Below are 51,337 nucleotides of genomic sequence, written 5' to 3' on the forward strand. Positions count from 1 at the left end.
AGCAGACCGGCGGCGGCCACCGGGCCGGGGTGCGGGGGCAGGAACGCGTGCGTCATCGACAGGCCGGCGAGGAGCGGCATGCAGTAGAGGATGATCGACTTGCCGCCGCGCTTGGCGGCCGCGTAGACGATCGGCGCGAGGACGAAGATGCCGACGTCGAAGAAGACGGGGATGCCGAAGATCAGGCCCGTCAGGCCCATGGCGAGCGGGGCTCGCTTCTCGCCGAAGAGGTTCAGGAGGCGGGACGCCAGGACCTCGGCGCCGCCGGAGACTTCGAGGACCGCGCCGAGCATCGTGCCGAGGCCGATGATGATCGCGACGTGTCCGAGGGTGCCGCCCATGCCGGACTCGATCGTGGAGACCGCGTCGGACTTCTGGACGGTGCCGAAGAGTTCGGTGACCGAGAGGCCGGCGCCGAGGCCGACGGCTATGGAGACCGCGAGCAGGGCCACGAAGGGCTGGATGCGCGCCTTGATGATCAGGAAGAGCAGCAGCACGATGCCGAGGAACGCGACGGTCAGCAGACCGGCGGTGCCGTCGATGATCGTGAGGATTCCGCCGGTGTGGGGTGGGGTCTCAGGGGCGGCGGCCGCGAGCGGGGAGAACGGGGACATCGTTGACCTCGTAAGAGCATGGGGCTTTCGGGCAGGGGGGATCGCGGTGCGGCGCTGCGGGGCTGCGCCGCACCGTGACGACGTGCGGTGGGACTACCGGGAACTACGAGCGGGAGCGGCTCAGCTCAGGACGGCGAGCGCGTCGATCTCGATGAGCAGGCCCTTGGGCAGACCGACGTAGACGGTCGTGCGGGCGGAGGCCGGGGCCTTGAGGCCCTGCTCCTCGAAGTACTCGTTGTAGATGGCGTTCATCTCGGCGAAGTGGTCGACGTCCGTGAGGTAGACGCGCATCATCATGACGTCGTCCCAGGTGGCGCCGCCCTCTTCGAGGATCGCCTTGACGTTGGCGAAGGTCTGGAGGGTCTGCTCGCGCAGGGTGGGGCCGGCCGGGGTGGGGGCCTGACCCTCGACGGCCGGGAGGAAGCCGACCTGGCCTGCGACCTGAAGGATGTTGCCCTTCTTGACGCCGTGCGAGAACTTCGCGGGCGGGGTGGTGTGCGTGGCGGGGGTTAGGGCGATCTTCTCGGTCATCGTGAACGTGCTTCCTTCGTGGGGGAGTTGGCGGTGGAACCGGTACCGGAGTAGTCCCGGCTGATGGCGTCCGCGGTGCGGCGCACCAGCGGGAGCAGGGTGAGGAGTTCCTCGGCGGTGACGACGACGTTCGGCGCGGAGACCGACATGGCGGCGACGACGCGGCCGTCCGCGCCCCTGATGGGGGCGCCGACGCAGTTGATGGACTCCTCGTGACCACCGAGGTCGGTGGCCCAGCCCTGTTCGCGGACCTTCTCCAGCTCCCGCAGGAAAGCGGGGGCGTTGGGGGTCGAACGGGCCGTGTACATGGGGTAGTCGAGCTTCTCCGCGATGGCGCGGCGCTCGGCCTCGGACAGGTCGGCGAGGAGCAGCTTCGCCACGGCGGCGACCGTGATGGCGACGGGCTTGCCGATGCGCGAGTACATCCGCACCGGGTAGCGGCTCTCGACCTTGTCGATGTAGAGGACCTCGTTCTCCTCGTAGACGGCGAGGTGAACGGTGTGGCCGACCTTCTCGTTGAGCTCGACGAGGTGGGCGTGGGCGATCTCGCGCACGTCGAGGTTCTCGACGGCTTCCTGGGCGAGCGCGAAGAGGCGGGCGCCGAGGCGGTAGCGCTGGTCGGACTGGCGGTAGACCAGGCCGTGCTCGTGCAGGGTGCGCAGCAGGCGCAGGGCCGTGGACTTGTGGACGCCGAGCCGGTCGGCGACCTGCCCCAGGTCGGCGGGTCCCTCGGCGAGCAGCGGCAGGATGCTGAGCGCGCGGTCGACGGTCTGGCTCATGGCGTACGTACCTCCTCGGCGGCCTCATGAACGGCTGCGGTCGTCCAGCCGGGGCCGAGGTGCAGTGTCCCCCACTCCGGCGCCGCGAGGGCGGCCAGGCGGTCGGCGTGGGCGCGGCTCGGAGGGGTGGCGAGGTCGCCGGGGACGGTGAGGGTGGCGGCGGCCCACAGGTGGCCGGTGCGCAGGCGCTCCGCGACGGGCAGTTCGCGCAGGGTGGCGGAGAGGAACCCGGCGGCGAAGGCGTCCCCGGCCCCGACGGCGGCGACGACGTCGACGCGCGGCGCGGGTTCGAAGTGGCGCCCCGCGCGGTCGTACGCGACGGCTCCGGCCGCGCCCTGCTTCACTACGAGGAGGGCGGGCTCGGGCAGCGCGGCGCGGATCGCGTCGGGGCCGCCGGTGATGCCGAACGCCTCCTCGGCCTCGTCCTCGCCGACGAAGACGAGATCGGCGCGGCGGGCCAGGTCGAGCAGGACGCGCGCGTCGTCCGGGGTGCGCCACAGGCCGGGCCGGTGGTTGACGTCGAAGGAGACGGTCGGGGCGGTCCCCATGAGCGTACGGAGCAGGTCCAGGCAGTCGTCGGACAGTGCGGCGGTGATGCCGGACAGGTGCAGGACGCGGCCGGAGCGCAGGGCGTCGAGGTCCGTGTTCGCGGCGGACATGGCGGAGGCGGCGGACCCGGCGCGGTAGTAGGCGACCTCGTGGTCGGCCTCGGCCCGGTCGCCCGCGGTGCGGAAGTAGATACCGGTGGGGCGGGCGGGGTCGCGGCGCACGCCGGACACGTCGACGCCGTACGCGCCGATCGCCTCCACCAGGTGGTCGCCGAAGCCGTCGGCGCCGACCCGGCTGACCCAGCGGGCCCGGTGTCCGGCGGCGGCGAGCACGCACGCCACGTTGGACTCGGCGCCGCCGATGCCGCGGTCGAAGGAGGGGACGTCGGCGAGGCGCCCCGCCACGGTGGGCAGGAACGTGACCATGGACTCGCCGAGCGCGACGACGTCAGGTGCGCTGTGCGGTGCTGCGGGTCCGGTGACGGTCACGGTGACGGATGCTCCTCACGACTGACGCCCTCGGTGGGCCAACGGCTCCGTTGACCCGGCGTTGGCTCGGATGTTAGACAGCAGTAAGCGACATACGCAATGGCCGTTGCACATATTGCAACCGGCCCGCCCGGAGGAGGCACCGTGACCGCCAAGAACGCCGTCAACGACGACGACGCAGCCGAGCGCGGGAAGGCCCGTCTGCAGGACCTGGCCCGGGAGCGGGTCGACTTCCGCTTCAAGGGCCTGCCGCCCGAGGCCGACGGCCGGACGGTCGCCGAGCTGGCCGCCGACCGCCTGAACCTCTTCACGGACGGCTTCACCACCCCGGTCCTCGCCCTCTCCGCGGAGCGCCTGGAGCACAACCTCGCCCTGATGGAGACGTACGCCACCCGGCACGGCCTCGCGTTCGCACCGCACGGCAAGACGTCGATGGCGCCGCAGCTCTTCCAGCGCCAGATCGAGCACGGCGCCTGGGGCATCACCCTCGCCGTCCCCCACCAGGTGCGCGTGGCGCGGGAGTTCGGGATCGAGCGGATCTTCCTGGCGAACGAACTCGTCGACGCGGCGGCCCTGCGGTGGCTGGCCGCCGAGCTCGCCGGCGACCCCTCCTTCCGCTTCGTCTGCTACGTCGACTCCGTGCGCGGCGTGGAGCTGATGGAGGCCGCGCTGACGGCGGCCGGCGCGACCCGCCCCGTCGACGTGGTCGTGGAGCTCGGCGCGGGCGAGGGTGCGCGCACCGGTGTCCGCACGGAGGCCGAGTGCGCGGCGGTCGCGGACGCGGTGGCGTCGGCGACGGCGCTGCGGCTCGCCGGAGTGGCCGGGTACGAGGGCGAGGTGCCGCAGGCCGACGGCGAGCGGGTCCGCGCCTGGCTGCGCCGTCTGGTCGCGCTCGCGGCGGACTTCGACAAGGCGGGCCGGTTCGCGGGCCTCGACGAGATCGTGGTGAGCGCGGGCGGCTCCGCGTGGTTCGACGCGGTGGCGGACGTCTTCGCGGAGATCCCCGAACTGAGCGTCCCCGTCCTGAAGTTGCTGCGCTCCGGCGCGTACGTCTCGCACGACGACGGCCACTACCGGCACCTCACGCCGTTCAACCGGGTCCCGGAGGAGGGCGCGCTGCACCCCGCCTTCCGGCTGTGGGCGCAGGTGGTGTCGCGTCCGACGGCCGAGCAGGCGTTCACGAACGCGGGCAAGCGGGACGCCGCGTACGACCTGGACCTGCCGGAGGCCCAGGTCGTGCGTGAGCTGCGCTCCGGCGAGGTACGGGACGCCTCCGGCGTGACCGTGACGGGGCTCTCCGACCAGCACGGGTGGCTCCGCCTGGAAGCGGGTGCCGGGGTCGAGGTGGGCGACTGGCTCGGCATGGGGCTGTCGCACCCCTGCACCTCGTTCGACAAGTGGCAGCTGATCCCGGTGGTCGAGGCGGACGGCACGGTCGTGGACTACGTCCGGACGTTCTTCTAGGCGCGCCCCCGGTGGGGGCTGGTCGCGCAGTTCCCCGCGCCCCTGGAGGCCTGCGGCCTCCTGGAGGCGCACGGAGTGCGCCTTTCAGGGGCGCGGGGAACTGCGCGATCAGCCCCCACCGGACCCGCACCCGCCCACCCCCAGAACCACCCCCGAACAGGAGAGGCCCCCATGGACCTGGTCATCAAGAACACCCGCGTGATCGACGGCACCGGCGGCGCCTCGTTCCAGGCCGACGTGGCGATCGCGTACGGCCGCATCGCCGAGATCCGCCGGGAGGGTGCGGGCCCCCGCCCCACGGGGGCCCGCACCCTGGACGGCACCGGCCTAGCCCTCGCCCCCGGTTTCATCGACATGCACGCCCACTCCGACCTCGCCCTGCTCCGCGACCCGGACCACAGCGCGAAGGCCGCCCAGGGCGTCACCCTCGAAGTCCTCGGCCAGGACGGCCTCTCCTACGCCCCGGTCGACGACCGCACCCTGGCCCAGGTCCGCCAGGTGATCACCGGCTGGAACGGCGGAGGCCCCGAGGACACCTCCGTCGAATTCGACTGGCGCACGGTGGGCGAGTACCTGGACCGCCTCGACCGCGGCATCGCGGTCAACGCCGCCTACCTCATCCCCCAGGGCACGGTCCGGATGTACGCGGTCGGCTGGGACGACCGCGACGCGACGCCCGCCGAGCTGGACCACATGAAGCGCCTGGTCGCCGAGGGCATGGCGCAGGGCGCGGTCGGCATGTCGTCGGGGCTGACGTACACCCCGGGCATGTACGCCAAGGACGCCGAACTCACCGAGCTGTGCCGGGTCGTGGCCGAGTACGGCGGCTACTACTGCCCCCACCACCGCAGTTACGGGGCCGGTGCGCTCGACGCGTACCGGGAGATGGTGGAACTGACCCGGACCGCGGAGTGCGCCCTGCACCTCGCGCACGCGACGATGAACTTCGGCGTGAACAAGGGCAAGGGCGTCGACCTGCTCGCCCTCCTCGACGAGGCCATCGCCGACGGCGCCGACATCAGCCTCGACACGTACCCGTACACGCCGGGCGCGACGACGCTCGTGGCGATGCTGCCGAGCTGGGCCAACGAGGGCGGCCCGGACGCCACGCTCGCCCGGCTCAAGGACGACGAGACCGCCGAGCGGATCCGCCACCACGTCGAGGAGATCGGCGCGGACGGCTGCCACGGCGTACCGATCGAGTGGGACAAGATCGAGGTGTCCGGCGTCGCCGACCCCGGGCTCGCCTCCTGCGTCGGCAAGACGATCGCGCAGGCCGCCGCCGAGCGCGGCGAGGCCCCCTGGGTCACCGCCCGCCGCCTGCTGATCGCGGACCGGCTCGGCTCGTCGATCCTGCAGCACGTCGGCCACGAGGAGAACGTCCGGGCGATCATGCAGCACCCGGTGCACACCGGTGGCAGCGACGGCATCCTCCAGGGCTTCAAGCCGCACCCGCGCGCGTACGGCACGTTCCCGCACTACCTCGGCCACTACGCCCGCGACCTGGGCGTCATGTCCCTGGAGGAGACCGTCGCACACCTCACCTCCCGGCCCGCCGCCCGGCTGCGCCTGCCCGACCGCGGCCTGGTCCGCGAGGGCTACCGCGCCGACCTGGTCCTCTTCGACCCGCAGACGGTGGCGGCGGGTTCGACGTTCGACGCGCCGCGGACCCTGCCCGTCGGCATTCCGCACGTGCTGATCGACGGCCGGTTCGTCATCGAGGACGGCCGCCGCACGGACGTCCTCGCGGGCAGGTCCGTACGGCGCACCGCCAGGTGAACAGGTGGACCAGGTGAACTACGCGGCGGGCTCGGGCAGTTCACAGCCCTTGCGGTCGACCTCGCAGGGGTTGTTGAAGGTGCACTGCTCGCCGTCCTCGTTGCCGGTGTTGTTCACGGCGATCAGCCGACTTGGCGGCCGTGAGCGTAGGTGACAGGTGCGTCGTGGGGTCTGTCCGCGCCGAGGGCGGGCGCGCACACGGCACCCGCGATGGACTTCTTCATCGGCGGATCCCCTCACGGCGTCGGGTGGGACGCCCGTAGCCGATGGTTGCCGTGTGCATTCTTTGCGGCACGGGGCGACCGGGCAAGAGGTGGGATCCGGTCCGTACTGTGGTCAACTCCCTTGCCGGACAGGGTGGTTGCTGAACGTTCCGGCGCGCTGCATACGCTGCCAGCGCAGTCGGTCGCCGAGCAGCGCGGTGACGACGGACTGCACGACGACGAGGTACATCAACTGCCGGTAGACGACGATCTGCAGCGGCAGCGTCCAGACCGGCTCGAAGCGTTCCTTGTCGAGGCGCAGCGCGTACAGGGCACTGACCACCTGCACGGCCGTGAACGCCAGCCACACCAGCGCGGCCCGCGCAGCTCCCTGGAAGAGCAGCCCGTACAGCGCGAACACGTCGACGAGCGGCGCGAGCAGCGGCAGGAGCGTCTGGAAGAGCAGCAGATAGGTCAGCCCGCGCCGCCCGAACTTGCCGGCCCGGCCGCGCTCGACGAGGGCACGCCGGTGTTTCCACATGGCCTGCAGGGTGCCGTAGCACCAGCGGTAGCGCTGCTTCCACAGCTGCCTGACGGTGGCCGGGGCCTCGGTCCAGGCGATGGCCGACTCCTCGTACACGACGCGCCAGCCCGCCCTGCACAGCGCCATGGTGAGGTCGGTGTCCTCGGCGAGGGTGTCCTCGCTGACGCCACCGACGCCTTCGAGCGCGGAGCGGCGGAACGCGCCGATCGCGCCCGGCACGGTCGGCATGCATTCGAGGACGTCGAACATGCGGCGGTCGAGGTTGAATCCGATGACGTACTCAAGATGCTGCCAACGGCCCAGGATTCCCTGCCTGTTGCCCACCTTGGTGTTGCCGCTGACGGCGCCGACGCGCGGGTCGGTGAACGGCTGGATGAGGTTCCCGATGGCGTCGGGTTCGAAGACGGTGTCGCCGTCGATCATCACGACGAGCTCGAACTGGGCCCATTTCAGCCCGGTGTTGAGGGCGGCCGCCTTGCCCGCGTTCTCCTGCCGGATCACCATCACGCGCGGGTCCTGGGCCCGCATCCACTCGGCGATGTCGTACGTCCGGTCGCCGGAGCCGTCGTCGACGACGACGATCTGCACGTACGGATGGGTGGAGGCGAGCAGCGAGCGGATGGTCGCCTCGATCCCGGCCTCCTCGTTGTACGCGGGGACGATCACGGAGACGGGTTCGGTGAGGCGGGGCGGGCGGTGGCCGCGCCGGTTGCGCCGCCGGACGCGGCGGACGTGGACGCGCGCGACGGTGAAGAGCAGCGCGAGCCGCGCCACGGTGATCGTCCCGGCGGCCACCATCAGCCACCCCGTCGCGTCGACGAAGAACCGGGACGCGTCCTGCGCCCACAGCACGGCCGTGCCGCGCACCTGCGCCGTCGTGGCGACGGGGTAGGTGACGCCGTCGAGGCCGAGTCCGTCGCCGACGGTCGTGAAGCGGACGTCGCCGAGCGGTGCCGCGAACAGCCGCTCGGTGTCCCGCACGGCCGCCGTGGAGCCGGTGAACTGCCGTACGGCGCCCCGCTTCAGGGGCCGCGCCGCGTCGTCGGCCGCGACGACGACATAGCCGTCGGCCATCGCGCGGCGGGCCGCGGCCGCCTGGTCGGCGCAGTACGTGCCCGTGGTCGCGGTGTGCGGCAGCCGCAGGAGCCGGGTGCCGAGGCCCGCCGAGCCGGCCAGGGTGTTCTGGCCGAGGGAGAGTTCGAGGCCCGCGCGGGTGCCGGAGACGGCGGCGAGGTTCGTGTCGCTGTAGGTGTGGGTGCCGAGCTGGTGACCCTCGTCGCGGATCCGGCGCACCAGGCCGGGGTGGGCGGCGGCCTCGGTACCGGTGAGGAAGAAGGTGGCGTGGGCGTGGTGCCGCTTCAGGACGTCGAGCAGGCGCGGCGTCCAGGCGGGGTCGGGTCCGCCGTCGTAGGTGAGGGCGACCGTCCCGGCGGGCATCCGGGCGCTGCGGGTCGCACCGGTGGCGGGGTTCTCGCTGAGCACGGGGCCGCCGTCGCGCAGGGCCCGGTCCGCCGGGGCGCAGTCCTTCGCCGGTCCTTCGGTGGCGGCGATCTCGTGCCGCCCGTAACCGCTGAGGACGAGGGCGGTGGCGGCGACCGCGAGGCCGAGCAGGAGCAGCAGCCAGTGGGCGCGGGGGTCGCGGCGCAGGGCGTGGCGGGTGCGGGCGCGTCCCGGGGTGTGGGGGGAGGCGGTTCTCGGGGTCACTTGGGTCCCTTGGTCGCCCCCGGTGAGCCGTTGCCTCGACCGGGGTTGTTGGCGGAGTTCCCCCGGGACGGTGCGGTGGTGGTGGGCGCCGTGGTCGTGGGCGCCTTGCCGGTGGTGGTCGTGGACGCGGAGCTGGTCGGGCTCGTGTCCTTCTCGTCGGCGGACGCGCTGGTCGGCGCCTTTGACGGGCTCGCGCTCGGGCTCGGCGCGGCGTCGCTGGTGGCGGGCTCCGCGCTCGTCGACGGCGGCGCCGAGTGCTCGGCCCGCTGCCGCTTCTGGTCGTCGTGCCCGTCGCCCCAGGGCAGCGGGCCGCCGGACGGGCTCGACCCGAAGAGCCCGGCGACGACGATGCCGAGGAAGACGACGCAGGCCGCGCCGAGGCCGATGCCGCCGCGCCGCATCAGCCGCCGTCTGCGGCCGGAACCGTCGACGAACACGGCGCTGCCGTCGGATCCTTCGGGTATCGCCGGGAGCGGCGCCGTGTCGGGGACGGCGGCCGGGGCCTCGGTGGCCGATTCCCGCCATCCGTGGACCGTGGCCGGATCGGCGTACCCGTCGTACGCGCCGATGGCCTGTTGCGGGTCGTAGACGACCTCGGGGATCACCGGGTCGTCGCCTTCGTGGGGGTGCTGCCAGGACATGAGGGCGGATTGTAAGGACTGCGGGGGTCCGTGGAACAGCCAACGGCGATAGCGGAGCAAATGCCGTCAACTCCTGCTCAACGCACCCCGTGTGGCCGGAACTGCACGCTGATCCGCGGCCCGGCCGCCTTCGTCGACTTGGGGATCGCGTGCTCCCACGTCCGCTGGCAGGAGCCGCCCATCACGATCAGGTCACCGTGCCCGAGGGACCGTCGCACGGTCTCCCCGCCCCCCACCGGCCGCAGCACCAGATCGCGCGGCGCCCCCACCGACACGATCGCGACCATCGTGTCCTCGCGCGCCCCGCGCCCGATCCGGTCGCCGTGCCAGGCGACGCTGTCCCGCCCGTCCCGGTAGAAGCAGAGCCCCGCCGTGGTGAACGGCTCCCCCAGCTCCTCGGCGTAGTGCGCGGACAGCGCGTCGCGGGCCTCGCCGAGCACGGGGTGCGGCAGCTCCTCCCCCGCCCCGTAGAACTTGAGCAGGCGCGGCACGTCGACGACCCGCTCGTACATCTGCCGCCGCTCGGCCTTCCACGGGACGCCGTCGGCGAGGTGCCCGTACAGCTCGTCGGCGCCGCGCAGCCACCCCGGCAGCACGTCGATCCAGGCGCCGGCCCCGAGCACGGTGCGGCGCAGCCCGGCGAGCGGGCCGAGCGCCGTCTCGTCGTCCTGGTCGAAGAGCGATCCCTGCAGCATGCGTCCCACCATAACGAATATATCGAACTGAAGCTCGAATAAGGGTCTGGGTCACTTCTCTCCCTCTGCGCACAACCCTTCACTCCGACAACACGTCGAACTCTGATCATCCGTGCCCCTGCCAGGAAAGAAGGGCATCTTGCGTCACCGCGCCCGCCATCGCGCCCCCAGTCGCACCGCCACCTCCGCCTCGGCCTTCGCCGCGGCCGCGGCAGCCGCCGTCGCCGCGGGGCTGCTGACGACCGCCCCCGCCCAGGCCGCGACCGCCCCCACCTCGCACGGCCTGGCCGATGTGAACGGGGACGGCTACGGCGATCTCGTCACCGCGTCGGAAGCGACCGTCTCCGGTGCCTCGGGCGCGGGTGCCGTCGTCGTCAACACCGGCTCCGCCTCCGGCATCTCGGCAGCCAGGACCACGGTCGTCACGCAGAACTCGGCCGGGGTGCCGGGCGCCGCGGAGAAGGACGACGCGTTCGGCTCCGCCCTCGCCACCGCCGACCTGAACGGGGACGGCTACACCGACGTCGTCACCGGCACCCCCGACGAGAAGGTCGGCAGCGACGTCGACGGCGGCACCGTCGCCGTGCTGTGGGGCTCGAAGTCCGGGCTGAGCGGCGGCACCACGATCCCCGACCCGGCCCCGAGCGCGCACGACCGCTTCGGCGACCGCCTCACCGTCGGCGACTTCGACGGCGACGGCCGGGCCGAACTGGCCGTGGGCACCAGCAACAACGGCGTGTGGATCGTCGACGGCATCAGCAAGACGGGCACCCCCACCCAGCGCAAGCTGACCACCGCGATCGCCCCGGGCAGCTCCGACTACTACCGCTCCCTGTCGGCCGGCGACTTCGACGGCGACGGCACCGACGACCTCGCCGTGGCCGGCCGCTACGACGAGGACGGCAGCTTCGACGGCGCCACGCTCGTCTACCCGGCCGCCACCGGCACGCCCACCGTCCTGCCCGACGAGGGCCACAGCGCCGCCGTCGGCGACTTCAACGGCGACGGCATCGACGACCTGGCCCTCGGCCACCGCGACGCCAACGCGGTCAACGTCTACACCGGCGCCGCCGCCGGCCTCTCGGCGTCCGCCCACCGCACCCTCACCCAGGACACCGAGGGCGTGCCCGGCGTCACCGAGGACGTGGACAGCTTCGGCCAGTCGGTCGCCGCGGGCGACGTGAACCACGACGGCTACGACGACCTGGCCGTGGGCGTCGACTTCGAGACCATCGGCTCCGTGCAGAACGCGGGCGAGGTCGTCGTGCTGCGCGGCTCCGCCGACGGGCTGACCGGGACCGGCGCGAAGGCGATCCACCAGGGCACCGCCGGGGTGCCGGGCGCGAACGAGAACCAGGACCGGTTCGGCACCTCCGTCCGGCTCACCGACACCAACAAGGACGGCTACGCCGACCTGGCCGCCTCCGCGCCCTTCGAGAACACCAGCAACGGCGCGCTGTGGAGCCTGCGCGGCTCCGCGTCCGGCGTGACCACGTCGCACGCGGTCAGCTTCTCGGCCGCCACCGCGGGCGTGTCGAAGGCGACGTACACCTACCTCGGCCGCTCCTTCGCGACGGACGCGTACGGCTCCTGACGCTCCCGGGCCCTGCCCCGAGTGGCCCATCTCACCCGGCGAGCAGGGCCGCCCCATCGAAGCCGGGCCCCTGGCCCGACCCCGTATTCCGGAGGCGATCGGCACTCCGTGCCACGGCATCCCAGACGGGGTCGGGCGGCCTCGGGCACCCGGCCGCAAACACCGCGCGGCCTCGGGAAACACCGCCGTAAAGTCTGACCATGCAGCTCATCCAGTCGACCAAGCTCGCCAACGTCTGCTACGAGATCCGGGGCCCGGTGCTCGAGGAGGCGATGCGCCTCGAAGCGGCAGGTCACCGGATCCTGAAGCTGAACACGGGCAACCCGGCGGCGTTCGGCTTCGACTGCCCGCCGGAAATCCTGGAGGACATGCTCCGCAACCTCGGCGACGCCCACGGGTACGGCGACGCCAAGGGCCTGCTCGCCGCCCGCCGCGCCGTGATGATGCACTACCAGACCCTCGGCGTGGAGACCGACGTCGAGCACGTCTTCATCGGCAACGGCGTCTCCGAGCTCATCGTGATGGCGATGCAGGCCCTGCTCGACGACGGCGACGAGGTCCTCGTCCCGGCGCCCGACTACCCGCTGTGGACCGCGGCCGTCTCGCTCTCCGGCGGCACCGCCGTCCACTACCGCTGCGACGAGCAGTCGGACTGGATGCCGGACCTGGCCGACGTGGAGCGGAAGGTCACCGACCGCACCAAGGCGATCGTCATCATCAACCCGAACAACCCCACGGGCGCCGTCTACAGCGACGAGATGCTGCGCGGCCTCACCGACATCGCCCGCCGCCACAATCTGCTGGTCTGCTCCGACGAGATCTACGACAAGATCCTCTACGACGGCGCCACGCACACCCCGACCGCCGCCATCGCCCCGGACCTGACGACGCTCACGTTCAACGGCATGTCGAAGGCGTACCGGGTGGCCGGGTACCGGGTGGGCTGGATGGCGATCTCGGGCCCGCGCGCGCACGCGGAGTCGTACATCGAGGGCCTCACGATCCTCGCGAACATGCGCCTGTGCGCGAACATGCCGGGTCAGCACGGTGTCGTCGCCGCGCTCAGCGGCCGGCAGACGATCAACGACCTGGTGCTGCCCGGCGGCCGGCTGAAGGAACAGCGGGACGTGGCGTACGACCTGCTCACCCAGATCCCGGGCGTGACGTGCGTGAAGCCGAAGGGCGCGCTCTACCTCTTCCCGCGCCTGGACCCGAAGGTCTTCAAGGTGAAGGACGACCGCCAGATGGTGCTCGACCTGCTGCGCGCCGAGAAGATCATGGTGGTGCACGGCACCGGCTTCAACTGGCCCGAGCCCGACCACTTCCGGGTCGTGACCCTGCCCTCGACCCGGCAGCTGACCGAGGCGGTGACCCGGATCGGGAACTTCCTGGACGGCTACAGCCAGCCGTGACGTCCGTCTTTGGACGAGTTCTAATTTAGACTCGTTCTAAGGTACGATGGAGGCCAAGCTGCCGCCTGCTGCCCCTGGAGGCCTCCCATGTACGAGCCGATCCGCACCAAGTCGGTCCACACCGTGGCGGCCGACGGCGGCACCTTCCCGCACCGCTCGCGCGAGGAGGAGCTGGACATTCAGCTCGCCGGACACCTGTCGGCGCTGCTCGCGGTCACCGACGAACTGCGCGCCATCGGCCCGGACGACCCGGAGCTGGCCGCGGCGGCCGACGAGCTGGCCGGTCAGATCGCCCGGCTGCGCGGCGGCCACGCCCCGGTCCGCGCGGCCCTGACCGCGGCGGGCCCCGAGCAGGACCGGGCCGCGCTGCACCAGCGGGCGCACGCCCTCGCCGGCCGCGCGCTGGTCGTCGCCGCCTCCCGGGCCGACACCGCCGCCGCGATCCTGGCCGCCCGGCGCATGGAGTACCACTCGGGCGCCGAGCGCCTGGTGTCCGCGTAAGCGCGACGGATCGTCATCAGGGCACAGGGGCCCTCCGGTTGCATACCGGGACCACGTCGTAACCACCCGTTCACCGCCGTCGCCGGGGAATGTTGGCCTCCGCGAGCACGCTCCTCGGCGTGAGACGAATCGCAGGAATGATCCTGGCGGTGCTCCTCCTCGGCGGTGTGGTCACCGCCGTCATCGCGGGGCGGAGCGACGGCGCCAAGGACGACGACAAGAGCACGGCAACGAAGACCGTGCGGATGGTGATCGGTTCGGAGAAGGCCGACTTCTTCGCCGACGAGGACGTGCGGCGCGCGCTCGCCGCCCAGGGCTTCACGGTGCGGGCGGAGACCTCCGGGTCCTGGGCCATGGAGGGCCTCGACCTCAAGGGGTACGACCTCGCCTTCCCCTCCAGCCAGGCCCCGGCAGTCGAACTGGCGGGCCGGCACAAGGTGCGCGGCACGCTCCCGCGCCCCTTCTACTCACCGCTGGTGGTGGTGGCCCACCGGGGCGCCGCGCAGGTGCTCGCCGACAACGGCCTCGCCACGCTCGACACCGCGCACCGGGGCACGCTCGCGATGGGCGCCTATCTGGACGCGGCCCGCCACGACCGCACCTGGCAGCAGCTCAAGGGGGCCGGAAAGTACGGGGAGTTGAGCGGCACGCTCTTCATCTCCTCCACCGACCCGGAGACCTCCAGCTCCGGCGCCCTCTACCTCGCCGCGACCTCGTACGTGGCGAACGGCGGCCGGGTCGTGGCCGACCGGGCGGGCCTGGACCGCACGGCGCCGCTGCTGAAGAAGCTCGTCTCCGTGCAGGGGGCCCAGCAGTCGAGCTCGGACGCCGTCTTCCGGGACTTCGTCAGCGGCGCGGGCAACCCGCTGGTGCTCGTCTACGAGTCCCAGGTCGCGGCGCTCCTCGCGGACGGGCAGCAGCCGGACGACCTGGTGGTCCTCTACCCGGACACCACCGTGAACAGCGACCACACCGCCGTGCCGCTCACCGCGAACGGCCAGGAGCTCGCCCGGCTCCTCGCCACCGACCCGACCTTGCGGAAGCTGGCCGTCCGGCACGGCTTCCGGCCGCAGGGCACCGCCACCGGGTTCGGCTCGGCCGGCACCTATCTGAAGCAGCAGCTGACCGGCGTCCGGCAGGCGCCCGTGCCCACCTCCGCGGTGCTGCACGACATGGCCCGCCGGGCGCGCGGCTGAACGGGGGGAAACAGCCATGACCACGGAGAACCAGTCGCAGAGCCGGTCGGAGAGCACCTTCACGCTCACCCCGCCGGTGCCCGTCGCCGCCGTCCCCCGCGAGAGCGCGGGCGGCCTGGTGCCCGTCGACGACAAGGTGCGGACGGACATGGCGGCGAAGGCCGCCGCGTACGTCGAGCACCTCGCCGCGCTCGACGCCCGCTCCCCCGAGTTCGCCGGCAAGGTCGGCGAGATCACGGCGCTGGGCGCGGGCGACATGCGGACGGCCGCCGCCCAGTCGAACCGGATGCTGGAGCGCACCCTGCGCAGCCTGCCCGACAACGGCGGCGACGCGCAGTCCCACGTGGCGACCTCGCTCGTCGAACTGCGCCGGGTCGTCGAGGACCTGGACCCGCGCGACCTGCCCGCCGGCAAGGGCCGCAAGCTGCTCTCCCGGCTGCCCGGCGGGAACCGGCTGCGCGACCACGTCGCCAAGTACGCCTCCGCACAGGCCACGCTGAACCGGATCGTCGGCTCGCTGCGCGGCGGGCAGGACGAACTGCGGCGCGACAGCGCGGCGTTGCAGACCGAGCGGGTCCGGCTGTGGGAGACGATGGGCAAGCTCCAGGAGTACGTCGTGCTGACCGAGGCCCTGGACGCGGCCGTCGAGCGGCACGTCGACACCGTCGCCGCCGCCGAACCGCAGACGGCCGACTCGCTCCGCGCCGACGTCCTGTTCCCGGTGCGGCAGAAGCACCAGGACCTGCTCACCCAGCTCGCGGTGTGCGCGCAGGGCTACCTGGCGATGGACGTCGTACGGCGCAACAACGACGAGCTGATCAAGGGCGTCGACCGGGCCGCCACCACCACCGTGTCGGCGCTGCGCATCTCGGTGATGCTGGCGTCCGCGCTCGACAACCAGAAGAAGGTCGTCGAGCAGGTGAACGCGTTGCGCGGCACGACCGAGGACCTGATCAGGGGCAACGCCGAGATGCTCGCCGGCCAGAGCGGCGAGATCCAGCGGATCGCCGCCGACCCGGCGGTCGGCGCGGAGGCGCTGCGCTCGGCGTTCCAGCAGATCTACCGGACGCTGGACGCGATCGACACGTACAAGGTGCAGGCCACCGAGGCGATGGCGACGACCGTCGAGTCCCTGACGGCCGAACTCCAGCACGCGGGCAGCTACTTGGAGCGCAGCCGGTCGCGCGGCGCCCTGGACGGGGGGCTTGCATGAGGCGTGCGCTCACCGGCGCACTGGCGCTGGCGCTGGCCCTGCTCGCCGGCTGCACCCAGGAGGACCACCGGGATGCGAAGCCGCAGGACGGTCCGTCGCCCGGCACCCTGCGCGTCCTGGCCTCCAGCGAACTGTCCGACATGACGAAGGCCCTGGAGCTCGCCCGGGACCGGACCGGGATCACGGTCCGCCCCACCTACCTGGGCACCCTGGACGCCGTGCGGCTGCTCGCCTCCGGGAAGGCCGACGGCAGGTACGACGCCGTGTGGCTGTCGTCGGACGACTTCCTGCGGCTCCACCCGGACGCGGCGAAGCGGGTCGTCTCCGAGACGTCCGTCATGTCGAGCCCCGTCGCACTCGGCGTCCGCGACGCGGCCCTGACCCGGCTCGGCTGGCAGCCGTCCGACGTCACCTGGTCGCAGGTCGAACGGGCCGTCGCCGACGGCGAGTTGACGTACGGGATGACCGACCCGGCGCGCTCGAACTCCGGGTTCGCCACGCTCGTCTCCGTCGCCTCCGCGCTCTCCGGCGCCCAGTCGGCGCTGACCGAGCAGGACGTGCGGCGGGCGAAGCCCCGGCTGAAGGAGTTCTTCCGGGGCCAGCGGCTCACGTCGGGCTCGTCGGGCTGGCTGGCGTCGGCGTACCGGCGGCGCGGCGACGTCGACGCGCTGCTCAACTACGAGTCCGTGCTCACCGGCATCCCCGGCCTGACCGTGGTCCGCCCGAAGGACGGCGTCGTCACCGCGGACTATCCGCTCTCCTCGCTCGCCGCCACCCCGGCCACGACGCGGGAGACCGTGCGGCGCCTCGCCGAGACCCTGCGCAGCCCGGAGCTGCAGCGGGCGATCACGTCGACGACGCACCGCCGCCCGGTCGTCGCGGGAGTGCCACCCGCGCCGGGCCTCGCCCCGGACCGGCGCCGCGAACTGCCCTTCCCCGGCAGCCGCGCGGTCGCCGACGGGCTGCTGTCCGGCTACGAGAACGAACTGCGCAGGCCCTCGCGCACGGTCTACGTCCTGGACACCTCGGGGTCGATGAAGGGTGCGCGCCTCGCCGCGCTGAAGAAGGCGCTGCGCGGGCTCACGGGCGACTTCCGGGAGCGCGAGGAGGTGACGCTGATGCCGTTCGGCTCGCGGGTGAAGTCCGTCCGCACCCACGTCGTCGACCCCGGCTCGCCGCGCACCGGGCTTGCCGCGATCGAGCGGGACACGGCCGCCCTGACCGCGTCCGGCGACACCGCCGTCTACACCTCGCTCGAAGCGGCGTACGAGCGTCTCGGCCGGGGGGACGACGACACGTTCACGTCGATCGTGCTGATGACGGACGGCCAGAACACCACGGGTGCGGACGCCGGCGACTTCGGCCGGTTCTACCGCTCCCTCGGCCCGGCCGACCGGCGCATCCCCGTGTTCCCGATCCTGTTCGGCGACGCCTCGCGCACCGAGCTGACCGACATCGCCGAACTGACCGGCGGCCGGCTCTTCGACGCCGTGGGCGGCTCGCTGACCGGCGCCCTGGAGGAGATCCGTGGCTACCAGTGAGCACCCCTCGAAGCTCCTGACGTTCCTGGAGTCCCGCAAGAACCTCACCGGGAGCGCCTGCGGCGTCGTCGGGCTCGCCCTGACGTTCACGGGGGTCGCGGGGGCCTACTGGCCGGTGGTGGTGGCCGGGCTGTACGGCGCGGGCGCGCTGATCGCCCCGCCGGAGCGGCCCGCGCCGCCGGACTTCCCCGACCCGGCGGCCCGGCTCGACGCGTTGCGCGGCGACTTCGCGGAGCTCCGGGACTACCTCGCGGAGGTCGACGTGCCGCCGGTCGCCGCCGCCCGCCTCACCCGGCTCGACGAGCTCCTCGCCGCCCTGCTCGACCCGGGCTGGGCCGCCGAGCTGCTCGCCCAGGACCCGGAGGCGCTGCACGCGCTGGCGCGGGCGGTGCGCCAGGACGTGCCGGAGGCGGTGGACACCTTCGCCCGCACCCGGTGGTGGACCAGGATCGCGCCGGGCCAGGAGCAGCCCGACCGCCATCTGGAGCGCCAGCTCGACCTCGTGCACGACGAGCTGACGACGGTGGCCGGGGCCCTGCGGGAGACCGAGGCGCGCCGCCAGGAGACGCACACCCGGTACCTGGAGGAGCGCAACCCGTAGCAACGGGCGAGGGCCCGCCGTCTCCCTCCTCCCCCAGGGGCTTGCTCGGGGGCGGCACGGGAGGACGACGGGCCCATGACCCCGTACGCCGTTGTACGGGATCTCGCCGGTCCTGGGAGGGGGCGACTAGCCGAGGCGCTCCACGAGCGCCCGGTACTCGTCCCACAGTTCCTTCGGCGTGTGGTCGCCGAAGGTGTTGAGGTGCTCGGGCACGAGCGAGGCCTCCTCGCGCCAGACCTCCTTGTCGACGGTGAGCAGGAACTCCAGGTCGCTGTCGGCCAGTTCGAGGCCGTCCGTGTCCAGGGACTCCTTGGTCGGCAGGATGCCGATCGGGGTCTCGACGCCCTCGGCGCGGCCGTCGAGGCGGTCGACGATCCACTTCAGGACGCGGGAGTTCTCACCGAAGCCGGGCCACACGAACTTGCCGTCGGCGTTCTTGCGGAACCAGTTGACGTAGTAGATCTTGGGCAGCTTGGCGGCGTCCTTCTCGGCACCGACCTTCACCCAGTGGGCCATGTAGTCGCCCATGTTGTAGCCGCAGAACGGCAGCATCGCGAACGGGTCGCGGCGCAGCTCGCCGACCTTGCCCTCGGCGGCGGCGGTCTTCTCGGAGGCCACGTTCGCGCCGAGGAAGACGCCGTGGTTCCAGTCGAAGGACTCGGTCACCAGCGGCACGGCCGAGGCGCGGCGGCCGCCGAAGAGGATCGCCGAGATCGGCACGCCCTTGGGGTCCTCCCACTCGGGCGCGATGATCGGGCACTGGGAGGCGGGGGTGGTGAAGCGGGCGTTGGGGTGCGCGGCCGGGACGCCGGACGCGGGCGTCCAGGAGTTGCCCTTCCAGTCGGTGAGGTGCGCCGGGGTCTCCTCCGTCATGCCCTCCCACCAGACGTCGTTGTCGTCGGTGAGCGCGACGTTCGTGAAGACCGAGTTGCCCCAGAGCGTCTTCATCGCGTTGGCGTTGGTGTGCTCGCCGGTGCCGGGCGCGACGCCGAAGAAGCCGGCCTCGGGGTTGATCGCGTAGAGCCGGCCGTCCTCGCCGAACCGCATCCAGGCGATGTCGTCACCGATCGTCTCGACGGTCCAGCCGGAGATCGTGGGCTCCAGCATCGCGAGGTTGGTCTTGCCGCACGCGGACGGGAAGGCCGCCGCGACGTACTTCGACTCGCCCTGCGGCGGGGTCAGCTTGAGAATGAGCATGTGCTCGGCCAGCCAGCCCTCGTCCCGCGCCATCACCGAAGCGATGCGCAGCGCGTAGCACTTCTTGCCCAGCAGGGCGTTGCCGCCGTAGCCCGAGCCGTACGACCAGATCTCGCGGGACTCCGGGAAGTGCGAGATGTACTTCGTGCTGTTGCACGGCCACGGGACGTCCTGCTCGCCCTCGGCCAGCGGCGCGCCCAGCGTGTGCACGGCCTTCACGAAGAAGCCGTCGTCGCCGAGCTCGTCCAGGACCGGCTGCCCCATCCGGGTCATGGTGCGCATGGAGACGGCGACGTAGGCCGAGTCGGTGATCTCGACGCCGATCGCGGACAGCGGCGAGCCGAGCGGCCCCATGCAGAACGGGACGACGTACATCGTCCGGCCCTTCATCGAGCCGCGGAAGATGCCCCCGTTCCCCTCCTTGCCCGAGAAGATCTCGCGCATCTCGGCCGGGGCCTTCCAGTGGTTGGTCGGGCCCGCGTCCGCCTCCTCCTCGGAGCAGATGAACGTCCGGTCCTCGACCCGCGCGACATCGGTCGGGTCGGACGCGGCGTAGTAGGAGTTGGGGCGCTTGATCGGGTCGAGCTTCTTGAACGTTCCCTTGGCGACGAGTTCCTCGGCGAGCCGCTCGTACTCGGCCTCGGAGCCGTCGCACCAGACCACGCTGTCCGGCTGCGTCAGTTCGGCGATCTCGTTGACCCACGAGATGAGTTCCTGGTGGTTGGTCGGGAGGGGAGCCGCGATGTCGCGCGCCACGATCGCTCCTAAATGAGGGGTCTTTAGTTGGGGAGGCCCCGTGGGGGCTGCGACCCGGACGCTGCGCCTCCCGTTCCACCGAAAATCGATGGGCGCTCATCCGGTGCCGACCGCACTCATTTGATCATCCGACCGTTTCGCCCATCTGTCCAGGGGGCCTCACACTTGAGCGACGTGAGCATCACCACTCGGATTCGGACATAGGGATCTCCCCAGGGGAAAGCAGGGGGCTATCCGTATCTGTTACCTACGGTCGCGTAGGTACGATGCCGAGCATGAGCGTCGCCGCAGAGCAGCCCGAAACACCCGTCGCAGAGCCCCATTTGCTGAAGCCGAAGCTGCGTGGCTGGCTGCATGCGGGCATGTTCCCGGCCGTCCTGGTGGCCGGCCTGTTCCTCACCGCGCTCGCGGACTCCACGCGCGGCCGCGTGGCCTGCGGCATCTACGTACTGACGGCCTGCCTGCTGTTCGGCGTGAGCGCCCTCTACCACCGGGGCAACTGGGGGCCGCGCGCGGACGGCGTGCTGCGCCGGCTCGACCACGCGAACATCTTCCTGATCATCGCCGGCACGTACACGCCGCTGACGATGCTGCTCCTGCCGGGCACCAAGGGCGACGCCCTGCTGTGGGGCATCTGGGCGGCGGCCGCGGCCGGCATCGTCTTCCGCGTCTTCTGGGTCGGCGCCCCGCGCTGGCTCTACACGCCGTGCTACATCGCGATGGGCTGGGCGGCGGTCTTCTTCCTGCCCGACTTCATGCGCACCGGCGGCATCGCGGTCCTCGTCCTGGTGATCGTCGGCGGACTGCTCTACAGCGCGGGCGGCGTCATCTACGGCATCAAGCGCCCGAACCCGTCGCCCCGCTGGTTCGGCTTCCACGAGGTCTTCCACTCGCTGACCCTCGCGGCGTTCGTCGTGCACTACGTCGGCATCTCCCTGGTGGCCTACCAGCACGCCTGACCCACACCCCCCACCTCCCCCGAGAGGCCGCGGCTCGAAGCCGCGGCCTCTTTTCGCGTTCCCGTTCTTTGCGATTCCAAGAGAGACTACCGATTGACAGCACCTAGGAAATGAGAGCTACTCTCATTTCATGGTTACTGTCACTCAGGAAGTGGAGTCGCGCCCGGACCCCCGGCGCTGGTGGGCCCTCGGGGCCCTGGTCGCGAGCATGCTCGTGCTCGGTTTCGACATGACGATCCTCAACGTGGCGCTGCCGACGATCGCCGCGGACCTCGGCGCCACCACCGGTCAGCAGCAGTGGATGGCGGACGCGTACATCGTGGTGTTCGCCGCCCTGATGCTCCCGGCGGGACTGCTCGGCGACCGGTTCGGGCGGCGCCGGATGCTGATCGGCGGACTCGGCGTCTTCCTCGCCGCCTCCGTCCTGGGCGCCTTCGCGAGCGACGTGAACTGGGTGATCGCGGCCCGCGCCCTGATGGGCGTCGGCGGTGCGCTCGTGATGCCGCTCGCCATGTCCGTCCTGCCCTCGCTCTTCCCGCGCGCCGAGCAGACCAAGGCCATCGGCATGATCTCGGCGGCCTCCGCGCTCGGCATGCCGCTCGGCCCGGTGATCGGCGGCTGGCTGCTCAACCACTTCTGGTGGGGCTCGGTCTTCGTCCTGAACGTGCCGATGGTCGCCATCGGCATCACCGCCTGCCTGTTCCTGCTGCCCGAGAGCCGCGACCCGGCCGCGCCCCGGGTCGACGTCGTCTCCACCGCCCTCACCGCGCTCGGCCTCGGCGCCCTCATCTACGCGATCATCGAAGGCCCCGGCAAGGGCTGGAGCGACGCCGTCGTGATCGGCGGGTTCGCCGCGGCCGTCGTGCTGCTCGGCACCCTCGTGCTGCGCGAGCGGCGCAGCGAGTCCCCCATGCTCGACCTCTCGCTGCTGAGCCACCGCGGCTTCCTGAGCAACACCCTCACGGCGACGCTCGGCATGTTCGTCATGTCCGGCGTGATGTTCCTGCTGCCGCAGTACCTCCAGGCCGTGCTCGGCACGGACTCCCTGGGCACCGGCGTCCGGATGGTCCCGATGATGGGCGGCATGCTGGTCGCGGCCAAGCTGGCGCAGTCGCTGGTCGTCCGGTTCGGGGCGCGGTCGGTGATCGTCGTCTCCCTGGTGGTGCTGGCGTTCGCCGCGTTCCTCGGGGCGCGCACCACCGTCGACTCGGGGTACGGCTTCACCGCGCTGTGGCTCTCCGTCGCCGGGGTCGGGATCGCCTTCGCGATGATCCCCGCGATGGGCGGCGCCCTCGGCGCGCTCTCCAAGGACCAGGCCGGCCGCGGCTCCGGGCTGATGAGCACGGTGCGGCAGACCGGCAGCGCGCTCGGCGTCGCCCTGCTCGGCGCCCTGGTGGCCGGCGCGTACACGGACCGGCTGGGCACCGCGGGACTGCCGGGCCCCGCGGCGGACGCGGCCCGCGACTCGGTGATCGGCGCCCACGTGGTGGCGGGCCGGCTCGGCGACCGGGCGCTCGCCGCGTCGGCGGACTCCGCGTTCGTCCACGGCATGGACCTCGCGCTGGTCGTCATCGGCATCGTGGCGCTGGCCGCCGCCGCGCTCTGCGCGGTCCTGCTGCCCGGCGGGGCCCCGGCCGCCGGGTCCGCCGGGTCCGCCGGGTCCGCCGGGTCCGCCGCGGAGGTGGCCGCGATCAGCACGGATGCCTGACAATGAGCGCCATGGCCGCCTCAGCACAGACGCCCGCGGAGCCCAAGGTCGGGCTCCGCGAGCGCAAGAAGATCAAGACCCGCACGGCGATCCGCGAGGCGACGTACCGCCTGATCCTGGAGCAGGGGTACGACGCGACGACGGTCGAGCAGATCGCCGAGGCCGCCGAGGTGTCGCCGTCCACGGTCTTCCGGTACTTCCCGACCAAGGAGGACATCGTCCTCACCGACGAGTTCGACCCGATCCTGGAGCGGGAGCTGCGGGCGCGGCCCGCCGACGAATCGCTGATCGACTCGCTGCGGCACGTCATCGACGACAGCCTGCACCTGGCCCTGGAGCACGACGACCCCGAGGTGTCGCGACTGCGCACCCGCCTCCAGGTCGAGGTGCCGGCGGTGCGCTCCCGGATGATGGAGTCGATGTCGGTCACGGGCGACCTGATGTGCCGGGTGATCGCGGACCGCACCGGCCGGGACGCCGGTGACCTGGAGGTCAGGGTCTACGCGATGGCGCTGGTCGGCTCGATGATGGAGGCCACCATGTACTGGGCCCAGCACGGCCACGAGGGCGAGCTGCGCGATCTGGTGATGCGCGCCCTCGACACCGTGCAGCACGGCCTCTAGGGCCTGGTCAGGCCCGTCCCAGGTCCTCGAAGCCCGTCGGCCGCGTGGACACGAAGCTCCACGTCGAGCCCTTCGCGCCGCCCGCCACCCGGATGTCCTCCGTGCCCGAGGCGGGCGACGACCAGTGCACGCGGAACGTGTGCGCCGTGCGGCAGTGGTTGCGGAAGTAGACGGTCGTCGTCAGGACCCCGCCGTCCTTCCAGGACCAGGTGAAGCACCCCTCGCTCCCCCGGTGGACCGTGTCGAGCGATCGGGCCGCCGGGGCCGGCACGGCCAGGACGGCGCAGGTCAGCAGTGCTGCGGTGGTGCGGATCATGTCCTACGTATGTCAGCGGGCGGCCCGCCGGAAACCAGCGGCCCGCCCGCGCCCGGTCAGGACCGCCCGTCGCCCAGGACCTGGCTCAGCCGGTCGGCGTCGGTCACCGGGGCGTCGCACACGAAGTGCCGGCACACATAGGCGGCCTCGCCCCCGCCGACCAGCGGCCGGTCGGCGAGCAGCGGCAGCTCCGTGCTCCCCTCGGGTCCGGCGGCGACGACGGCGCCCGGCGCGGTCCCGGTGAGCGCCGCGTGGTGCATGCGCCCGCCGATCTCACCGACCACGGCGACCTCCCGGGGCCCGTCGAGCAGCGCCTCGGCGACCGCGAGCCCGTTCCCGATGAACCGGGGCGCCCGCGGTCCGAGCGCCTTCACCACGCCCGACGCGCGCTCCGCCGCGGTCCGGTGCGGCTCGGAGCCGGTGTGCGCGGCGTACGACAGGAGCGCGCCCGCGGCGGCGGTCCAGCCGGACGGGGTGGCGTTGTCCGTCGGGTCCTGCGGCCGCCGGATGAGCTGCTCGGCGTCGGCGGCGGTGTCGTACAGGGCCCCGCTCTCCCGGTCCACGAACCGGTCGAGGACGTGGTCGAGCAGGAACCCGGCGAACTCCAGCCAGACGCCCTCGCCGGTCACGGAGGCCAGCGTGAGGAACCCCTCGGCGACGTCGGCGTAGTCCTCCAGCACCCCCGCGTTGGCGCCGGCCCGGCCGTCCTTGCTGGTGCGGGCGAGGCGCGCCTGCGGATCCATGTGCAGCCGGACCAGCAGGTCGCCCGCGCACACCGCCGCGTCCACCAGGTCCTGCCGGCCGAAGTAGGCGCCGGTCTCGGCGAGCGCGGCGATCGCCAGCCCGTTCCACGCGGCGACGACCTTGTCGTCCCGGCCGGGGGCGGGGCGCTCGGCGCGGGCGGCGGTCAGCCGCTGCCGGATCGACTCGATCCGCTCGGCCTCGAACACCTCGTCGCTCTGCGGGAGTTGGAGCACGGAGGCGCCCTCCTCGAAGGTGCCCTCCTCGGTGACGCCGAAGAACCGGGCGGCGACAGCTCCGTCCTCCTCCCCCAGGACCTCGGCCAGTTGCTCCGGCGTCCACACGTAGAAGGCGCCTTCGACGTGCTTCCCGCTCGCCGGGTCGAGGCTGTCGGCATCGAGCGCCGACGCGAACCCGCCCTCGTTCGTGCGCAGTTCGCGCACCATGAACTCGGCGGTCTCCAGGGCGACGCGCTGCGCGAACTCCGACCCGGTCGAGCGCCACAGGTGCGCGTAGGCGCGACACAGCAGCGCGTTGTCGTACAGCATCTTCTCGAAGTGCGGCACGGTGAACTCGCGGTCGACGGAGTACCGCGCGAAGCCGCCCCCGAGCTGGTCGTAGATCCCGCCCCGCGCCATCCGCTCGCAGGTGTCGACGGCCATCTGCAGCGCGCCCTCGGTGCCGGTGCGGGCGTGGTGGCGCAGCAGGAACTCGATCACCATGGACGGCGGGAACTTGGGCGCCCCGCCGAACCCGCCGTGCGTCGCGTCGTACTCGCGCACGAGCCCGAGCAGCGCCTGCCCCAGCTCCTCGTCGCCCGGCGGCCGCGTGTCCCCGTAGGGCAGTTCACGGCCCGCGAGATCGGCGGTGATCTTCGCGGCGACCTCGGTGACCTCGCCGCGCCGGCCGGTCCAGGCGTCCCCCACGCCCTGGAGGACCTGGGTGAAGGACGGCATGCCGTGGCGCGGCTCGGGCGGGAAGTACGTGCCGAAGTAGAACGGCTCGGCGTCCGGGGTGAGGAAGACCGTCATGGGCCAGCCGCCCTGGCCGGTGGCGGCCTGCACGGCTTCCATGTAGACGGCGTCGACGTCGGGGCGTTCTTCTCGGTCGACCTTGACGGGGACGAAGTGCTCGTTCAGGACGGCCGCGGTGGCCTCGTCCTCGAAGGACTCGTGGGCCATGACGTGGCACCAGTGGCAGCTCGAGTACCCCACGCTGAGCAGCACGGGAACCCCCCGCCGCTTCGCCTCCTCGAAGGCCTCGGCCGACCAGGGCCACCAGTCCACCGGGTTGTCGGCGTGCTGGAGGAGGTAGGGGGACGTCTCTTGGGCCAGTCGGTTCGGCATGTCTCCATCCTTGCGCATGCCCGTCGCGGTCGCGTCTTTGATCGCCGGGACCCTCGCGCCGACACCCCATACGCAGGACACTTGACGCCGGACTGACGCAACCGGAGGGGGACCGAAGATGCGAGACAGCCATCGGGCGGAGGCCGAGCGGCTGTTGGCCCGGGCCGTGGAGGAGGAGGTCAGGCGCTCCGGCGGCCGGACCGACGGGGGCGTGCTGCTCGCCCGCGCCCGGGGTGCGCTCGACGCCATGGGGCAGACCGCCACCGAGGAGTACACCGCGTACACCCGGGCCCTGGACGAGGCGGCGGCGGGACAGATGTCGTTCGGGGAGCGGTTCGCGCAGGAGCGCGGCTCGACTCCCCTGATGGTGACGGGAGTCGGTGCGCTCACCGCCGTGGTGGCCGACCTGGCACTCGGCGCCGGGACCGGGGTCGCCGTGGGTGCCGGGGCCGCCGTCGCGGTGCTCGGCGCCACCGCGACCGTCGTCAAGGTGACCGCCTCGCACCTGCCCGCCGCGAGCCGCAGCGCGGGGGCGCGGAGCCAGCCGGGCGGGCCCGAGCAGCTGCGGCTGCAGTGGCTGACCGCGCTGGAGGTGCGCGGGATCCGGCCGTTCCTGGACCAGCAGCGGGTGCTCGCGTCGAGCACCGGCACCTCGAAGAAGACGGCGGCGCCGCAGCTGCGGCGCACCGACAAGAGCGCGGCGGCGCGGCGCAGGAGCGTACTGGAGCAGTCGTTCGGTCAACTCCCGGTGCCGGAAGGCCCGTTCGCGGGCCGTCGGGCCGCCCTGTCGCGGATCGCGCAGTGGGTGCACGCGGCCCGCGCGAGCACCCAGACCCGGCCGACGGTGGTGGTGCTGCACGGGGCACCCGGGTCGGGGCGCACGACGCTGGCGGTGCGGGTGGCGCACGAGGTGCGGGACCAGTTCCGCGGGGCGTGCGTGGTGGACCTGCGCGGCGACCGGGCGGACGCGCCGCCGCTGACCACGCGGGACGCGCTGCTGCACCTGCTGAACCGGCTCGGCGCGCCGCGCGAGCAGTTGCTGTTCCGGGAGCGTTCGTCGCAGGAGCAGCAGGTCAAGCGGCTCAGCGAGCTGTACCACCAGCATCTGACCGGGCTTCCGGTGACGATCGTGCTCGACGACGCGGAGGACGCGCAGCAGGTGCGCACGCTCATCCCCGAGCGGTCCGACAGCCTCGTCGTGGTCACCTCCCGCAAGCCGCTCGAACTGGCCGAGGACACCCCGGCGTGGGTGCACCACCTGCCTGTGGAGGCGCTGGACGCGGCGGGCGCGGAGGAGCTGCTGCGGGAGGCCGCGGAGGACGCGTCCGGCCCGTACGACGCGGAATCCTCGGACGCCGTACGGGAGTTGTGCGGCGGCCTGCCCCTCGCGCTGCGGGTCGCGGGGTCCGCCATCGGCCCGCGGACGACCCGTCAGCTCGCCGCCGACCTGGCCGCGTACGGGCCCGTGGAGCCGGTCGAGCGGGTCCTGTGGCTGCGCTACACCGACCAGTCCGACACCGCCCGCCGGCTGCTGCGCCGGCTCGCGCTCGCGGGCCGGGCCTCGCTCGGCGCGGCCGCGGCGGCGGCGCTGCTGGCCACGGACGAGCAGGAGGCCACCCGGCACCTGTCGGCGCTGTCCCGCGCGGGCCTCGTCGACCACGTCCGGGGCAGCCGCTACCGGCTGCACGACCTGGTCCGCGTCTTCGCGCAGGCCCGCCTCGCCGACGAGGAGGAGCCGGCCGAGCGGACGGCGGCGCAGGAACGCCTGATCCAGAGCTACGCCGAGCTCGCCGACTCCGTGATCCGGCTGGTCGACGGCAACATGTCGACGCGGGCCGGCCAGATGGGCCCGCACGGCTTCACGTCGCTGGACGCGGCGCTGCGCTGGCTGGACGACGAGTCGAGCTTCATCACGGCGGCGCTCCGGCACGCGGAGGGCGTCAACCAGGACGCGGTGCTCGGCCTCCTCGGCGCCCTGTGCGACTACTGCCTGCTGCGCGGCGACCTCTACCGGCTCGGTGAGATCAGCGAGTTGACGCAGGCCATCGACCAGGGGCTGCTCGTGCGCTCGGTCCAGTGGCGCACGGGCATCGCCGCCCGCCAGCTCGGCGAGCTCGACAAGGCACGCACGACCCTGTCGTCGGTGGTCGACCTGTACCGCGAGGCGCACCACCGGGCGGGCGAGGCGCGGGCCCTGTGCTCGCTCGGCATCACCCTGCACCACCAGGGCCAACTCACCGAGGCCACGGCCCGGTTGAGGGAGGCGCTCGACCTGCAGACGACGCCGGAGACGAAGGGCGACCGCGGCTGGACGCTGCACGCGCTGGCGGCGGTCGAGCGCGACCGCGCGCACGTCGGCGAGTCCCTGGCGCTGCTGACCGACGCGCTCGCCCTGCACCGGGAGAACGAGTCGCTGCACGGCGAGGCGTGGGCGCACTTCCAGCTCGGCCAGCTGTGCCTGCGGATGGGCGACGTGCCGGGCGCGGACGAGCAGTTGAGGTCCGCGCTCGACCTGTACGGCCGCACGCGCGACGGCCGCGGCGAGGCCTGGGCGCTGACCCAGCTGGCCCGCGCCCGCCTCGTCGACGGCGACGCGTCGGCCGCCGTCGACGGGCTGCGCCAGGCGGCGTCCCGGCACCGCGACAACGAGGACGCGCGCGGCGAGGCCTGGACGTACTACTACCTGGGCCAGGCTCTGGAGGAGACCGGGAACCTGGACCAGGCGGTCCGTGAACTGGAGCGCTCGCGCACGATGTTCTCCCGGATGCGCGACGTCTACGGCCTGGCGTGCGCCCGCCACCACTCGGCGCGCGTCACCCGCGACCAGCGGGCCGCGCAGACCGGCTCGCTGCGCAACTCCGGCTTCGCCCGCCAGCTCCTGGTGGACGCCCGCGCCGACTTCCAGCGCATCGGCGTCGCGCACGGCGAGGCGTGGACCTGCCTGGAACTGGCGGTCGTGGACGCCGGCAACGCCCGGCTCCAGCAGGCGGTGACGCTCTGCGAGGAGGCGGCCGCGCTGTTTGCCTCGTACGGCGACCGGCGCGGTGAGGACTGGGCGACGTTCCTGCGCTGCACCCTCCTCCCGTACGCCTCCCCCGGCGGCTCGGAGGTCGGCGCCGCCGTCGCCCAGGAGGACCTCTCCCAGCTCACCCGCACCCCCAACCCCACCCGCGACGGCAAGCTCGACGACTACGTGGAGGCGTACCAGCTGCTCCTGGAGCGCGGCGTGGAACTGTCGGACGGCTGGCAGGCGTGGCGCCTCGGCATGGTGCCGAACCGGCATGCGCGGGACGTGATGGGGGTGGTGGTCGGCGCGGCCTGACGGCCCGCCCCGCACCCGGCAGCGGCCTGGCTCAGCCCCGCACCCGGTACTGGAGGTGCAGCACCCGGTCCCCGCGGACCACCACGTCCGGGTCCTCCAGGAGCCGCTGTCCCTCGGTCGCGCCGAAGTAGCGCTTGCCGGAGCCGAAGAAGACCGGGGCGACGTCCATCGCGACCACGTCGACCAGGCCGAGCGCGAAGGCCTGGCCGCCGATGTCGCCCGCCGTGATCGCCACGGCGCGGCCGGCCGCGAGGTCCTTGGCGAGGGCGACGGCCGCGGGGACGTCGGTGACGAAGTGGTAGTGGTCGGCCTCCGGGTGCCAGCCCTCGGGCCGGGGGCGGTGCGAGACCACGACGACGTGCTCACCGGCGGGCGGCCGCGCGTCCCAGCCGTCGGTGAGGTCGAAGAGGTGCCGGCCCATGATCGTCACGCCGAGGCCGTCCCACAGCGGCCGGGTGTACTCGGCGGAGGCCTTGGAGACCCGGAACCCGCCGTCGGCGTTGAGCGGCACGTCCCCGTTGCCGTACCAGTCGAAGAGCGGGCCCACCTGGTCGTCGGCATCGGCGATGAAGCCGTCGACGGAGACGACCGCGCGCATCAGTACAGGGCTCTCAGGAGTCATACCTGTACGACCCGGCGCGCCCGCGAAACTCATCGCGGGCGCGGCGGGCCCTCGGCTTCAGGGGTCAGGAACCCTGCCGGGCGGACTTCCCGGCGTCGGCGCCCACCGGCTCCTGGTCGGCCGACTTCTCCTTGAAGTCGACCTTGCCCATGTGCCGGTTCATCGACTTCATCAGGCCCCAGACGGCCAGCGCCATCACCGCGAAGACGATGAAGCCGAGAACACCCGGAGTCACCTTGTTCTCGTCGACCTCCTTGGCGGCAAGGGGGACGAGATGGGTCATTGCCAGATTCGCGTTCACATCAGGCATTGTGACGGACGCCCGCGAAGAGGTCGTCCTCGGGGAGGGAGGTATCGACGAGCGACTTCGCGAGCTCGTACTCCTCGGTCGGCCAGACCGCCCGCTGGATCTCCATCGGCACCCGGAACCAGCCGCCGTCCGGGTCGATCTGCGTGGCGTGCGCGATCAGCGCCTTGTCCCGGATCTCGTAGAAGTCGGCGCACGGAACGTGCGTGGTCAGCGTGCGCTCGACCCGCTCGAACTCGTCCCAGCGCTTCAGCCAGTCCGCGTACGGCGACTCCAGGCCGCGCTCGATCATCGCGTGGTGCAGCGCCTCGGTGCGCGGCCGGTTGAAGCCCTGGTTGTAGTAGAGCTTCGACGGCTGGAAGGCCGGGCCGAACTCGGCCTCGGGGTACTTCTCGGCGTCGGCCGCGCCCTCGAAGGCCACCATCGTGATCTTGTGGGTCATGATGTGGTCGGGGTGCGGGTAGCCGCCGTTCTCGTCGTACGTCGTGATGACCTGCGGGCGGAACGAGCGGATCTGCCGGACCAGCTCACCGGCCGCCTTGTCGACGTCCTCCAGCGCGAAGCAGCCCTCGGGCAGCGGCGGCAGCGGGTCGCCCTCCGGCAGCCCCGAGTCGACGAATCCGAGCCATTCCTGGCTGACCCCGAGGATCTCGCGGGCCTCGTCCATCTCCTTCTTGCGCACCTCGTGGATGTGCTCCTCGATGTACCTGTCGCCCTGGAGCTTCGGGTTGAGGATGGAGCCGCGCTCCCCGCCCGTGCAGGTGACGACCAGCACGTCCACCCCCTCGGACACGTACTTGGCCATGGTGGCCGCACCCTTCGACGATTCGTCGTCGGGGTGGGCGTGAACGGCCATCAGTCGCAGCTGCTCAGACAAGACAAGATCCTCTTGAGATATGGCGCCCTGGGTTCATCCGGCGCAATGGGCGGCTTCTATAGTGACCGAACCGGGGGGCGGAAAATTCCGGTGCCCGGATGTTGGCGGGCGATGTGAGAGGAACTGGCCGATGAGCGCCGTGCAGCAGCTGCCCGAGGACCGATACGGATCCTCGCGCTCCGCCGACGCCCGCGCCGACCGCAAGCTGAGGATCGCCGCGATCGTGCTGGGCACGCTCTTCGCGGGGCTGATGATCTGGTTCGGCTGGTACTACGTCGTCGCGAACAAGTTCAGCGGCGAGGTCATCGCCTTCAAGACCTACGACGACAAGGTCAGCATCCACCTGGAGATCCGCAAGGACACCGACGCCAGCGGCTACTGCACGATCCGCTCGCAGACCGCCGAAGGCGCCGAGGTGGGCCGCGCCGACTTCCGCTTCGACCAGAAGCAGGACCGGATCGACAAGGTCGTGACGTTGCGCACGACGGGCGGCAAGGGCACGACGGCGGAGCTCGTCGGCTGCCACGCCGACTGAACACTCCCGCGTTCACTCTCGGAACATCGGGGCTGACCTGCCCTGACGCAAATCTGATGCCTTATGTCCTCCCCCTTTGACCGCTGAATTGTTAGGCTCGTGGTTTCGCCCACCCACAAGGGAACATCCTTCTGGGTAGGGCGATGCTTTGTATTCCCAGTACCTACGAGGAGCGACCTGTGACCCAGACCAGCGAAGACGTCACCTGGCTGACGCAGGAGGCGTACACCAAGCTCAAGGACGAGCTGGCGTACCTGTCTGGTCCCGCGCGCGAGGAAGTCACGCAGAAGATTGCGGCGGCGCGCGAGGAGGGCGACCTGCGGGAGAACGGCGGGTACCACGCGGCCAAGGAGGAGCAGGGCAAGCAGGAGCTCCGCATCCGCCAGCTGACCCAGCTCCTGGAGAAGGCCAAGGTCGGCGAGGCGCCGGCCGACGACGGCGTGGTGGAGCCCGGCATGGTCGTCACCATCGCCTTCGACGGCGACGAGGACGACACCGTGACCTTCCTGCTGGCCTCGCGTGAGTACGCCAGCTCGGACATCGAGACGTACTCGCCGCAGTCGCCGCTCGGCACGGGCGTGAACGGCAAGAAGGTCGGTGACGACGCCCAGTACGAGCTGCCGAACGGCAAGTTCGCCTCGGTGAAGATCCTCAAGGCCCAGCCGTACTCCGGCTGACCCCGCACCGTCCCGAGAGCCCCGGAGCAAGCCGCTCCGGGGCTCTCGTGCGTCCGGGTCAGGCCGCCTTGCGGTACTTGCGGACCGCGAGCGTCCGGAACACCGCGATGATGATCACGGACCAGATCAGCGAGGCCCACACCGGGTGCTCCATCGGCCAGGCGCCGGTCACCGACTTCGGCACCCCGTCGATCGTGTTGCCGAACAGTTCGCGGGCCGCCGCCACCGTGGCGCTGAAGGGGTTCCACTCCGCCACGTACTGGAGGAACTTCGGCATGCCGTTGACCGGGACGAAGGCGTTCGAGATGAACGTCAGCGGGAAGAGCCAGATCAGGCCGCCCGACGTCGCCGCCTCCGGGGTGCGCACGGACAGGCCGATCAGGGCGCCGATCCAGGTGAACGCGTACCCGAGCAGCAGGAGCAGGCCGAAGCCGCCGAGCACCTCGCCGATGTTCGTGTGGGTGCGCCAGCCCACGAGCAGGGCCACGATCGCGAGGACGGCCAGCGTGACCGCCGTCTGCACGAGGTCGGCGAGCGTCCGGCCGGTCAGGACGGCACCGCGCGCCATGGGCAGTGAGCGGAACCGGTCGATCAGGCCCTTGTGCATGTCGTCCGCGATGCCCGCGCCCGCACCCGCGGTGGCGAAGGTGACCGTCTGGGCGAAGATGCCCGCCATCAGGAATTCCTTGTACGCGCTCGAACTGACGCCCGCGCCCGGAATGGCGATCGACCCGCCGAAGACGTACGTGAACAGGACCACGAACATCACCGGCTGGATGACCCCGAACAGGATCATCTCGGGGATCCGGGTCATCCGGATCAGGTTCCGCTTGGCGACGACCAGGGAGTCCCGGACGGACTGGCCGATGCCGCCGGCCGGCCGCGGGGCGGCGGGCCTCGGGGTGTCGGTGACGGCGGTCATGTCGCGGCCTCCACGCTCTCGTCGCTCTCGTCGCTCTCGTCGTCGGACTGCTCGGCCAGGTGGCCCGTCAGCGAGATGAACACGTCGTCGAGGGTCGGCCGGCGCAGGCCGATGTCGTCGATCTCGATGCCGCGCGCGTCCAGGTCGCGGATGACCTCCGCGAGGAGCTTCGCGCCGCCGGTGACCGGGACGGTCAGCTTGCGGGTGTGCTGCTCGACCGTGGTCTCGCCCTTGCCGAGGCCCGCCAGCACCTCGCGGGCGGCGCCGATGTGCTCGCGCTCGTGCACGACGACCTCGACGCGCTCGCCGCCGGTCTGCGCCTTGAGCTGGTCGGAGGTGCCGCGGGCGATGACGCGGCCGTGGTCGACGACGCAGATGTCGTGCGCCAGGTGGTCGGCCTCTTCGAGGTACTGCGTGGTCAGCAGCAGCGTCGTGCCGCCCGCCACCAGCTCCTGGATGACCTCCCACAGCTGCTGGCGGTTGCGCGGGTCGAGGCCCGTGGTCGGCTCGTCCATGAACATCACGGGCGGCGAGACGACGAGCGCGGCCGCGAGGTCGAGGCGGCGGCGCATGCCTCCGGAGTACGTCTTGGAGGGGCGGTCGGCGGCGTCCGCGAGATTGAACCGCTCCAGCAACTCGGCCGCGCGGGCCTTCGCCTCCTTGGCCCTCATCTGGTAGAGCTGGCCGACCATCTGCAGGTTCTCCCGGCCCGTCAGATACTCGTCGACCGCGGCGAACTGGCCGGACAGGCCGATCGAGCGCCGCACCTCGTTCGGATTCTTCAGTACGTCGATGCCCGCGACGACCGCCTTGCCGCTGTCCGGCGTGAGCAGGGTCGTCAGACAGCGCACCGCCGTGGTCTTGCCCGCGCCGTTCGGCCCGAGCAGGCCGAGGACGGTGCCCTCCGGTACATCCAGATCGACGCCGTCCAGCGCCTTGACGTCGCCGAAGGTCTTCACCAGACCTTCGGCATGGATCGCGCCTGGCATGTGGGTCCCCCAGTGGTGGGTGAGTTGCCTAACTGCCTCGTCCGACTGCTTCCCGTACGGCCTTACGTGGAGAAAGTCTAGATTTGCCGGATTGCGAATGCCCGGCGAAGGGTGATGCGCGCCACACCGTATCGCGATGTATCGCGTATCGGCAACGGATTACTCGATGACCGTGTAGCCCGCCTCGCGCAGGGCCGCGCCGACCTCGGCGCAGTGCGCGGGACCCTTGGTCTCCAGGTGCAGCTCCACCTCCGCCTCCGTGAGCCCGAGCCGCGGGTCGGTCCTGACGTGGCTCACGTCCAGCACATTGGCATCCGCCACTGACAACACCCCGAGGAGCGTGGCCAGGGCGCCGGGCCGGTCCGTCAGCCGCAGCCGCAGCGACAGGTAGCGGCCCGCGGCGGCCATGCCGTGGGTGAGGACGCGCTGCATCAGGAGCGGGTCGACGTTGCCCCCGGACAGCAGCGCGACGACCGGGCCCTCGAAGCCCGTCGGATCGCTCAGGAGGGCCGCCACGGGGCTCGCGCCGGCCGGCTCGACGACCAGCTTCGCGCGCTCGAGACAGAGCAGCAGAGCGCTGGACAGGGCGTCCTCGGACACCGTGCGGACCTCGTCGACGAGGTCCTCGACGAGCCGGAACGGGACGTCGCCGGGCCGCCCCACCTTGATGCCGTCGGCCATCGTCGACGGCTGCGTGATCGACACCGGCCGGCCGGCCGCCAGCGACGGCGGGTACGCGGCCGCGCCCGCCGCCTGCACCCCGATCACCTTCACGTCGGGGCGCAGCGCCTTCACGGCGACCGCGATACCGGCCGCGAGCCCGCCGCCGCCGATGCCGAGGACGATCGTGCGCACCTCGGGGCACTGCTCCAGGATCTCCAGGCCGAGCGTGCCCTGCCCCGCGACGACGTCCGGATGGTCGAAGGGGTGGATGAAGACCGCGCCGGTCCGCTCCGCGTACTCCTGCGCCGCGGCCAGCGTCTCGTCCACGACCTGCCCGTGCAGCCGCACCTCGGCGCCGTAGTCCCGGGTCGCGGCGACCTTCGGCAGGGGCGCGCCGACGGGCATGAACACCGTGGAGCGCACGCCGAGGAGTGAGGAGGCCAGGGCCACTCCCTGCGCGTGGTTGCCCGCGCTCGCGGCCACCACTCCGGCGGCCCGCTCCTCCGGCAGCAGCCCCGCGATCCGCACGTAGGCGCCGCGCAGCTTGAAGGAACCGGTCCGCTGGAGGTTCTCGCACTTGAGGTGGACGGGCGTACCGACCAGCTGGGAGAGGTGATGGCTGTGCGCCATCGTTGTCACCCGCGCCACTCCGGAGAGCATCTTCTGGGCGCCGCGTACGTCGTCCAGGGTGACGGCCGGCAAGGAGTCAGACGCGCTGTAGCTCATGACGGAAGTCTTGCAGCTCACGGCACACGTCTCTCGGTATGTTCACGCTCCGAGACCGGATTGCGCACGGCCGGTACGGCCAGCGCTTTCGCCGCGTACCCTGTGGGCCAATCTCGTTATTCAGTGCAATCCACCACCCACGCATGAAGTGAGCCCCCGGCCATGCCCACACCCCAGGAAACGATGGACATGACGACCGCCGGCGACACCGGCCTCCTCGACACGCTGCAGCACGAGGTGGCGGTCTTCGCCCGTCGCGCCGAACAGACCCGGCTCGGCGGGGTCGGGCAGGTGCGCAACTCGATGGACCGAGCCGCGTACCTGCTGCTCAACCGCCTCGACAAGGAAGGCCCGATGGGCGTCAAGGCGCTCGCCGCGAGCATGGGCATCGACTCCTCGACGGTCACGCGTCAGGTCGCCCCGCTCGTCGACACCGGCCTCGTCAAGCGCACGTCCCATCCCGAGGACGGCCGGGCCGTGGTGCTCCAGCTCTCGCCGCGCGGCCTGTCCCGGCTCGACGAAGTGCGCTCGTCCAGGCGGGAACTGATGGCGCAGTTGACGCAGGAGTGGGAGCCGGCGGAGCGCGAGCAGTTCTGTGCGCTCCTCACGCGCTTCAACACCGCGCTCTCGGCCCGCCAGTCCGGCCAGCCGGCGCCGTCGGCCGAGTCCTGACGACCGTACGTTCCCACGGCCGCGGCTCCCACCTCTTGACCAGGGAGCCGCGGCCGGGCCTGATATGAAGCGTGCGCGAACGGCAGGCGTCGAGGAACGCCCGCCGGGCCCGTGAGTTCGAGGCGTTCGTCGCGGGCGCGGCAGGGCGGCTGCTGCATGCCGCCACACTGCTGACCGCGGAACCGCCGGACGACTGCCCGCGCGCACAGAAGCTGCTCACGGCCGCCCTCGCCCGTACGTATGCCTCCTGGGACCGTCTCCGGGGGGAGGATCCCTACGACTGCGCCCGCAAGGACCTGGCCGTCCGCTTCGCGCGCGGCTCCTGGCACCACCACCGCGGGCGCGGCGGCGTGCTGGCGCACCTGACGGCGCAGGAGCGGGTCGTCCTGGTCCTCAGGCTCTTCGAGGGCGTCGGCGAGGAGCAGGCGGCGGCGCTGCTCGGGCTGCCCGTGGAGCGGGTGAGCGCCCTGCACGCGCGGGCCGTCGCGCTCGTCCTGCACCCACCGCGCGGCCCCGCCCCGTCCGCACCGCTGCACGGGGCGGCCTCGGCATGAGCCTTCAGGAGCGCCAGGAAGCGGCGGTACGCGCGGTGCTGGACGCCGCGCCGCCACCCGTGGTCCCGCCCGAGCTGGGCGCCGAGGCACTGCGCAGGGGCGGCCGGGCGCTGCGGCGCCGGCGGATCGCGCGGCGCGCGCTCTTGTTCCTGCTGGGCGTGGCGGTGGTGGCGTTCGTGGTGTGGGCGACGATGGCCAGGCCGTGGGTGGAGCCGCCGTCGAAGACGACTCCACCACTGACCGGCTGGTGAACTCCCGTACGGGCGACGGGAGTTACTTGCCTTCGAGGGCCTGCTGCAGGTCGGCGAGCAGATCGTCGGCCGACTCGATGCCCACGGACAGGCGGACCAGGTCGGCGGGCACCTCCAGGGCGGAGCCCGCGACGGAGGCGTGCGTCATGCGGCCCGGGTGCTCGATGAGGGACTCGACGCCGCCGAGGGACTCGCCGAGCGTGAACAGCTGCGCGCGGTTGCAGACCTCGACGGCCGCCTCCTCGCCGCCCTCCACCTGGAAGGAGATCATTCCGCCGAACGCCTTCATCTGCTTGGCGGCGATCTCGTGGCCCGGGTGCTCCGGCAGGCCCGGGTAGAGGACCTTCGTGACCCGCGGGTGGCGGGTGAGCATGTCGGCGACGCGGGTGGCGTTCTCGCTGTGCCGGTCCATGCGGACGGGCAGCGTCTTGATGCCGCGCAGCACGAGCCAGGAGTCGAAGGGGCCCGCGACGGCGCCCATGGCGTTCTGGTGGAAGGCGAGGTCGTCGCCGAGCGCGTCGTCGCCGACGATCAGCGCGCCGCCGACGACGTCCGAGTGGCCGCCCATGTACTTCGTCATCGAGTGCACGACGACGTCCGCGCCGAGCGCGAGCGGCTGCTGGAGGTAGGGGCTGGCGAAGGTGTTGTCGACGACGAGGCGGGCCCCGGCCTCGCGCGCCACCTGGGCGACGGCGGCGATGTCGGTGATCCCGAGCAGCGGGTTCGACGGCGTCTCGACCCACACGACCTTCGTCCTCGGGGTGAGCGCGGCGCGCACGGAGTCGACGTCGCTCGTGTCGGCGACGGACCACTCGACACCCCACCTCGACACGACCTTGGCGAACAGGCGGAACGTGCCGCCGTACGCGTCGTTCGGGATGACCACGTGGTCGCCCGGGCCGAGCAGCGTCCGCAGGAGGCAGTCCTCGGCGGCCAGGCCCGAGGCGAAGGCCAGGCCGCGCCTGCCGCCTTCGAGAGCGGCGAGGTTCTCTTCGAGGGCGGTACGGGTCGGGTTGGCGCTGCGGCTGTACTCGTAGCCGCCGCGCAGGCCGCCGACGCCGTCCTGCTTGTACGTCGAGACCTGGTAGATCGGGGGGACGACGGCGCCGGTGACGGGATCGGCCGTGTTGCCGGCGTGGATGGCGGTGGTCTCGAACCCACGGGGTCCGGACTGGCTGTGGTGCGTGTCGCTCATGTCGCCCGAGACTAGTGCGCCGAAGCGTCGTCGCCACCTCGGTTAGCTTTGTAGGCATGGGAATTCTCTGGGGGCTCATGGCCGTGCTGATGATCGTCTGGGTGGTGATGCTGCGCCGCCGGGGCGGGATCAGGCAGGTCGCCCCCGGGTCCCCGGACGCGGCTGACCCGGCGGACTACGGTTTCGTGCGCCAGGAGGACCTGGACGTCCGGCTGCCGGGCCCCGACCAGGACCTCCTGGACGTGATGGCCGTCGTGCAGCGCAATCAGGACTTCACGGCCGCGTCACAGTTGCTGGCCGGGACCGGCAAGGAGACCGAGGCCCGGTGGGAGCGGGTGCAGGCGATCGCCGGCGCCGCCGCCCTGGAGATGCAGCAGACGCCGCGGCTCGGCGCCGGGTGGCTGCACGCCTGGCGGTCGCAGCAGCCCAAGGACGCGGGCGGGGCGCAGGTCTTCGCCGAGTTCCTGGTGCAGCAGGCCTGGCGCAGCGGCGGCACCGAGGACGAGCAGCGGATCATCCTGGAGGAGGCGCGCGGCGCGTGCGAGCAGGCGGCGCTGCTCGCCCCCGGTGACCCGGTCCCGCACATCACGCAGCTCGCGGTGGCCCGCGGCCTCGGGTACGCGCAGCACGAGTTCGAGCAGCTGTGGCTGAAGATCCTGGACACCGCCCCCGGGCACATGGGCGCGCACCTGGCGGGCCTGCGCTACTGGACGGAGAAGTGGCACGGCTCGCGCGACGAGGCGTTCGCGTTCGCCGAGGCCGCCGCGGCCCGCGCCCCGCGCGGCTCCCTGCTCCCCGCGCTCCCCCTCTTCGCGCTGTACGAGCACATGCCCGACCTGAACCTCGTGCGCGGCTTCTACGAGAGCGAGGTCGTCACGAAGGCGCTGCACGGCGCCCTGTTCGCGGTGAACGCGGCCCGCCCCGACGACCCGATGCTGTCCCACGTGCGCCACCTGCTGCTCTTCTTCCTGGTCCGCGCCGAGCGCTGGTCCGAGGCGATGGCGCAGCTGGTGCGGGTGGACGGCCACATCGGCGCGATCCCGTGGACCGCCGAGGCCGACCCGGCCGCGTCGTACGCGGTGTACCGGGCGCTCGCGGTGGCCGGTTACGAGGCGAACGGCGGGAGCCCGGCGACGCTGCGGCACTGACGGCGGCGGTGGAATCCGGGGCGGCCGGGCGGGCGTTGTCCGTACTGACGTCAACGCCCCGGAGGCCCCACCCATGTCCCTGTCCGGCCGCATCCCGGCCCTGCCGACCCGCGACCAGGCCCTGCGCGGCCGCCCCGAGCCCGAGTTCACGGTGCCCGGCCGCCACACGGTCCTGGGCCACCCGCTGCTCGGCCCGTACCCCGAGGGCCTGGCGGTCGCCGACTTCGCCCTGGGCTGCTTCTGGGGCGCCGAGCGCGCCTTCTGGCGGACGCCCGGCGTGTGGACGACCCTCGTCGGCTACCAGGGCGGCTACACCGAGAACCCCGTCTACGAAGAGGTCTGCTCGGGCCTGACGGGCCACGCGGAGACGGTCCGCGTGGTCCACGACCCGTCCGTCGTCTCGTACGAGCAGCTGCTGAAGGTCTTCTGGGAGAACCACGACCCGACCCAGGGCTTCCGCCAGGGCCACGACGTGGGCACCCAGTACCGCTCCGCGCTCCACACCCACACCCCCGAACAGGCCGCCACGGCCGAGGCCTCCCGCGCGGCCTACCAGAAGGCCCTGACGGCCTCGGGCCACGGCACGATCAGAACGGAACTGCTCCCGGCCCAGGACCGCCCGTTCTACCCCGCGGAGGCCCACCACCAGCAGTACCTGGACAAGAACCCCGGCGGCTACTGCGGGATCGGCGGCACGGGGGTGTCGTGTCCGGTGGGGGTGGGGCGGGCGGAGAGCTGAGGCGTCCTCGGGGCGCGGCGGCTCCCGCGCCGGTCCCCGTGCGCCGTCAGTGCCGGTCTCAGAACCGGCTCCCACGCGCAACCGTCACCAGTCGGCCGACAGAAGCGCGCTTTCGGCCAAGATCTCTGTCCCCCGCGTCGCGGCGCTCAGGATTCGCCACCATTCCTGCATGGCGACTTCGGGGGCGCGTGGCAAGCGGTGGGGTGGACTGGGCCAGTGGTGGGGTGTGCTGGCAGGCGCTCTCCTGATCGCGGCATGGATCAACTCGGCGGCGGGTCCGGCCGTGGTGGCGGGCCTCTCCGCCGCCGTGCTCCTGTGGTGCTTCTTCCAGGCACCGGTGACCTGCGGTGCCGCCGTACGGGGTCGCGCTGACGGATGCCGCAACAACGCTGCGGGGCTCCTGCTGGGGTGTCACATCCGCCAGCACCGCTGGCAGAAGCTGAAGATGCTGATCCTCCGCCGTCAACTGCGCGCGTTCTGCTCCGGATTGTTCTCGGACGGCAAGGCGGCGATCGTCACGCTGGCCGGCCTCGGGAGCTTCGTCTCCGGACTCGTGGCGCTCGTCCCGGGCGTCGTGGTCCACTGAGCCGAGGCCGGCACACGCCGGGATCTACTCCACCTCGATCCCGTGGTCCCGGACCAGTTGCTCCAGACCACCCTCGTAGCCCTTGCCTCCCAGGACGAAATCCCAGTCCCCGTTCGGCCTGCGCCGGAAGGAACCGAGGACCAGGGCCGTCTCGCGTGGCCGGCCGTCCGACACCTCGAGGCGTCCGAGCTCGGACAGCGCGGGATCGAGCAGCCGTATCGCCGCGTTGGTGAAGCCCGACAGGTCGGCCGCCGGGTCGGTCTCCGGATCGATGGCGGCGACGAGCACCAGGCGATCCGCCGTGTCCGGCAACGAGTCGAAGGAAACGCGGAGCGCAGCCTTGTCCGGAGGCGTCGCCGCCAGCATGTGCACCGCGTCGTCGGGCGTGCGGTGGTTGTTGAAGAAGACGAAGTGGTCGTCGCTGAGAACCTGGTGGCCGCGGCAGACGAGTGCGCACACGTCGAGCTGGACGTCGCCGTCCCAACTCATGCCCAGCACGTTGTAGTCATCGGGCAGCCGGGGCTCCGGATCGGTCGGACCCGGGGGTGCGGCGCTCACACGGCCCCCCTCCCCCAGCCGCCCGGCGAGCCCGTGCCGGTGCAGCAGGTCCACGAGTTCGGGCCCGGGGATCAGCTCCAGCGGCTTGCCGTTGGCGAAGGCGTGCGAGCCGGGACCGAACCCCGACGTGGTGACCAGCACGCCCTTGTTGGCACCCGCGTCCTGGACGGTCCCGTACAGGTCCCGTACCGCGGTGGGCGGAACGGTGCTGCGATAGCGCTTCACCTGCACGACTATCTTGCCGCCGCGGATCGGTGTGGGGTCCAGCGCGTCGACGTCCACTCCGCCGTCGTTCGAACGCTGGGTGGTGACCGCCTGCATCCCCATGGCCCGGAAGAGGTCCGCCACGAGCGACTCGAAGGCGATCGGGTCCATCTCGAAGAGGTCGGGTTCGTCGTCGCTGCCGTGGGTGACGACGCGATTGCCGACGTCGCGCGGCCGGCGTCCCGGCCGTACCGCGGTGAGCTGGTCGGGCCGTGCCGCGAGCTGCCCCCGCAGGGCCTCGGTCAGACAGCTGACCGCATCGACCTGCGCGAGGTGCAGATCCGCGAACGCGGATCGCGAGACCATGGCGGTCACCAGGAATATCTCGCCGCGCCGCCCCGTCGCCGGATCGGGTTCGTCCACGAAGCCGTTGAACACCACGGACTCGAGGGCCGCGAACTCGTCGGCAGCGAAGAGTTCGTGCAGGACGAGCAGCGCACACTGCGCGAGCACTTCTCGGTACAGCGCACGCCGCTGGGTCACCGGACGCGGCGTCTCCTTGTCCTGGTCCAGCGAGGCCACGTAGCGCACGGACTTCGTCTCGGGAACGACGCCCAGGCCCGGCAACTCCCAGTCCAGCACGAGCTGTTGCGCCGCCGCGTCGTAGGCAGCCGCGATCTGCCGGGGGAAGCCGTCCGGCCATGCCCGTGAGGCGTAGAGCGCGGCGGAGAAATACTCGACCACGGCGCCGGGATCCTTGCGCCTGACGCCGTCGACCACCTGCGCGATGCCGGCATTGTGCCGGCGTACGTCCGAGAGCTGGCTCTCGGCCCACTGCGCGTACTCCCGCTGATAGTCAGCGAGTTGCTGCCGGCGCCGGGTTTCGGCGGCCTGTGCGGCCTGCCGGTCCCGCTCGAAGCGGGCCTGCGCCTCGGCCTGCGCCTGCGCACGTCGCTGGGCGGTCCAGCCGCCCTGCGACTGGTACTGGTGCGGCTGAGGCATGGGCACGGGCTGCGCGAGCGCCCCGGCCGAGAACGGCGGCACTTCCTCGGCACGCATCAGCGAAGCCAGCTGGAACGCCGGGGCCCGGGAACCGGCAGTCAGCAGGCCCTGTAGCGCGGCCACCTGCGCCTCCAGTTGCTCGGTGCGGTGCCGCGCCTCCGCCTGCCGGAACTCCCGCTGACTCTGCGCGGCCCGCCGTTGATACGCGCGGGCCCCCTGCGCCTCCTGGCTGCGCCGCCTGGCGTCGGCCGCCGACTGACGTTGTTGCTGACGCTGCATCTCGGCCCAGACCCCGACAAGACCGGTGGAACGACGACTCATGCGCTGCTTGCCCTCCCCAGGACACCGGCACCGCCGAACTCACTGGTCGCCCCCCACAGCGGGCAGTTCGGGAAAGACATTCGGTCACCGGAGACTCTCCTCACATCAACTTGCCAGAGGCAACTCGTCTCGGCCATGGCTCTGCACGAACACGACGCACCGGCCTCGCGGAAATCCGGTGGCCGAGCCCACCCCCATCGCCCCACCCTGGACGGCATGGCAGCGAGCAACCGCGAGATCCGGGCCGCGTACACGGACTCCACGATCACCGTCTACCAGGCCTACCGGCCGGAGATCGGGCTGGCCGCCGCGCGGGGCGGGCGGTTTCCTGAGGTCTGGAAGCGGGACCGGATGACGTGGGTCAAGCCGTCGTTCCTGTGGATGATGTACCGCTGCGGCTGGGCGGAGAAGGCCGGGCAGGAGGTCGTGCTGGCCGTGGAGATCGCGCGGGACGGGTTCGAGTGGGCGCTGCGGCACGCGTGCCTGTCGAGCTACACGCGCGGGGTGCACTCCGACCGGGCGTCCTGGCAGCGGGAGTTGAAGCGCGCCCCGGCCCGCGTCCAGTGGGACCCGGAGCGGGACCTGCACCTGCGGCCGCTGCCGTACCGGTCGTTGCAGCTCGGGCTGGCCGGGGAGGCGGTGCGGCGGTACGCGGACGAGTGGACGGTGTCGATCAGGGACGTGACGCCACTGGCCCGCGAGGTCCACGGGGCCGTTGCCGCGGGCGAGTTGGAGAGGGCGGGGCGGCTGCTTCCGGTGGAGCGGGTGTATCCGGCCGTGCCGGCCGGGGCACTCAACCTGCCGTGAGGATCTCCAGGTTGTGGCCGTTCGGGTCGTCGAAGTAGACGGCCCTGGCGCGGCCGCGCACGCGGATCTCGCCCGGGGTCCGGTGGTGCGGGTCCGACCAGTACGGGAGGTCCGCCGCCTCGATGCGGGTCAGGATCGCGTCGAACTCCTGGTCCGTGACCTGGAAAGCGTAGTGCTGGGGGGTGATCGTGGCAGGGAGTTCGGTGTCGTCGATCTCGCGGTCGTAGTAGTCGAGCGTGACGCCGTTCGCGACCTCGACCGGGGTGAACGGGCCGTCCGGTGGGCCCACTCGGAGTCCGAGGATGTCGGCCAGGAAACGGGCGGACGCCTCCTGGTCGTGGGCGGCGACGATGGTGTGGTTCAGCTGTACGGGCATCGCGTGGCCTCCTTCGAGTGCGCGGGTACGTGGGGCCACGCTATGAAGGCCGGGCGGGTGGGCGCATCCGGCTTGCGACGCAGGGGAGTTGGACCTTGGGACTAGTTCTCGGGGGCCGTCGCGGAGCGTATCGCCGCCGCCGTGCGCGTCGCGTCGTAGGCGGCCGGGACGCCCTCCAGGAAGACGAGTTCGCCGGGCATGTGCTCGGTGCGCAGCGGGAGGATCTCCTGGTAGGCGGGGGACGCGTACCAGGCGTGGGCCGCCGCCAGGTCGGGGAACTCCACCATGACGATGTCGCCGAGGCGCTCGCCCTCGACCCACTCGCCGGGGCGGCCGGGGCCGTGCACCAGGAAGCGGCCGCCGAACGGTTCGAAGGTGGACTGGACGCGTTCGATGTAGGTGACGACGTCCGGGTGCACGGTGGCGGTGGGGCGGAGTACGGCGATGACGTAGGCGGTCATGAGCGAGCCCTCCTCGGGGTCCGGCGGGTACGTGAGTGATCCTGCCGGAGCCCGGGGAGGGCGTCGATTACGTGTCAGGTCATGCGCCTGACGCGGGCCCGCTCAGATCGTCGCGGTGTCGATCACGAAGCGGTAGCGGACGTCCGAGGCGAGGACGCGCTCGTACGCCTCGTTGATCCGGCTCGCCTCGATGAGCTCGATCTCGGCGCCCAGGCCGTGCTCGGCGCAGAAGTCGAGCATCTCCTGGGTCTCGGCGATGCCGCCGATCATCGAACCGGCGAGGGTCTTGTCGCCGCCGATGAGGGAGAAGAGGTTGAGCGCGATGGGCTCCTCGGGGGCGCCGACGTTCACCAGCGCGCCGCCCGTCCTCAGAAGGCTCAGGTACGCGCCGAAGTCCAGCGGGGCCGAGACCGTGGAGAGGATCACGTCGAACGTGCCGGCCAGGTCCTTGAAGGTCTGCTCGTCACTGGTCGCGTAGTAGTGGTCGGCGCCCAGCTTGAGGCCGTCGTCCTTCTTGCGCAGCGACTGCGAGAGGACGGTGACCTCCGCGCCGAGCGCGTGCGCGATCTTGACGCCCATGTGGCCGAGGCCGCCGAGGCCGATCACGGCGACCTTCTTGCCGGGGCCCGCGCCCCAGCGCTTGAGCGGGGAGTACGTGGTGATGCCGGCGCACAGCAGCGGGGCCGCCACGTCCAGCGACAGGCCGTCGGGGATGCGGACCGTGAAGGCCTCGTCGACGACGACCTTCTGCGAGTAGCCGCCGTAGGTGGGCTCGCCGTCCTTGCCGACGGAGTTGTACGTGCCGACGTTCCCACGGACGCAGTGCTGCTCCTGCCCGGCCAGGCAGTTCTCGCACTCGCGGCAGGAGTCGACCATGCAGCCGACGCCGACCCGGTCGCCGACCCGGAACTTGGTGACGCCGGAGCCGACCTCGGAGACGACACCCGCGATCTCGTGGCCGGGCACCATCGGGAAGATGGCCTCGCCCCAGCCCTCGGTGGCCTGGTGGATGTCGGAGTGGCAGATCCCGGCGAACTTGATGTCGATCAGTACGTCGTGCTCGCCGACCGTGCGGCGCTCGATGGTGGTGCGCTCCAGCGGAGCCTTGGCGCTGGGCGCGGCGTATGCGGCAACAGTCGTGGTCATGGTCACCAGCGTGCCGGACCCGGGCACGTTCACCCAGGTCACCGCTTTGCGTACGTCCAGTGGTCCTACTACTGGCGGGGTCAGGCTCCTGGTCGTACGAACGGGAATACTGGAAGCCATGGACGACAACCCGACCCCGGCCGACGGCCTCGACCGCCGCGCCGAGCTCAGCGAGTTCCTGCGCTCCCGGCGTGCCCGGCTCCAGCCGGAGGACGTGGGGATCGCCCCGATGGGGCGGCACCGGCGGGTGCCGGGGCTGCGCCGCGAGGAGCTGGCGCAGCTGGCCGGGGTCTCGGTGGCGTACTACACGCGGCTGGAGCAGGGCAACGGGCGGAACGTGTCGGCGGAGGTGCTCGACTCGATCGCGCGCGCCCTGCGGCTGAGCGAGACGGAGCACGCGCACCTGACGCACCTCGCGAAGCCGAAGCAGCAGCGCAAGCGGCACCGGGCGCCCAGGCGGCAGCAGGTGCGTCCCGCGCTGCAGCAGCTCCTCGACTCGGTGGAGGCCGTGCCCGCGTACATCGGCGGGGCGCGCTCGGAGATCCTCGCCTGGAACCGGATGGCGGCGGCGCTCTTCGGCGACTGGGGCAGGCTGCCGCCGGCCGAGCGGAACTGGGCGCGGCTGACGTTCCTGAACCCGGACTACCGGGAGCTGTTCCGGGACTGGGAGCAGAAGGCGTCGGACATGGTCAGCTATCTGCGGCTGTACGCGGGCCAGCACCCGGACGACCCGGACCTGTCGGCGCTCGTCGGTGAACTCTCCGTCAAGAGCGACGAGTTCCGGCGGCTGTGGGCCACGCACGACGTGAAGGAGAAGGGCCACGGCGTGAAGCGGATGCGGCACCCGTTGGTCGGTGAGCTGACGCTGAACTACGAGACGCTGCACCTGCCGGACGACGACGGACAGTTCCTGTCCGTGTACCACGCGGAACCGGGGTCGCCGTCGGCCGAGGCGTTGCGGCTGCTGGCGAGCTGGGGCACGGACGCGGTCCGGGCGGGCAGCGAGGCGCCGCGCGCCTGAGACCGGGCTCCCGGGTGACCTGGACTCCGAGCACCCCAGGGGCGCGAGGAACTGCGCGACCAGCCACGACGGCGCTGAAGCCTTGGGGCTCCGCCCCAAACCCCGCTGCTCAATCGCCGCAGAGGCTTGACATGACCGGACCCCGAGCACCCCAGGGGCGCGAGGAACTGCGCGATCAGCCACGACGGCGCTGAAGCCTTGGGGCTCCGCCCCAAACCCCGCTGCTCAATCGCCGCGGAGGCTTGACATGACCGGACCCCGGGCCCCGGGCATTCCAGGGGCGCGGGGAACTGCGCGACCAGCCACGACGGCGCCACGCCGGCCCACCCGCCCTACGGCCGATACGGCGGCGCAGCCCCCCAGTTCCACCGCGGCACCGGCTGCTCGGCCGGACGGGTCGCGTCGGGGCCCGAGAAGTAGACCGCGAGCCGGGTGCCCCACTCCACGTACGCGCAGAACGCGGAGCGGAACTCCGCGTCCGTGGGCAGGCCCGCCTCGTCCGCCGCGTCCTGGATGAGGTTCACCCAGCGGCGCCGCTGCCGCTCGTCGATGCCCTTGCCGACGTGCATCGCCACCATGTGGCTGTGCCCGCCGAGCCGCTCGGTGTAGGCGGGCGGGCCGCCGAAGACCTCGCCGAGCCAGACGGCGACGTGCTCCGCGTGCTCGGCGGGCAGCTCCGCGAAGAGCGGGCCGAGCAGGTCGTCCTTGACCACCTTGTCGTAGAAGACGGAGGTGAGCCGGGCGAACGCCTCGGCGCCGCCCGCCCATTCGTAGAGGGTGGGCTCCGACGAGCCGCGCCCGCGCACCGTCGTCGGCTTGTAGTGCCGCATCTCGTCGATGTCGCCGACGTACGGGCGGATCTCGGCGAGGAAGCCGGGGAAGAGGTCCGACTTCCGGAAGCCTTCCAGGTGGTCCTCGGTGGAGGTCCACAGGATGCGCAGGATGAAGTGCTCGAAGTCCTCCTCGCAGCGGTCGAGTTCATACGACACGCAGTGCGGGGACGCGGCGAGGAAGCGCGCCGCGCGGGTGTACGCCGCCAGGAATTCCGCCGAGCGGTCCTGCGGGATGCGATAGCGGATGTACTCGACCGTCTCCGTCGTCATGCGCCTCACTCAAGCACGCGCGGCACGCGGTCGCCATGGGCCTGCGGCGCGCATCGGGAACGGCCGGGCCCCGGCCCGCCTCGCGAGGAGACGGACCGGGGCCGGTGGAGCGGTGGAGCTACTTGCCGTAGTAGGCGTTGTAGATCGAGATCGTCGACTTGTTGCCCTTCTTGTCGGCGATCTTGGCGTGGAAGGAGATCGCCTTGCCCTTGGCGGGGTTCTTGACGGAGATCTTCCCGTTCTTGACGGTGACCTTCTTCCAGGTCTGGCCGTAGTCGTAACTGACGTACACGGACAGGGACTTGAGGTTGCTGCCGGCGGCCGCGCCCTGGACCGTGACCGGCACGGACTGGGTCTTGTCGGCGGGCACCCGGCTGTCCAGGCCGACGGCCGCGGCGAAGCGGATGCCGGAGACCGGGAGCTTGGCGACGCCGGACGGCTTCTTGGAGCGGAACTCCCAGCTCGCGTCGACCCGGGTGGTGGCCGCCGCGACCTTCACGGTGCGCTTGACCGACGTGGTCAGCTTGTACGCGGCGTCGCCCGACGGGACCTTGAAGCCCTTCTCGCCGACCAGCGGGTCGTCGTTCGTGCCGACCTTGGCGCCGTTGCGGTACAGGGTCGTGGCGACCGACGTGTAGTCGGAGTAGCCGGCGTGCGTCTTGCCGTCGGCGAACAGCGGCAGGTAGCCGCTGATCGTGTTCCCGTCGCGGAAGACCCCGTAGTCACCGCCGATGCGCGGCCCGAAGACGGCCGTGTTGAACGTCTTCTCGTAGGTCTTGCCGCCCTGGAACGTCTGCGCGGCGCCCAGCGTGTAGCCGGCCTCCGAGGTCGGGAAGCCGTCGCTGTCCGGCGGGCCGCTCTGGTCGAACTCCAGGCCCCACTTCACCTTGTCCCCGGTGGACAGGTGCAGCGTGCGGGTGCTGGGCAGCTTCTGGTCGATGGCGACGGACCAGCCGCTCATGCTGCCGGGCAGATTGCCGATCGCCCCGATGGAGCCGGTCTTGCCGGAGGCCGAGGCCCCGAGGCCCGCCTTGACCGTGGCCAGGTCGGACGTCTTGTAGTGCTTGGTGTAGCCGGTGGCGAACCGCTTCGCGGCGCCGCCGGTCACGACGTCGTACTCCTCGGTGGCGCCCTTCTTCCACACCGCGCCCCACTGCTGGAACATCTTCAGGCCCGTCGGGTCGGGACCGACCTGCGCCGTGCGGAAGTTGGTGAAGGAGTCGAGCAGCCAGCCGAAGCTGACGCCCATGTCGGCCGTCTCCACGGAGAAGTCCGGGGAGGCGAGGACGCCTTCGAGACCGGTGGCGGGCACCGTGATGTCGACCGGCTTGGTGGTGCGCGCGTCCAGCGTGACCGTCGTGTTCTTGGTGACGTTCAGCTTGGGCTGGACCAGCCAGTCGGCGCCCTTGGTGAAGTCCTCCGGGTCCTGGGCCAGGTACTCGTTGAGGAAGTAACTGCCCTTGGGGAGGCGGATCTTGACCGTGCCCGAGTTCGGGTCGGTGGCGTCGATGAAGTCGCCGTCGCCGGACAGCGGGAAGAGGCTCGTCTCGTACCCCTTCGCCTCCTGCCCGTCCCGGCCGATGTGCTTCAGGGTCACGTCGTACGACTCGGCCTCGCGCTGCACCGCGGCCGCCGTGCGCACGGTCTGGCCGCCGCCGGTCGCCGTCACGTACGCGGAGTACGCGCCGTCGACGGTGCCGCCCAGCTTGGTGTTCGCGGTCAGGTCGACGGAGGCGGTGCCGCCCGCCGGGACGGTGACCTTCGTGGCGCCCAGCGTGAAGAAGCCGGCGGGCGCCGCCTGCCCCTTCGGGTTGGTGGCGGCCACGGCGAGGTCGAGGGTGACGGCGGCGGTGCCGGTGTTCTTGTACGTCACCTTCTTGGTGATCGCCGTGTCGTCGGTGTGCGGCCACTGCGCGACGCCGAAGCTCACCGAGACCGGCTCGGCGAACACGGTCTGCTTGATGGCCTGGTCGACCTGGATGCGGCCGCTGCCCTGCTGGAACGGGTTGTACTTGGCGTTGCCCTTGGCCGAGGCGACGAGCGCGCCCTTCAGCTCCTGGTACGTCCAGTCCGGGTGCTGCTGCTTGAGGATCGCGGCGGCACCGGCGACGTGCGGCGTCGCCATCGACGTACCGGAGATGGTCAGGTAGCCGGCCGGGTTCTGGCCGACTTCCTGGTCGATGACGCTGCCGGGGGCGGCGGCGGCCGTGATGTCGACGCCCGGAGCGGTCACGTCCGGCTTGATCGCACCGTCGCCGACGCGCGGCCCGGTGGACGAGAAGTCGGCCAGCACGTCCTTGTCGTCGACCGCGCCGACGGTGAGCGCGGCGTCCGCGCTGCCCGGCGAGCCGATGGAGCGGGGGCCCTCGTTGCCCGCCGCGATGGCGAACAGGATGCCCTTCTCCTCGGACAGCTTGTTGACCTCGGCCTCGAGGGGGTCGATCTCCGGGGTGTCGCCGCCGCCGAGGCTGAGGTTCACGACGTTCGCGCCCTGCGCGGCCGCCCACTCCATGCCCGCGAGGATGCCGGAGTCGTCGAGCACCTTGCCGCTGATCAGCTTCGCGCCGGGGGCGACGCCCTTGTACTTGCCGCCGGACTTCGCTCCCGTACCGGCCGCGATGGAGGCGACGTGCGTGCCGTGCCCGAAGTGGTCGGTGGCGTCGGCGGCGGTGGAGAAGTTCTTCGCCTCGACGACCTGGTCCTTCAGGTCGGGGTGGGTGGCGTCGACGCCGGTGTCCAGGACGGCGATCTTGACGCCCTTGCCGTCGTAGCCGGCGGCCCACGCCTTGGGGGCGCCGATCTGCGGCACGGACTTGTCGAGGCTGGCCCGGCGGATGCCGTCGAGCCAGATGCGGCTGACGCCGGCGGCGGTCGCGCCCTTGCCGTTCGTCACCGCGTCCCACAGCTCGACCGCGTCGTCCTTGGGCGTCGTGACGGCGTCGGCGTTCAGCGTCTTGAGGCTGCGCCGCACGGTGGTGTCACCGGCGTCGCGCACCTCTGCCTTGGCGGCGGTCGCGGCGCCCCGGTAGCCGACGATGACCTTCAGGCCGCTCTTCTGGGACTTGCGGTACGACGCCTTGGACAGCTCGGTCACGTCGAAGAGGCGCTGGTCGAGCTTGCCGGTGGCGATGAGCCGCTGCGCGTCGAGGGGCACCACATAGGTGTGCCCCCCGACTATGCGGGTCTGGACGGGTATGTGGGCGCGCCCCTCGGCCCGGTCGAGGCCGATCGGCTTGCCCTTGGCGTTCAGCGTGACGCGGTCGCCCGTGATGAGCGTGACGTGGCGCTTGGGCGTCAGGTCCTGCTGGGCGGCGCGCGCGGAGCCGGCCGGGGCGGCGGCCCCCGCCGGGGCGGTCATCAGCCCGGCGGCCAGCGCGACGGCGGCGGCGCCGGCCACGACGACCGCTCCACGACGCGTACGGGTATGTACCTGTCTGTGCAACTTTCCCCCAGGTGACGGAAGTTCACCGTGCGAGAGATCGCGATCGACCCCCTGCGTAGAGATGTCACAGGGGGTCGATCGGTTGCCCACAGGTTGGTTATTTGGTCGCGCCGGACGCGTTCTCGGTCACGGTGATCCGTCCCTTGCGGATGGTCGCGAGGCGCGGGGCCTTCTTCGCGATGGCCGAGTCGTGGGTGACCATGATGAAGGTGAGCCCGTGCTCCTTCCACTGGGCTTCCAGGACGTCCATGATCTCGTCGCGCATCGACTCGTCGAGGTTGCCGGTCGGTTCGTCGGCGAGCAGCACCTTCGGGTTCTTCACCAGCGCACGGGCGATGGCGACGCGCTGCTGCTGACCGCCCGACATCTCCGACGGCAGATGCCCCAGCCGCTCCCCCAGACCCACCGACTTCAAG

General features: G+C 71.9%; 47 protein-coding genes and 1 pseudogene (1 of these 48 only partly in view). 23 read left to right on the plus strand and 25 right to left on the minus strand.

Translation table 11 applies throughout. The annotated features are described in order from the left end of the window. From RBJ77_RS36305 to RBJ77_RS36320, 4 genes are all read right to left on the minus strand, one after another. Positions 1-614 carry the 5' end (the start) of a GntP family permease gene (locus RBJ77_RS36305; RefSeq protein WP_372348851.1) on the minus strand. Its footprint begins 868 nt before the window's first position, so 614 of the gene's 1,482 nt are visible here — the first part of the coding sequence; it begins with the start codon at positions 612-614; its stop codon lies off the left edge, out of view. A gap of 120 nt (positions 615-734) precedes the next feature. Continuing rightward, positions 735-1,145 carry a RidA family protein gene (locus RBJ77_RS36310; protein WP_372348852.1) on the minus strand — a complete coding sequence of 137 codons (411 nt, stop codon included), beginning with the start codon at positions 1,143-1,145 and terminating at the stop codon, positions 735-737. After that, complete coding sequence (locus RBJ77_RS36315; protein WP_372348853.1) at positions 1,142-1,924, minus strand: IclR family transcriptional regulator; 783 nt, start codon at positions 1,922-1,924, stop codon at positions 1,142-1,144. Before RBJ77_RS36315 ends, RBJ77_RS36310 begins: the two co-directional genes overlap by 4 nt. Further along, complete coding sequence (locus tag RBJ77_RS36320) at positions 1,921-2,961, minus strand: sugar kinase (RefSeq protein WP_372348854.1); 1,041 nt, start codon at positions 2,959-2,961, stop codon at positions 1,921-1,923. Before RBJ77_RS36320 ends, RBJ77_RS36315 begins: the two co-directional genes overlap by 4 nt. A gap of 144 nt (positions 2,962-3,105) precedes the next feature. Between RBJ77_RS36320 and RBJ77_RS36325 the strand changes: the two genes are divergently transcribed. Beyond that, positions 3,106-4,425 (plus strand): amino acid deaminase, encoded by a 1,320-nt coding sequence (locus tag RBJ77_RS36325; protein ID WP_372348855.1) that lies wholly within the window; start codon positions 3,106-3,108, stop codon positions 4,423-4,425. A 171-nt stretch (positions 4,426-4,596) separates the two neighbouring features. Beyond that, positions 4,597-6,204: an amidohydrolase family protein gene (locus RBJ77_RS36330; protein ID WP_372348856.1), complete on the plus strand. Its 1,608-nt coding sequence runs from the start codon at positions 4,597-4,599 to the stop codon at positions 6,202-6,204. Positions 6,205-6,249: 45 nt separating this feature from the next. Here RBJ77_RS36330 and RBJ77_RS36335 read toward each other — a convergent pair. The 4 genes and pseudogenes from RBJ77_RS36335 to RBJ77_RS36350 form a co-directional block, all read right to left on the minus strand. Next, positions 6,250-6,333: pseudogene (locus RBJ77_RS36335) on the minus strand (serine protease); the annotation flags it as partial. Positions 6,334-6,540: 207 nt separating this feature from the next. Beyond that, on the minus strand, positions 6,541-8,655 hold the full coding sequence (locus tag RBJ77_RS36340; protein WP_372348857.1) for a bifunctional polysaccharide deacetylase/glycosyltransferase family 2 protein: 2,115 nt from the start codon (positions 8,653-8,655) through the stop codon (positions 6,541-6,543). After that, positions 8,652-9,296, minus strand: coding sequence for a hypothetical protein (locus RBJ77_RS36345; RefSeq protein ID WP_372348858.1), 645 nt, complete (start codon positions 9,294-9,296; stop codon positions 8,652-8,654). Before RBJ77_RS36345 ends, RBJ77_RS36340 begins: the two co-directional genes overlap by 4 nt. Positions 9,297-9,373: 77 nt before the next feature. After that, entirely contained in the window at positions 9,374-10,003 is a 630-nt protein-coding gene (locus RBJ77_RS36350) for an alpha-ketoglutarate-dependent dioxygenase AlkB (RefSeq protein WP_372348859.1), read from the minus strand. A gap of 127 nt (positions 10,004-10,130) precedes the next feature. Here RBJ77_RS36350 and RBJ77_RS36355 point away from each other — a divergent pair, with 127 nt between their 5' ends. The 7 genes from RBJ77_RS36355 (at position 10,131) to RBJ77_RS36385 (ending at position 18,049) form a co-directional block, all read left to right on the plus strand. Further along, positions 10,131-11,585 carry an FG-GAP-like repeat-containing protein gene (locus tag RBJ77_RS36355; RefSeq protein WP_372348860.1) on the plus strand — a complete coding sequence of 485 codons (1,455 nt, stop codon included), beginning with the start codon at positions 10,131-10,133 and terminating at the stop codon, positions 11,583-11,585. Between the two features lie 200 nt (positions 11,586-11,785). Continuing rightward, a complete protein-coding gene (locus RBJ77_RS36360) occupies positions 11,786-12,997 on the plus strand; it encodes a pyridoxal phosphate-dependent aminotransferase (RefSeq protein ID WP_372348861.1) in 1,212 nt (403 codons plus the stop codon). 87 nt (positions 12,998-13,084) lie between these two features. Further along, positions 13,085-13,498: a hypothetical protein gene (locus RBJ77_RS36365; RefSeq protein ID WP_372348862.1), complete on the plus strand. Its 414-nt coding sequence runs from the start codon at positions 13,085-13,087 to the stop codon at positions 13,496-13,498. A 119-nt stretch (positions 13,499-13,617) separates the two neighbouring features. Next, positions 13,618-14,694 carry a substrate-binding domain-containing protein gene (locus RBJ77_RS36370; RefSeq protein ID WP_372348863.1) on the plus strand — a complete coding sequence of 359 codons (1,077 nt, stop codon included), beginning with the start codon at positions 13,618-13,620 and terminating at the stop codon, positions 14,692-14,694. 16 nt (positions 14,695-14,710) lie between these two features. Continuing rightward, a complete protein-coding gene (locus tag RBJ77_RS36375) occupies positions 14,711-15,907 on the plus strand; it encodes a toxic anion resistance protein (RefSeq protein WP_372348864.1) in 1,197 nt (398 codons plus the stop codon). Next, positions 15,904-17,448: a substrate-binding domain-containing protein gene (locus RBJ77_RS36380; protein ID WP_372348865.1), complete on the plus strand. Its 1,545-nt coding sequence runs from the start codon at positions 15,904-15,906 to the stop codon at positions 17,446-17,448. Before RBJ77_RS36375 ends, RBJ77_RS36380 begins: the two co-directional genes overlap by 4 nt. After that, entirely contained in the window at positions 17,435-18,049 is a 615-nt protein-coding gene (locus RBJ77_RS36385; protein WP_372348866.1) for a hypothetical protein, read from the plus strand. The genes RBJ77_RS36380 and RBJ77_RS36385 overlap by 14 nt, the downstream gene beginning before the upstream one ends. A 126-nt stretch (positions 18,050-18,175) precedes the next feature. Here the strand turns inward: RBJ77_RS36385 and RBJ77_RS36390 are convergent, their stop codons facing one another. Continuing rightward, complete coding sequence (locus RBJ77_RS36390) at positions 18,176-20,002, minus strand: phosphoenolpyruvate carboxykinase (GTP) (RefSeq protein WP_372348867.1); 1,827 nt, start codon at positions 20,000-20,002, stop codon at positions 18,176-18,178. Positions 20,003-20,277: 275 nt separating this feature from the next. On the opposite strand from RBJ77_RS36390, the gene RBJ77_RS36395 reads away from it, so the two are divergent. The 3 genes from RBJ77_RS36395 (at position 20,278) to RBJ77_RS36405 (ending at position 23,292) form a co-directional block, all read left to right on the plus strand. Next, entirely contained in the window at positions 20,278-20,961 is a 684-nt protein-coding gene (locus RBJ77_RS36395) for a hemolysin III family protein (protein ID WP_372348868.1), read from the plus strand. Positions 20,962-21,091: 130 nt separating this feature from the next. Further along, positions 21,092-22,669: a DHA2 family efflux MFS transporter permease subunit gene (locus tag RBJ77_RS36400; RefSeq protein ID WP_372348869.1), complete on the plus strand. Its 1,578-nt coding sequence runs from the start codon at positions 21,092-21,094 to the stop codon at positions 22,667-22,669. A gap of 11 nt (positions 22,670-22,680) precedes the next feature. Next, the gene (locus RBJ77_RS36405) at positions 22,681-23,292 is read left to right on the plus strand and encodes a TetR/AcrR family transcriptional regulator (RefSeq protein WP_372348870.1); all 612 of its coding nucleotides are present in this window, start codon (positions 22,681-22,683) and stop codon (positions 23,290-23,292) included. Between the two features lie 7 nt (positions 23,293-23,299). On the opposite strand, the gene RBJ77_RS36410 is transcribed toward RBJ77_RS36405, so the two are convergent. Further along, on the minus strand, positions 23,300-23,608 hold the full coding sequence (locus RBJ77_RS36410; RefSeq protein ID WP_372348871.1) for a hypothetical protein: 309 nt from the start codon (positions 23,606-23,608) through the stop codon (positions 23,300-23,302). 56 nt (positions 23,609-23,664) lie between these two features. After that, a complete protein-coding gene (locus RBJ77_RS36415; RefSeq protein WP_372348872.1) occupies positions 23,665-25,695 on the minus strand; it encodes a thioredoxin domain-containing protein in 2,031 nt (676 codons plus the stop codon). Positions 25,696-25,813: 118 nt separating this feature from the next. On the opposite strand from RBJ77_RS36415, the gene RBJ77_RS36420 reads away from it, so the two are divergent. Next, positions 25,814-29,017, plus strand: coding sequence for a tetratricopeptide repeat protein (locus RBJ77_RS36420; protein WP_372348873.1), 3,204 nt, complete (start codon positions 25,814-25,816; stop codon positions 29,015-29,017). Between the two features lie 31 nt (positions 29,018-29,048). Here the strand turns inward: RBJ77_RS36420 and RBJ77_RS36425 are convergent, their stop codons facing one another. The 3 genes from RBJ77_RS36425 to mca form a co-directional block, all read right to left on the minus strand. After that, a complete protein-coding gene (locus RBJ77_RS36425; protein WP_372348874.1) occupies positions 29,049-29,639 on the minus strand; it encodes a dihydrofolate reductase family protein in 591 nt (196 codons plus the stop codon). Positions 29,640-29,703: 64 nt separating this feature from the next. Further along, positions 29,704-29,949: a hypothetical protein gene (locus tag RBJ77_RS36430; RefSeq protein WP_372348875.1), complete on the minus strand. Its 246-nt coding sequence runs from the start codon at positions 29,947-29,949 to the stop codon at positions 29,704-29,706. Next, entirely contained in the window at positions 29,942-30,823 is an 882-nt protein-coding gene (gene mca, locus RBJ77_RS36435; protein ID WP_372348876.1) for a mycothiol conjugate amidase Mca, read from the minus strand. Before mca ends, RBJ77_RS36430 begins: the two co-directional genes overlap by 8 nt. Positions 30,824-30,953: 130 nt before the next feature. Here mca and RBJ77_RS36440 point away from each other — a divergent pair, with 130 nt between their 5' ends. Further along, positions 30,954-31,358 carry a DUF4307 domain-containing protein gene (locus RBJ77_RS36440; protein ID WP_372348877.1) on the plus strand — a complete coding sequence of 135 codons (405 nt, stop codon included), beginning with the start codon at positions 30,954-30,956 and terminating at the stop codon, positions 31,356-31,358. Positions 31,359-31,537: 179 nt separating this feature from the next. Continuing rightward, positions 31,538-32,035, plus strand: coding sequence for a transcription elongation factor GreA (gene greA / locus RBJ77_RS36445; protein WP_255978455.1), 498 nt, complete (start codon positions 31,538-31,540; stop codon positions 32,033-32,035). Between the two features lie 58 nt (positions 32,036-32,093). Here the strand turns inward: greA and RBJ77_RS36450 are convergent, their stop codons facing one another. The 3 genes from RBJ77_RS36450 to ilvA all read right to left on the minus strand — a co-directional run bounded on the left by RBJ77_RS36450 (position 32,094) and on the right by ilvA (position 35,335). Further along, positions 32,094-32,957, minus strand: a complete 864-nt coding sequence (locus tag RBJ77_RS36450; RefSeq protein WP_372348878.1) for an ABC transporter permease — start codon at positions 32,955-32,957, stop codon at positions 32,094-32,096. After that, positions 32,954-33,946, minus strand: a complete 993-nt coding sequence (locus RBJ77_RS36455) for an ATP-binding cassette domain-containing protein (RefSeq protein ID WP_372348879.1) — start codon at positions 33,944-33,946, stop codon at positions 32,954-32,956. The genes RBJ77_RS36450 and RBJ77_RS36455 overlap by 4 nt, the downstream gene beginning before the upstream one ends. Positions 33,947-34,105: 159 nt before the next feature. Then, positions 34,106-35,335, minus strand: coding sequence for a threonine ammonia-lyase (gene ilvA, locus RBJ77_RS36460; RefSeq protein WP_372348880.1), 1,230 nt, complete (start codon positions 35,333-35,335; stop codon positions 34,106-34,108). Positions 35,336-35,518: 183 nt separating this feature from the next. On the opposite strand from ilvA, the gene RBJ77_RS36465 reads away from it, so the two are divergent. The 3 genes from RBJ77_RS36465 to RBJ77_RS36475 all read left to right on the plus strand — a co-directional run bounded on the left by RBJ77_RS36465 (position 35,519) and on the right by RBJ77_RS36475 (position 36,812). Continuing rightward, on the plus strand, positions 35,519-36,007 hold the full coding sequence (locus RBJ77_RS36465; RefSeq protein ID WP_372348896.1) for a MarR family winged helix-turn-helix transcriptional regulator: 489 nt from the start codon (positions 35,519-35,521) through the stop codon (positions 36,005-36,007). A gap of 71 nt (positions 36,008-36,078) precedes the next feature. Beyond that, positions 36,079-36,561, plus strand: a complete 483-nt coding sequence (locus RBJ77_RS36470; RefSeq protein WP_372348881.1) for a sigma factor-like helix-turn-helix DNA-binding protein — start codon at positions 36,079-36,081, stop codon at positions 36,559-36,561. Beyond that, positions 36,558-36,812 carry a hypothetical protein gene (locus tag RBJ77_RS36475; RefSeq protein WP_372348882.1) on the plus strand — a complete coding sequence of 85 codons (255 nt, stop codon included), beginning with the start codon at positions 36,558-36,560 and terminating at the stop codon, positions 36,810-36,812. Before RBJ77_RS36470 ends, RBJ77_RS36475 begins: the two co-directional genes overlap by 4 nt. Before the next feature lie 22 nt (positions 36,813-36,834). Here the strand turns inward: RBJ77_RS36475 and RBJ77_RS36480 are convergent, their stop codons facing one another. Further along, positions 36,835-38,007, minus strand: coding sequence for a cystathionine gamma-synthase (locus RBJ77_RS36480; RefSeq protein ID WP_372348883.1), 1,173 nt, complete (start codon positions 38,005-38,007; stop codon positions 36,835-36,837). A 56-nt stretch (positions 38,008-38,063) separates the two neighbouring features. Between RBJ77_RS36480 and RBJ77_RS36485 the strand changes: the two genes are divergently transcribed. The 3 genes from RBJ77_RS36485 to RBJ77_RS36495 all read left to right on the plus strand — a co-directional run bounded on the left by RBJ77_RS36485 (position 38,064) and on the right by RBJ77_RS36495 (position 40,480). Further along, positions 38,064-39,155 carry a hypothetical protein gene (locus RBJ77_RS36485; protein WP_372348884.1) on the plus strand — a complete coding sequence of 364 codons (1,092 nt, stop codon included), beginning with the start codon at positions 38,064-38,066 and terminating at the stop codon, positions 39,153-39,155. Positions 39,156-39,228: 73 nt separating this feature from the next. Then, positions 39,229-39,894, plus strand: coding sequence for a peptide-methionine (S)-S-oxide reductase MsrA (msrA, locus tag RBJ77_RS36490; protein WP_372348885.1), 666 nt, complete (start codon positions 39,229-39,231; stop codon positions 39,892-39,894). Positions 39,895-40,063: 169 nt separating this feature from the next. Beyond that, entirely contained in the window at positions 40,064-40,480 is a 417-nt protein-coding gene (locus tag RBJ77_RS36495) for a hypothetical protein (RefSeq protein ID WP_372348886.1), read from the plus strand. A 24-nt stretch (positions 40,481-40,504) separates the two neighbouring features. On the opposite strand, the gene RBJ77_RS36500 is transcribed toward RBJ77_RS36495, so the two are convergent. Next, positions 40,505-42,565, minus strand: a complete 2,061-nt coding sequence (locus RBJ77_RS36500; RefSeq protein WP_372348887.1) for a restriction endonuclease — start codon at positions 42,563-42,565, stop codon at positions 40,505-40,507. A 216-nt stretch (positions 42,566-42,781) separates the two neighbouring features. On the opposite strand from RBJ77_RS36500, the gene RBJ77_RS36505 reads away from it, so the two are divergent. Next, positions 42,782-43,372, plus strand: a complete 591-nt coding sequence (locus tag RBJ77_RS36505; protein WP_372348888.1) for a DUF4291 domain-containing protein — start codon at positions 42,782-42,784, stop codon at positions 43,370-43,372. Here the strand turns inward: RBJ77_RS36505 and RBJ77_RS36510 are convergent. The 3 genes from RBJ77_RS36510 to RBJ77_RS36520 form a co-directional block, all read right to left on the minus strand. Further along, complete coding sequence (locus RBJ77_RS36510; RefSeq protein WP_372348889.1) at positions 43,359-43,748, minus strand: VOC family protein; 390 nt, start codon at positions 43,746-43,748, stop codon at positions 43,359-43,361. The genes RBJ77_RS36505 and RBJ77_RS36510 overlap by 14 nt on opposite strands. A 101-nt stretch (positions 43,749-43,849) precedes the next feature. Beyond that, complete coding sequence (locus RBJ77_RS36515; protein ID WP_372348890.1) at positions 43,850-44,209, minus strand: DUF1330 domain-containing protein; 360 nt, start codon at positions 44,207-44,209, stop codon at positions 43,850-43,852. A gap of 102 nt (positions 44,210-44,311) precedes the next feature. Then, positions 44,312-45,355, minus strand: a complete 1,044-nt coding sequence (locus RBJ77_RS36520; RefSeq protein ID WP_372348891.1) for an NAD(P)-dependent alcohol dehydrogenase — start codon at positions 45,353-45,355, stop codon at positions 44,312-44,314. 118 nt (positions 45,356-45,473) lie between these two features. Between RBJ77_RS36520 and RBJ77_RS36525 the strand changes: the two genes are divergently transcribed. Continuing rightward, positions 45,474-46,376 carry a helix-turn-helix domain-containing protein gene (locus tag RBJ77_RS36525; protein ID WP_372348897.1) on the plus strand — a complete coding sequence of 301 codons (903 nt, stop codon included), beginning with the start codon at positions 45,474-45,476 and terminating at the stop codon, positions 46,374-46,376. Positions 46,377-46,708: 332 nt separating this feature from the next. Here RBJ77_RS36525 and RBJ77_RS36530 read toward each other — a convergent pair whose 3' ends face one another. The 3 genes from RBJ77_RS36530 to RBJ77_RS36540 all read right to left on the minus strand — a co-directional run. Next, positions 46,709-47,479, minus strand: coding sequence for a group II truncated hemoglobin (locus RBJ77_RS36530; protein WP_372348892.1), 771 nt, complete (start codon positions 47,477-47,479; stop codon positions 46,709-46,711). Positions 47,480-47,597: 118 nt separating this feature from the next. Then, complete coding sequence (locus RBJ77_RS36535) at positions 47,598-50,837, minus strand: S8 family serine peptidase (protein ID WP_372348898.1); 3,240 nt, start codon at positions 50,835-50,837, stop codon at positions 47,598-47,600. A 181-nt stretch (positions 50,838-51,018) separates the two neighbouring features. Next, a partial coding sequence (locus RBJ77_RS36540; protein ID WP_372348893.1) for an ATP-binding cassette domain-containing protein occupies positions 51,019-51,337 on the minus strand: 319 nt, incomplete at its 5' end.

Source organism: Streptomyces sp. KL116D, assembly GCF_030766975.1.
Lineage (GTDB): Bacteria > Actinomycetota > Actinomycetes > Streptomycetales > Streptomycetaceae > Streptomyces > Streptomyces longispororuber_A.

Excerpts from the sequence above, each read along its gene's own strand:
- RBJ77_RS36310 (WP_372348852.1), bottom strand. The coding sequence starts at position 1,145 with ATGACCGAGAAGATCGCCCTAACCCCCGCCACGCACACCACCCCGCCC.
- RBJ77_RS36315 (WP_372348853.1), bottom strand. The coding sequence starts at position 1,924 with ATGAGCCAGACCGTCGACCGCGCGCTCAGCATCCTGCCGCTGCTCGCC.
- RBJ77_RS36330 (WP_372348856.1), top strand. The coding sequence starts at position 4,597 with ATGGACCTGGTCATCAAGAACACCCGCGTGATCGACGGCACCGGCGGC.
- RBJ77_RS36345 (WP_372348858.1), bottom strand. The coding sequence starts at position 9,296 with ATGTCCTGGCAGCACCCCCACGAAGGCGACGACCCGGTGATCCCCGAG.
- RBJ77_RS36350 (WP_372348859.1), bottom strand. The coding sequence starts at position 10,003 with ATGGTGGGACGCATGCTGCAGGGATCGCTCTTCGACCAGGACGACGAG.
- RBJ77_RS36360 (WP_372348861.1), top strand. The coding sequence starts at position 11,786 with ATGCAGCTCATCCAGTCGACCAAGCTCGCCAACGTCTGCTACGAGATC.
- RBJ77_RS36365 (WP_372348862.1), top strand. The coding sequence starts at position 13,085 with ATGTACGAGCCGATCCGCACCAAGTCGGTCCACACCGTGGCGGCCGAC.
- RBJ77_RS36375 (WP_372348864.1), top strand. The coding sequence starts at position 14,711 with ATGACCACGGAGAACCAGTCGCAGAGCCGGTCGGAGAGCACCTTCACG.
- RBJ77_RS36380 (WP_372348865.1), top strand. The coding sequence starts at position 15,904 with ATGAGGCGTGCGCTCACCGGCGCACTGGCGCTGGCGCTGGCCCTGCTC.
- RBJ77_RS36395 (WP_372348868.1), top strand. The coding sequence starts at position 20,278 with ATGAGCGTCGCCGCAGAGCAGCCCGAAACACCCGTCGCAGAGCCCCAT.
- RBJ77_RS36400 (WP_372348869.1), top strand. The coding sequence starts at position 21,092 with ATGGTTACTGTCACTCAGGAAGTGGAGTCGCGCCCGGACCCCCGGCGC.
- RBJ77_RS36405 (WP_372348870.1), top strand. The coding sequence starts at position 22,681 with ATGGCCGCCTCAGCACAGACGCCCGCGGAGCCCAAGGTCGGGCTCCGC.
- RBJ77_RS36410 (WP_372348871.1), bottom strand. The coding sequence starts at position 23,608 with ATGATCCGCACCACCGCAGCACTGCTGACCTGCGCCGTCCTGGCCGTG.
- RBJ77_RS36415 (WP_372348872.1), bottom strand. The coding sequence starts at position 25,695 with ATGCCGAACCGACTGGCCCAAGAGACGTCCCCCTACCTCCTCCAGCAC.
- RBJ77_RS36420 (WP_372348873.1), top strand. The coding sequence starts at position 25,814 with ATGCGAGACAGCCATCGGGCGGAGGCCGAGCGGCTGTTGGCCCGGGCC.
- RBJ77_RS36425 (WP_372348874.1), bottom strand. The coding sequence starts at position 29,639 with ATGACTCCTGAGAGCCCTGTACTGATGCGCGCGGTCGTCTCCGTCGAC.
- RBJ77_RS36430 (WP_372348875.1), bottom strand. The coding sequence starts at position 29,949 with ATGCCTGATGTGAACGCGAATCTGGCAATGACCCATCTCGTCCCCCTT.
- RBJ77_RS36440 (WP_372348877.1), top strand. The coding sequence starts at position 30,954 with ATGAGCGCCGTGCAGCAGCTGCCCGAGGACCGATACGGATCCTCGCGC.
- RBJ77_RS36450 (WP_372348878.1), bottom strand. The coding sequence starts at position 32,957 with ATGACCGCCGTCACCGACACCCCGAGGCCCGCCGCCCCGCGGCCGGCC.
- RBJ77_RS36455 (WP_372348879.1), bottom strand. The coding sequence starts at position 33,946 with ATGCCAGGCGCGATCCATGCCGAAGGTCTGGTGAAGACCTTCGGCGAC.
- ilvA (WP_372348880.1), bottom strand. The coding sequence starts at position 35,335 with ATGAGCTACAGCGCGTCTGACTCCTTGCCGGCCGTCACCCTGGACGAC.
- RBJ77_RS36465 (WP_372348896.1), top strand. The coding sequence starts at position 35,519 with ATGGACATGACGACCGCCGGCGACACCGGCCTCCTCGACACGCTGCAG.
- RBJ77_RS36475 (WP_372348882.1), top strand. The coding sequence starts at position 36,558 with ATGAGCCTTCAGGAGCGCCAGGAAGCGGCGGTACGCGCGGTGCTGGAC.
- RBJ77_RS36480 (WP_372348883.1), bottom strand. The coding sequence starts at position 38,007 with ATGAGCGACACGCACCACAGCCAGTCCGGACCCCGTGGGTTCGAGACC.
- RBJ77_RS36485 (WP_372348884.1), top strand. The coding sequence starts at position 38,064 with ATGGGAATTCTCTGGGGGCTCATGGCCGTGCTGATGATCGTCTGGGTG.
- msrA (WP_372348885.1), top strand. The coding sequence starts at position 39,229 with ATGTCCCTGTCCGGCCGCATCCCGGCCCTGCCGACCCGCGACCAGGCC.
- RBJ77_RS36495 (WP_372348886.1), top strand. The coding sequence starts at position 40,064 with ATGGCGACTTCGGGGGCGCGTGGCAAGCGGTGGGGTGGACTGGGCCAG.
- RBJ77_RS36500 (WP_372348887.1), bottom strand. The coding sequence starts at position 42,565 with ATGAGTCGTCGTTCCACCGGTCTTGTCGGGGTCTGGGCCGAGATGCAG.
- RBJ77_RS36505 (WP_372348888.1), top strand. The coding sequence starts at position 42,782 with ATGGCAGCGAGCAACCGCGAGATCCGGGCCGCGTACACGGACTCCACG.
- RBJ77_RS36510 (WP_372348889.1), bottom strand. The coding sequence starts at position 43,748 with ATGCCCGTACAGCTGAACCACACCATCGTCGCCGCCCACGACCAGGAG.
- RBJ77_RS36515 (WP_372348890.1), bottom strand. The coding sequence starts at position 44,209 with ATGACCGCCTACGTCATCGCCGTACTCCGCCCCACCGCCACCGTGCAC.
- RBJ77_RS36520 (WP_372348891.1), bottom strand. The coding sequence starts at position 45,355 with ATGACCACGACTGTTGCCGCATACGCCGCGCCCAGCGCCAAGGCTCCG.
- RBJ77_RS36525 (WP_372348897.1), top strand. The coding sequence starts at position 45,474 with ATGGACGACAACCCGACCCCGGCCGACGGCCTCGACCGCCGCGCCGAG.
- RBJ77_RS36530 (WP_372348892.1), bottom strand. The coding sequence starts at position 47,479 with ATGACGACGGAGACGGTCGAGTACATCCGCTATCGCATCCCGCAGGAC.
- RBJ77_RS36535 (WP_372348898.1), bottom strand. The coding sequence starts at position 50,837 with ATGACCGCCCCGGCGGGGGCCGCCGCCCCGGCCGGCTCCGCGCGCGCC.